Origin of the sequence: Thioclava dalianensis (genome assembly GCF_000715505.1) — a bacterium.
GTDB lineage: Bacteria > Pseudomonadota > Alphaproteobacteria > Rhodobacterales > Rhodobacteraceae > Thioclava > Thioclava dalianensis.
In genome coordinates this window covers 1-45,725 of record NZ_JHEH01000024.1, presented here as the reverse complement: position 1 = coordinate 45,725, position 45,725 = coordinate 1, and the positions used below count along the sequence as shown (strand labels likewise).

Sequence of the window (45,725 nt, the reverse complement as noted above, 5' to 3'; positions counted from 1 at the left end):
TGCGACCAGCATGTCATGCAACTCAGACAAAGGGAGAAGTGCGGGGGCCACGAAGGAAGGTGAGTGAACAGACGAGGGAGATGCCAGGGACCTTGGCACCCTTCTAAACTGATCGCTGATAAGACAAAACCCAGACGTCAAAGTCGCATCCACAGGATCACTACCGCGCCCATTGTCTTCGCGAAAGCGCCCACGATGCAGATGAGTACTCGAGGCGGTCAGAGCGTGGAACGAAAGGCCGGGTCGTCACGTGACACCGCAACCATCCAATCGCCCGAAATGAGAGCCCGGCTGGTCGGTTCGGTCAATACATACGACAGGACACTTGGCCATTGGTCGCCGCAACCAACTGAAAGGGCATACTGCCTGACTCGTGCAACCGTCGCTGACTTGCCCTTCCAGTGTGCATGCTATACGTCATTGACACATACGCCGCCGAAACCTATATGGAACTTAACATGACGCGATTGCAAACAGTGGTCGAACTGCCCGAATTCCAAAGGCGCGCCAAGGCAATCATGTCGGACCAGGAACGTGAGGCGGCGATCAACTTCATTGCCGCCAATCCGGAAGCGGGCATCTCTCTCGGCGGCGGGCTGCGCAAGGTCCGCATTCCGAGAGAGGGGAGCGGCAAGAGCGGCGGCTTCAGGACGGTGTATGTCTTTGGCGGGACCCATATGCCGATCTTTCTGATCACGGTCTTCGCCAAGAATGAGAAAGCCAACCTGTCAAAGACCGAACAGGCTGCTGCGGTAGAGATGAGCAAGGCGCTTGTCGCGAAATATGGAGACGCAACATGAGTGCATTTGAATCCGTATCCAAGGGCCTCGAAGAGGCTCTGGCCTTCGCGAATGGTGATTTGGCCGACGCCAAAGTGCATGAAGTGTCCGTGGCGGAGGTCGATGTCGCCGAAGTCCGGCAACGGACGGGCCTGTCCCAGGCCGAGTTTGCGAAGAGCATTGGCGTCGCGAAAGGTACGCTCCTGAACTGGGAACACGGGCGCCGGCACCCGACAGGCCCAGCACAGGTTCTGCTGGCATTGATCGCCAAGAAGCCTTCCGTCGTACAGGACCTCTTGCGCGGGGCGTGAACCGGGGCCTAAGCCCCGATCCTCTTGATGCGGATTCCGAGCTTGCGGGCCTTGTCGACGATGTTCTCGGTGATGCCCGAACCGGGCGTGGCAATCAGACCCTGCGGCATGGTCTCGAGCATCTTGTCGTTGCGCTTGAAGGGGGCGGCCTTGCCGTGGTTCTTCCAGTCGGGCTTGAAGACCACCTGGGTGACGCCACGGGTATCTGCCCAGCGGGCCGCGATCATCTCGGCGCCCTTGGGCGTGCCTCCGTGCAAGAGCACCATGTCGGGGTATTTCGCATGGGTGGCATCGAGGACGGACCAGATCAGATCGTAAGCCTGATAGTCCCCGCCCGAGAAAGCGATCCGCGTGCCTTCGGGGCAGTGTACCTCGGTCTCCTTGCGGCGCTTGGCCGAGAGATAGGCCCGGCTGTCCACCACGGCGGAGGTGAGACCGCGATGGGAGACCTTTGATCCGGTGCGGGGCAGCCAGGGTGAACCGGTGGCGGCCGAGAAGTGGTCCACGGCCAGATCGCGCATCTGTTCGAAGGCGTCACGATGGTCCCAGAGCTTGAGCCCGATCATCTGGAGGCGCTCGAGCTCGACCGAGGCGACCTCGGAGCCGTCCTGGATTGCCAGACTTTCCCGGACCTCGAATTCGTTGTCGTCGAGGAGCTTCTGGATATGGGTCAGCCGGCGATGGAAGATCGAGGTGAGGGACCAGAGCATCTCTTCGAGATTGTCTTCCAATTGGCTGCCGGTGAGGAGGCCGATGGTGGTGTCGAAGAGGGTCGCCATGGCGAGATCGACCTCATCAGGTTGGGGCAGGGGGCGGTGATCGGTCTCGCCGGGTCCCGGTGTTGCGCCGTGAAGTGCCAGGTGGTCGAGGATGGCGGAGGTGACGCCGGTTTCCTCTTGGATGTCTGTCTGATGGGGCATTGTCTGGTTCCTCTGTTTGATCTGACCCGATTTGGATGGGGCGATACCAGGACCGGCGGCGACCGGGCCGCATCCGTCAGGATCGGAGCGCAGCGGAGAATGCGCCGCGGGCCGGAAAATTGTTCCCGCGAGGAATGAGCCGAAGGCTCAGGGGAATTTTCTGGTTCGGGGCGCATTGCTGCCCGGGCGAGGGGCACTCAGCCCCGACCCGCCGGTCCATCGCTCCCCTTTTCCAAACGGGATCAGATCGAACCTGCGGACCCTTTGCCCAGTCGGACATCCCCGGGGAGGTTGGCGGTCAGCCGTCCTCGATCTCCAGACCTTGTGTTTTCATGGCCTCGAGCAGGGAGCGGCGCAGCGCATCCTTGCCAAAAGCCCGCAGATCGTCGTTGAAATCGCCCATGTTCGGCACGAGATCACCACAGGCAATTCCAATAGATTCCAATTGGTTACGAAATCTCGTTGATGCGTTACGTCCAGCTTCGTCATTGTCTCGCACGATCCAGATGCGCGTGATCCCCGGCGGCGGGATGAAGAGGCCGAGATGGGTGGCGGTGAGACAGGAGGCGAGGTCGAATTCTGGCAGGGCGGTTCCGACCGAGAGGGTGTTCTCGAGCCCTTCGCCGACGATGAGATCGCTGCGAGGTGAGCCGGACCAGAAGCGGATGGCATGGCCGTGCAGCTGCCCGAGGATCCGTTTCGGGCTCTCGATCTCGGCCAAACCGCCGGTGGACGGGTCGAGATAGACCCTTGCGCATCCGGTGATCTGACCCCGATTGTCGGTGATCTTTGCGAGTAGGGCAGGGGCCCGTTCCGGCGGATCGGCGCCGTCCTCGCCCTGCCTGAGGAAGACCCGTGGGTGATAGCGGATCGCGGGACCGAAGCGCGTGATGCCGCGCCCTTGCAGATAGGTGGCGGCGAGGGTTCCAAGGACCGGCTTGCCCGCGGCGAAAAGTTTGCGCGCCCGCGCGATGCGTTTGCTGGAGGCTGCATCCGGGCGCTCAGCCCTTTGGGTGTCTCGAGGTACGGCAGGGCAGGGAGCTTCGCCGAGAAAGGATCGGGCTGCTCTCAGCGTTTCCTTCAACGTGGTTGAACCGAGCCGCTCGTGCAGCAGGTCGATCAGGTCGCCATATTCACCCGTCGCGAAATCTTGCCAGGACCCGGCTTTACGACCACCCTGCGCCTGCAGACGGATGGCGAGGCTCTGGCCCTTTGCACCGGACGTGTCGCCGACCTGCCAATAATTACCCAGCTTGCGCCCCTCGGGGAAATACTGGCGGCAGAAACTCTCGGCATGGTCTGCCAGATCGGCCGAGAGGTCCGCGATACTGTGGCGCGCGCTCATGCGGCGGCCTCCGATGTGCCGGCGCCAACCGGATGCTCGGCAAGGATCCGTGTCAGCACCTCGATGCCGTCGACCGGAATGAACACCCGCGTCTTCCACTGGATCACTTCCGTGAAACAGCCCATTGCCTTCAGTCCGGGCAGGGCCGCGCCTGAAGCACCTATCAGCTCAAGCCTCGGCTGCCCCATGACCAGCGACCGGCGCAGCTGATAGCCGCCGAGGAGGTTCAGGGTCGTTCTGGCTTCCATCACCGCGGCGAAGACCTCCTGCGGTTTCATCTCGATCTGACAATCGAGGCCGAGCCGCGCGTAGACATTGAGAAGCTGCTCTTGGCTGACAAGACGGCCGATGGCGCGTTCCCCATCCTCGGTCTGCAGGCGGTAGATGCGCATGTTGTCAGCGGGAAGCCGATCCCAGATCGGCAGAAGGAGGCCGCAGATCAGCGTGATCTTCGAGGTGGTGAACTCCGGCACCGCGTCAACCTCGGCCTGCCAGAGCTGTTCGAACATGGCATCATCGATCTCTTCCCAGTGCGATTTCGAGAACTCGGTCAGCGCGAGGATCTCGGTGGCCATGGGCCGCAAGAGCTTCACCCGAAGGATTGGCACACCATCCTCGTCCATGAAGGCCGGCGCCTTCACCATCAGGGCCGCGCGTTTGGAGGAGGTGTTCCAGCAGAGCGTCGCACCTTTTGTATCGGAGCAGATGGCTTTGACCCGGGGCAGGGTCAGCGGATCATTGCGATCGGTGCGCTCGACGGTCAGCGCGGTCGCCGTTGCGCCCGTCGCCTCGTGCTCGAAGATCACCTTGCGATCGACGATCTCGAACTTCTCCGCGCGCAAGGTTTCGAGACCGATATCGAGCGTGCCTGCCTGGCGCGCGTCCTCGATGATTGCCGAAAGAAACCCGCCGAAGGCCTCAAAGATCGCGTCCTGCATGTCGATCCTCAGCGCAAGGCAGCGATTCAGGAACTGCTGGATCGGCGGCAGATTCTCTTTCATCGTGCCATCCACCTCATCGAGCGTCAGCCCGGTCATCTCCTGAAACTTCGCGTAGGAGCAGGCATCGATCTTGCCCGCCCGCAGCTTGTAGAAGAACTGGCGCAGCGCAGCGCGGGCGTAGGGGCTTTCGAGATTGTCCTCTGCGCGGAACATGTTCTGGCCGCCCGTCTCGCGTTGCCCCTTGGTGATCGCCCCCAGCGTGTCGAGGCGACGCGCGATGGTGGAAAGAAACCGCTTCTCCCCCTTCACATTGGTCGCAACGGGTCGAAAGAGCGGTGGTTGCGCCTGATTGGTGCGGTTGGTACGCCCCAGCCCCTGGATCGCATTGTCGGCCTTCCAGCCGGGTTCCAGGAGGTAATGCACCCGGAGGCGCTGGTTCTTTGCCCCAAGATCGGCGTGGTAGCTGCGCCCGGTGCCACCGGCATCGGAGAAGATCAGGATGCGCTTGGCTTCATCCATGAAGGCCTGCGTCTCGCCGAGGTTGGAGGAGGCGGGGCGGTTCTCGACCTTGAGCCGCCCCTCACGCGTTTTTACGATGCGCCGCTTGCGTCCGGTGACCTCGGCCACCGCCTCCCCGCCGAAATGCCAGAGGATCTGGTCGAGCGCGCCCTGCACCGGGGCGAGGGCACCCAGATGCTGGACAAGATCGTCCCGCCGCCGCTCCGCCTCGCGGCAGATGATCGGGTTGCCATCGCCATCGAGGGCAAGGCGCGAGCGCAGATCGCCGTTCTCGTCGGTGTAGGGCTCGAAGAGTTGCGTCGGGAAGGAGTGCATCAGGTAATCCATGATGTTCTCCCTGGGCGTAAAATCGACCTGCAGATCATCCCACTCCGAAGGCGGGATATCCTCGAGTCGCCGTTCCATCACCGCTTCGCTGGTCGAAACCACCTGGATCACTGCAGAATGCCCCGCCGCGAGGTCCGCCTCGATAGAGCGGATCAGCGAGGGGCATTTCATGGCGGTGATGAGATGATTGAAGAAACGCTGCTTGTTGCTCTCGAAGGCCGAGCGCGCAGCGGATTTCGCCTGAGGGTTCAGCGTACCGGTCTCGGAGGAAATACCCGAGGCCTGAAGGGCGGCCTCCAAGTTGGTGTGGATGATCTGGTAGGCGTCGGCATAGCTGTCATAGATCGCGATCTGTGCGGGCGTCAGCTCATGCACCAGCATTTCGTACTCGACCCCGGCATAGGAGAGCGAGCGTGCCAGATAAAGCCCGAGCGCCTTCAGGTCGCGCGAGATCATCTCCATGGCCGCAATTCCCCCGGCCTCCATCGCGGCGACAAACTCAGGCCTTGTCACGAAGGGAAAATCCCCGGTGCCCCAAAGGCCAAGGCGGGAAGCATAGGCGAGATTGCCGACGACCGTCGCGCCGGTGGCCGAGACGTAGAGCACCCGCGCATCCGGAACCGCGTTTTGCAACGCGAGGCCCGCAAGACCCTGCTGGGAGGCCTTTTTGTCGCCGCGGTCGGACTTTTCGCCGGCGGCATTCGCCATGGCGTGGCTTTCGTCGAAAGCGATGACCCCGTTGAACCCCTCGCCAAGCCAGGACGTCACCTGATCGAGGCGGGAGGCTTTCCCGTCGCGTTCAGCAGAACGCAGGGTGGCATAGGTGACGAAGAGGATGCCCTCTGGGAGACGGATATCGCTCCCCTGGCGGAATTTCGACAGTGGCACGATATCGATCTCGCGCCCCCCAAGCGCCATCCAGTCGCGCCGCGCATCCTCGATGAGCTTGTCGCTCTTCGAGACCCAGACCGCCCGTCGGCGTCCCTGCAGCCAGTTGTCGAGGATGATGCCCGCGACCTGCCGCCCCTTGCCGCAGCCGGTGCCGTCACCCAGGAACCAGCCCTTGCGCAGGCGAAACGCGCCTTCGTCGCCCTCGGCCGCCGCCATCAACTGGCCTTCGATCTCGCCGCGCTTGAACCAGCCCTTGAGATGCGTCTCATGCGCGTTGCCCGCATAGATGACACTTTCCAGCTGCGGCGCAGAAAGAAGGCCGTCCTGAACGAGGTTCTTCGGCAGGATGGGACGATAGGTCGGCACGGGCGGCGGCACCGAGGCCATAGCGGTGGATTGCACCAGCGCGGTCGGATGTTCCGCCGCGCCATCGATCCTGATCGCCTGAAGGTCATAGGCCTCGTAGACCGTGTCCTGCAGCGTGCCGTCGGGTTGGCTCCAAGCCTTCGGCAGGTAGTCGATCGGGGCCGTCGCGATATCGTCAAACGGGTGCCTTGCGCGTTCTTCGGCAAGGGCACGGGTTTCCTTGCGCGCGGCATTGCGCAGGGCCTGCAGGTTGGTGCGGGTCGAAGCGGTCGGAGCCGACAGGGCTGTGCTGGTTGGGCAGGGTGGAGGGCTGCGGCGCACCGGGCAATGGGTCAGAACTGACGCGAGAAGTTCACCCGTGGTCGCGCAGATCGGATGGTAGACGGCCTCGCTTTCGACCGATGCGATCTCATCAGCGCCAGTCGCACGCTTGTCGATCACCGTCAGCCGCGTGTCGATCGTGGTGCCATGCCGCGCAAAGACCTTGCCGTCGATAGCGGCGGAAAATACCACATCGGCGCTTTGTGCGATCCGCTGAAACGTCGACTGAAAGGATTTCGTCGAGTGGCGGAAGCTCTCGCCGGTGATGACGACAAGCCGCCCACCCGGCGCGAGGCGCGCCAAGGCGGAAAGCACATGTTGACTAGTCGCCTGTCGAAATCGGCCTTCGACATGGTTGGCGGCAGAGAAGGGCGGGTTCATCACAATGACCGAGGGCGTGATCGAGCGAATTAGCCGGTCATCGATCGAGGCAGCGTCGTGTTCCGTGACAACAGCCTCCGGAAACAGATGTCCCAGCAATGCGCGGCGGGTTTCCGCAAATTCGTTGAGCGCCAGCCGCGCGCCCGCAATCCGGGCGAAGATCGCCAGCATGCCGGTGCCGGCCGAAGGTTCGAGCACCAGATCGTCGACGCGAAACCCCGCAGCCTGGGCGACAATGGCCGCGAGGGGCATGGGGGTTGAGAATTGTTGCAAGCGTACGCTGTCTTCTGAACGCCGCGTGTGGGAGGGGGCCAGACCGGCGAGACGCTCGATCATGGTGAGGAAGGCGTGCGGCGAGGCGGCCTGACGTTGCATCAGCGCGCCATAGCGCGCGAGCATCAGGATCTGGGCGACCTCTGCGGCTTCGTAAGCATCCTTCCAGATCCAGGAGCCGCTGGTGTCGCTGGCACCGAAGGCTTGCTCCATCGCAGTGCGAAGGGCGGCGGCGTCGATGGACCTGCCCGCCTCGAACAGGGGGACGAGGGCTTTCGCAACCTGCATCAGGTGTTGGGCGAAGCCCGGAGCCTCTGGCAGGGCAGGGGCGTCGGGCTCGGTTGCAAGTTGGACGGAATGGGGGTGAGCGTTCATCGGCAATCTCCGGGGTTGAGGGTTGGCCCCAAGCCCCGCGCGCACTCTCTCACCCGGGAGGGGTCACCCCTCCCGCCCTGCCTCTTGCTCTTTCATGGCAATGCCCCGCTGCGTGTTTGACCGGTGTCAGAACGGCCGCAGATGCCGCGGCACATCCATGGACTGATGCAGGACCCGGATCACGAAGATCCTGTCCGGGTCCACCTCGTAGAACACGAGGTGCCGACCCGTGATCAGTTTGCGCGCACCCTGCAAGAGATCGGAACAGTCAGACCCAATTTGAGGATTGGCGATCAATCCCTGCAGGGCACGCTCGATGTCGTCGAGATAACGATCCGCCTGCGCCTCGCCCCACTGTCGGTCGGTCTCGACCCAGATGTCGAGGAGATCGGATTTTGCCGCCTGAGAGTGATGAATGTCACGCATCAGAAGCGCCAGAGCGGCTCCGCGCGTCGCGCTTGATCTCATCCATGTCAAGCGGACCGGCGTCACCGGATTGTTTGCCCTCCATCAGCGCAACGCGAAGCCGCGCCCGCTGACCTTCCTGCTCCTCCATCAGGCGCAGAGAGGCGCGGATCAACTCGCTGGTTGACCCGTAACGCCCCTCTTTAAGCATCAGGGCGATGAATTCGTCCCAATGGGGGCCAAGTGTGACGCTTGTGCTTGCCATGCTCACCTCCGTAATACGCATGAATAAGATATATGAGTATTGTGGGCGTTTCAACTCGGGGGTGGGCTTGCGCCCTGTTCCGCAGCGGCGGGTCTTTGTACCTCTCGCAAAATCAGAGGATCTACAACCGCCCGAGCCTCGGACAGGCAGTCCAGCTTATAGTGCTCGAAGAACCCCCAACAGGCGTCGATCTCTTCACCGTCACGCTCGACGACATAGCCATAAACCCGTCCGCCGAGGTAGGCATCGAAGGTGACGATCTCAGCGCGCAGAATGTCCTTGGCCTTTTCGCGCATCGCCTTGGTGACTCGCTTCGCGCCGAACTCCTTTCGAACCGTTTCGAGCGTTACGTATACGAAGCCAACTTGGCCGGAATCCCACGGACAATGGAACCCGATGGTGTTCATCGCGAGGCCGGAATGGTCGTAGAGATACACGGGCAAGATGATTGCCTTGCGCTCGGCGCGCTCGCGGAGGCGATCCAGTGAGAGATCGCTCTGATCCGAGACGCCCGCAAGATCTCGCAGGAACGCCTCGGGGCAGTCGAACCGGTGGCTGTCCCCCAGCCGGTATCGGTGGTGCCAACAGATCAGCGCTCCGAGGTTGGACCACTCCCTTGGGCTCTCAGAATCGGGGTCGTGATAGATCTTGATGACGTGGCCTTGGTAGGCCTCCTCGTAGACAGGGTCTTGCATGTCGATATCCTTTCTTGAAACGAAATCGACCCGCCAAGCCGATTGGGGCTCAGGCGGGTCGATCTGGATGGGATCAGATGGTTGGTGAATGTGCCGCCCAGTGGATCAGGCGGCGGCGCGGTTCTGGCGATGCTGGACGTGCTCGACCGAGACCTTGAGAAGCCAATCCTCAAACCCGAGAATGGTCTGGTGATAGGCCACCGCCTCGATCCAGACCGCGCGCGGATCGCTGCCGATCTGCGTCGGGTCGTTGTCGATCCGGCCATTGGCCATCCACGGCTCCGGCTGAATGCGCCCGAGCCAGTCTACCAGCGAAGGGATACGTCCCTGGCAATCTTCGCGCACATGCTGCTCGCCAATCCAGCGGATCGGGACGACCCGGCCCGCGCTGTTGGTCAGGCTGCGACCGAACACCCGCTCGGCATCATAGATCCCGACGGTATGGTGTTTTTGGGCTCTGTGAACGAAAAGGCCTAGGTGCTCTTTGGATGAGTCAAACCAGTCATGCACGAACTGATAGTCGTCTGGAACACCGCCGAATTTTCGGGCAGAGCTTTCGGCGTGGTGGAGGGGATGTGCCATGTCAGAGCCCTTCATGTTCGGTGGTATTGGTTTCGATATAGCGGTTCGAGTGGCTGACATCGATCTTGTCGGTCTCGAGCGCCCAGGTGAGTTCGCCATAGCCGCCCTCGTTGTTCTCAAACCCAGGGCTCAGCGCATAGGCAAAGTCCCAGCCGAAATCTTCGGCCCGGCGCCGCAGCTCTTCCGTCAGGGTGATCGTGTCAGGGGTCACAACGACATCCTCGACATTGCCGGAATCGCCGTAGCCTTCGTATTGCACCTCGATGTTCGTTACGCCGAGGGTGCGCAGTTCGGAAAGAAGCGCCGCGCGGGTTTCTACCCGCTGTTCGGCAGCACGCCTCTGGGATTCTAGTATCTGCGCGTAGAAATCAGTCTCTTGTGTCATGTCTTTGATCCTTTGGAATTGAGGAAAGGGGAGGGCGACCATTACGCGAGGTCGCCCAGGAAGTTTCCTGCGGGGCTTCAGGCTGCCGCCGCGCCGCGCTGCTCAGCCGTCCGGTCAACCAGGTTGAAATAGAGGTTGTCGGTCGCGCGCTTGAACCCCGGCGGTTTGCGCGGGGCGAGACAGCGCACCGAGGCGCTGCAGCTCTCGCCGTGCTCCATCGCGAACTGCGTCACCTGGTCGATCAGGTCGTCCATGCCCGCGGCTTGAATGCGCTTCTCGGGGTAGCTCGCCAGCATCTGGAACTGGGTAACAACGAAGGCGCCATCGCGATGTGCGGGATAGAGGGTGATCTGGTAGTCGAGTGTCTTGGCCATCTCTGGTCTCCTGCGGCGGGCGGGACGCGGGTATCGCGCCCCTTGGAACCCGCCAGCGCGAAAGGACCGCCCTTGGTGCAAGGACGGTCCGAGGAGATGTTGGTGAAGAGGGGCGTCAGTATTCCGACGGCAGAAGCAGGGTCAGGACCCGGCGCGTTTGTTCCGGGTCGGATGGCTCGGGCGAGCCGTACATGTAGTCGGTGTCGAACAGGTCGAGCTTGAACCAGACTGTCGTGCCATCGAGGTCGATGACCCCCATCTCGTGCCAGCCATGAGGATCGCTGTCAGCGTTGAACGCATCAAACGAAGCAACGCGGCGGGTGAGAACAAGCTGGGCTTCAGGCCCAAGTGCTGAAACGCCGCGCGTCATGACGAACTGGCCCTGCGGCGCATCGACGGAGGGGGTGGTCCCGAGGATGGAGCGGCGAAAGGCATCATTATGAGCGGCAATCAGTGCGGCTTCCTTGACGGGATCGAGATCGAGTGTGGTGGTCATGGGATATCTCCGGGACGGGCCAGCCGATCCGACACCGGCTGCGTGAAACCCGTCAGCGGGAAAGGGCCGCCCTCTGCGCGAGGGCGGCCCAAAGTTCATGTCGTGATCAGATCGGTCTTCGCCGCGTCAGGCCGCATCCTCGCTCAGGAAGGCGGGCAAGGACGACGGTTCATCGCTCTCGGCGTCGGTCAGAGAATCTTCGGCGGACAAATCCCCCTCCTCGGCCTCCGGCGCATCGTTGCCCAAGTCGGCACCGGCCTCCGTCGCACCGGCAAACAGCAGCCCGTCAGGCAGCCAGCGCGTCGTCCTGGCAACCGTTGCGGCGTCGAAGCCTTCCGTCTCGCCGGCCGTTTCCGCGAAAGCCCGTTCCATCGCGGCTGCGATATCGCCCTTGCGCTCGCGATTGCGATCCTCGGCGTAATCGTCACCAATCAGTTTGCGCGCCGTGGCCACGGCATGGCCCTTGTTGACCCGACCCCAGTAGTTCTGCGCGGTCGGGCGCCAGCATGCCGCCACATCGACGTCAAGCCGCCCGCCGATCTCCTCGATGATCGGGGAGGGGCGATTGTCGGAGGAAAGCTGCGGCTTGACTGCCAGACCCGTCGCCCAGGCGAAAAGCGCTTGCTTGTCGGCAAGAGGCAGCGCCGACATCGCCTGGAAGTCCTCTGGTTTCTCCAAGGTCATCCAGTCGGTGGCGAGGTCCTGTTCCAGCGCCTCGAGCATTTTCTGGGCGACGGTATCCGCATGCAGTACCTCGCGGTTTTGCGCCTGGAAGGGCCGGATCGAGATGTCGAGCGCCTCGTTGTTGTAGGACCGCCCCAATGCTTGTTCGCAGAGCGCGTAGAGCATCGCATCGAACGCCACCTCGAAATCCGCCGCCAGATGTGCCCGCAGAATGTGCTGGCGCGTGGCCCGGAGATCGTCGGCCAGGCTCGCCGAAATACCGTCCGCCTTGCGCAAAGTCGCGGCCGGATCGGAAGTCGGCACCGGTGTCGAGGAGGTCGGCGGCGTCACGTGCGGGCGGGCAGGGGATGGGGCATCACCCGCATCCGTGGTGACCTCTTCGGGCTCGGGTGCCGCAGGAATATCTTCGGGACGCACGAGGCCTTTCTCGACGCGCAGTGCCCCGCCATGACCGATGGTCAGAACCACACCGGCGATGGCGCGATCAGCGTCTGCAAAAGGCTGCCGCTCTCGCTGCAAGGCCTCAATCTCGCGCAGGCGCGGCTCGATCGCGTAGTATTCTTCCGTTTCAGCGTCGGTCCAATCCTCGCCGTCATTCTGCGCCGCCAGTTCTTCCTCGCGTGCGATAAGACTTTCCTCCTCGGCTAGCAGGTCCGGATCAGGGTCGATATCCTGCGGATAGACCCGCCCGAAACTGCGAAATGCGCCGTAGTCGACCGAGAGGTGAACCTCGACCCATTTCCACGTCCCTTCAAAAGTCTTGGCCGCAGCCTGCAGCTTCTCGATGGCGAGGCGCTCGAGGAGCTCGGGGTTTTCCATATGGGCGCTGGCCCGATCGTCAAAGAGATCGCGCAGCAGAACCCCGCCCGCCGCCTCATAGGCCTCGATGCCGACAAAGCGCCCCAGGGCGGAGTTCGCCGAATGCGCAGTCTCGGTCAGCTGACGTTTGATGCTCTGGGGATGGATGTGATAACCACCCTTCACCGCGTTCCAGACCGCCAGCTGGCGATCATGATCGTCTGTCAGCGTGAAGGCCATGACGCATTCGAGGGTAAGGCCACCCGCACGGAACTGTTCGATGATCTCGGGCGCGACACGGGCGAGTTTGAGGCGGCGGCGCACCAGGTCGACGGAGACACCGAATTTCAGCGCGATCTCGTCCTCGGTGCGACCCTCACCGATCAGCGCCTCAAAAGCCTCGAACTGGTCTGCTGGGTGCATCGCAGCGCGCTGGAGGTTCTCCGTGGCAGAGGTGAGGATGGCGTTGCGCTCGTCCTCGACGAGGCAAGGCACCGGGTGGTCTGAGGGGATCACGCCGTCTTCGGCAAGCTGCTTCAGCGCCTTGAGGCGACGGCCGCCGGCATCGACCGCAAATCGTGTCTCTGACAACACATGAACCACCAGGTTCTGCTTAATGCCTGTCTCGCGGATGCTGGCGAGCAGTTCAGCGTCGTCGCTGGCACTTGCCGCAACTTTTCGAACGTTGAGAGGGCTCGGTTCCAGTTGATCGAGCGGGATTAGACGGATGTCGGTAGCGCCGTCAGTCGCGGTCGATCCGGCGGCTCCGGTTTTCTTCGCGGTGGCGGGTTTCGGGCGGGTTGAGGTCTTGGCCATGGTCAGGGTCCTTGTCACGCCGGACCCGGATGAGACTCTCTCTATCCTTTCAAGCCCGGCACCCGGGCTTCCCTTTCTCTGGCTCTATTCCAATTGCGGATCACCTTGCCACCAGGACCACGGGCCGAACTGCGTGAAGGCGAGGTCCTCGACGATTGGCGGAAAGCAGAGGCGGGTCATGCCGCGCGTCTTGCCCGTGTGGCCGGTCGCGTCGGCGCGCTGGACGACCGCCTGAAGCGCAGCCCGGAAGGATGGCGGCACAGGCTTGCCCTGATCGAGGCTGCCGACCTCAGCTGGTTCGCGGGTGACCGCATTGGCCCGGATCGCATTGCTATTTGGATATCCATGCGCCTGTCAGGCGTTCAAGAGGACCCCGCAGCACTGGCGCGTGTCGGTTGGGCGGTACGTCGTCTGACAGGGGGACCAGGCCCAAAGGTGGACCTTTCTGCCTTCCTCGATCGTCGCGATCCCAAGAACATGGTCGATGACGCCGAGCCTTTCGCGGATCGCGCGGGCGGTTGGCTGAACCTGATGGCGCAAGCCGCCGAGCTGCACCCGATAACCCGTGCCTGCGCGGGTTATCACCTCTGGAGCCTTGCGGGCCTTGGGCAGCAGGGCGATCGAATGGAAGCGGCAGTCACAGCCGCGCGGATTGTGGCCAGCGAGGGCGGGGGCGCCGTCTTTGCACCTCTGGCTATGGGCGGGGCAGGGGGGCTGCGCGCCAGCGGCCCACCCGCTGACCGTCTGGCGCGCTGGCTTGACGGGATGGAGACCGCATGCCTGACCGCAATGCGGCACCTTGACGATATCGAGGCATGGTCAGCGCGGGCAGAAACCGAGATGACCGCGCTCTCGGGAAAGACTCCGCGCGCCTTGCGCGCTGTGCTTACCGAATGGCCCCTTGTCTCTGCCCCGATGGGCGAGGTCCTGACCAACGCTAGCCGTGCCGCCGTTCAACGCAATATTGCCTGGATGGAAGCGCGAGGCCTTATCCGCGAGGTGACCGGCCAGGGGCGATTCAAGATATGGGTAGCGGCACGATCTTGAATCTTCCAGTTCGATGCATGGGAGCTTCAAGAGTTCGGGAAGTTCGTGTCATAGTTTTCAGTTTCCAGAAATCGCGTCGAGCACCGGACAGTTGGGGACTTCGGCGCCAGAACACCTGGATGCCGTTGCAGCGAGGACGGATTCGATCCGCCGGAGATCCGAGATCTTCGCCCGCACGTCCGCAAGGTGACGTTCTGTCCGCTCCTTGACCTCGGCGCAGGTCGGCGCGGCACCATCGTTGAGCCCCATCAGCCCGCGAATGTCCTCCATCGAGAACCCGAGCTCGCGGGCGCGCAGGATGAAGCGAAGGCGCGTGGCGTGTGCGGCGGAATATATCCGGTAGCCTGCGGCGCTGCGCGGCGGGTCGGGCAGCAGGCCGGTTTTCTCGTAATAGCGGATCGTCTCGATGTTGCATCCGGTCGCCCGGGCCAGGTCGCCGCGTGTTAAGCTGCTCTCGCTTTCGTGATCGATCATGGGGGTTTTCCTCTTGAGCCTGTAGCTACTACAGACCCTACACCCATCGTCAACCACAGACGAAAGGTGCGCGACATGGCGCTGACAGACGACAGAACTGACACCTCAGCAGCGGATCGCCCCGCCCGAAAGGGCTAGCTTGCGGCGGGCGGGGTGATGGGCGCCTTTCTCGCCTCGGCCTGCTGTGTCGGACCATTGGTGCTGCTGACCCTCGGCATCTCGGGGGCCTGGATCGGCAACCTGACGGCGCTGGAGCCCTTCAAGCCGATCTTCGCCGTGATTGCGCTCGGCTTCATCGGGGCGGGATTCCGGCAGGTCTATTTCCGCAAACCGACCGTCTGCGAGCCCGGTTCCTACTGCGCGCGCCCATCCTCGGCGCGCATCACCAAGTCCGCTCTCTGGACCTCCCTGATCCTCGTCCTCGCTGCACTCACCATCGACTGGTGGGCTCCGCTTCTCTACTGATCTCGAAAGGACACCCTCATGAAGACGATCCTTGCCCTTGTTCTGTTCGGCCTGACCGCCACAGCACCCATCACGGCCATCCCTGCCGTCGCGCAAACCGTCGCCGCCGAGCAGACCCTCACCTTCGCGGTGGACAATATGACCTGTGCGCTGTGTCCGGTCACCGTGAAGCGCGCGATGGAGGGCGTCGAAGGCGTGCACGCGGTCGAGATCGACTTCGAGGCGCGCACCGCTACTGTCGTCTTCGACACCGCCGCGACCAGCGCCGAGGCGATCGCGACCGCGTCGGCCAATGCAGGCTACCCGGCGCGCGTCTCGGGTTGACGGGATGACCGAGCGGACAGACCGCAAGCTGATTGCAACAGGTGTCGTCGGCACCGTCATCGCAGCGCTCTGCTGCTTCACGCCGATCCTGGTCGTTCTTCTCGGCGCCGTGGGCCTGTCGGCCTGGCTGGGTTGGCTCGACTATGTGCTGCTGCCCGCGCTGGCGTTTTTTATCGGCCTGACCATCTAGGGGTCTGATGCCGGAGGGGGCAAAATAGTACGCTCTCATGAGCGTTTTTGATTTTCCCGGCATCAGACCCCCCGAAGCTGGACCTCGATGTCTACCCCTACGTGCCTCGGGCGAACGTCGAGACCACGTCCGCGGCCAGCTACATGTCCCTGCTGTCGGAGGATGCAGCATGACCGTGGCCCCGAAGATCCTGCTCGCGGATCATCTCAAGACGCTGAAGCTGCCCACCTTCCTTCGGGAATACGACAAGCTTGCCCGCCAATGCGCCGCCGAGGGTCGGGATCACGTCCAGTTCCTGGCGCGTCTCGTCGAGCTGGAACTGATCGACCGCGAGCGTAGGATGATCGAACGGCGGATCAAGGCTGCGAAGTTCCCAGCCACAAAGAGCCTCGACAGCTTCGACTTCAAGGCGATCCCGAAGCTCAACAAGATGCAGGTGCTGGAACTTGCCCGCTGCGAATGGATCGACCGACGCGAGAACGTCATCGCCTTGGGGCCCAGCGGCACAGGCAAGACCCATATTGCCCTCGGGCTGGGGCTGGCCGCCTGCCAGAAGGGGCTGCCGGTCAGCTTCATCACCGCCGCCGCGCTGGTCAACGAACTGATGGAGGCCCGCGACGAACGTCGCCTGCTCTGCCTGCAAAAGCAGCTGGCCGCCGTCAAGCTGCTCATCATCGACGAGTTGGGCTTCGTGCCGCTCTCCAAGACCGGTGCCGAGCTACTGTTCGAGGTGATCTCGCAGCGCTATGAGCGCGGGGCCACGCTGATCACCAGCAACCTGCCGTTCGACGAATGGACCGAGACCTTCGGCACCGAACGCTTGACTGGCGCACTGCTCGATCGACTGACGCATCACGTCAACATCCTCGAGATGAACGGCGACAGCTATCGGCTCGCCCAAAGCCGCGCCCGAAAGGCCGAAGCCCCAACCTGATCATCCGCCACAGGATTGGCCCTGCGGGCCAAGCGCCATGGCACGCGCCAGCTATGTGACAAGCGCGCGCGCCATGGCGCCTGGCGCCCGTCATTGGCCTGATTTTGCGCCGCCACGTGGCTGGTTTTTACTCCGCCGTTGACACGCGCTCCCCGAAAGGTTGCAACAACTGGCAGGAGATGGTGAAAGGGTCACCCTGATCGCTTCTTGAACCTGATGTGTGGACCGGCGCGGCGAAAGCCGATGCCTTGGAGCCAATGAGGAAGAAGCGCGCGGAAATCCATCGGGGCTCGCGGCGACGAAACATCGGGCCGCTCAAGGAAGCCGGATATACGTCTGCAATCGTGATCGCCGAACCAGACCAAGTTAGCCTGTTGCAATCAGGCGGGGTCCATATACGTCCACAAATGACAGTGCCAAGAGATCTCGTTTAGGATCCACCACGCCCAGTTGTTGTTTGCCTTTGATATCCTTTGGCATCAAGTTTCAGCGTGCGTGACAAGCCTGCCTTGACGCGTCTCAGTGGGATTGAGCTTTCAATAGATGCTACACCTGAAACTTTGGTGAAGGTGCTGGTTAGGAAGCGTTCAAAATCGGAAGGCCCGCGCGTTGCAATGCGCAGCAGATAGTCGCGGTTGCCGGTCATCAGCCAACAATCGACAACTTCAGGAAAGCTGCACACCGCGGCTTCGAAGCTGGCCAGTGCGTCGTCCACTTGACGGTCAAGTTTGACCGAGACAAACACGGAAAATTCATAACCCAAAGCAGTTTCGTCGATCAGCGCAGCATAGCCTGTGATCACGCCCGCATTCTCTAAAATGCGCAGCCTGCGGGCCACCGGGGATGGACTAAGTCCGACGGCTTCGGCCAGTTCGTTGATTGTGGCACGTCCGTTACGCTGCAGGACATGCAGAATACCCACATCGTAAGAATCAAGGTTGGTGCTAATCATCAAGTTTTTCCGAAATAGTGGCTACTGTCACCACATAACACATAAAATCTTCGTAAAATAGGCGAGAAGCGTCAGACTATTGTTGCTAGTCTCGCAACACTTCAAGCTTTGAATGCGAGGGCCGAAAATGACATCTGACACAGTCCATCTCAAAACGCTTCAGGACCGTTTGTTGTGGTTGTCGCATTGGATGATTCATCACGCCAACCACATCCGGCCAAAGGTAGACGGAATCAAGGTTGGTGGCCATCAAGCCAGCTCGGCCTCGATGGTGTCGATCATGACGGCGCTATACTTTTCCGCGCTGCGACCCGAAGATCGCGTAGCGGTAAAGCCGCACGCCTCGCCGATCTTTCATGCCATGCAATACCTGATGGGTCATCAAACGCTTGATAAGATGAAGAACTTTCGCGGGTTCGAGGGCGTGCAAAGCTATCCCAGCCGCACCAAGGATGTGGACGACGTGGATTATTCGACCGGCTCTGTAGGGTTGGGCGTGGCGATTACCGCTTTCGGGTCGATCGTACAGGATTACTTGATGGCCAAAGACTGGAGCAGCGACCTGGCTGCTGGCCGCCATGTGGCGCTGGTCGGCGATGCCGAACTGGACGAAGGTAATATCTATGAAGCGTTGCAAGAGGGCTGGAAGAACGATCTGCGCAACTGCTGGTGGATCATCGACTACAACCGCCAGTCATTAGACGGTGTGGTGCGCGAAGGCCTGTTTTCGCGAGTAGAAAAAATCTTCGAAGCTTTCAGCTGGAATGTCATTCGCGTGAAGTACGGCGCTCTGCAGCGCGCGGCCTTTGAAGAAGAGGGTGGCAACGCCCTGCGCGATTGGATCGACGCCTGCCCGAACCAGCAATATTCCGCCCTGACCTATCAGGGCGGCGCGGTCTGGCGCAAACGGTTGATGGATGATCTTGGTGATCAGGGGCCGGTGACGGCGCTGATCGGCAAGCGCAATGATACGGAACTCGCGGCGCTGATGGAGAATCTTGGCGGCAACTGTGTCGAGACCATGGCCGAGGTGTTTGCCAATGTCACCGACGACCGTCCCACATGTTTTCTTGCTTATACGATCAAGGGCTGGGGCACACCCATTGCGGGCCACAAGGACAACCACGGTGGCTTAATGACCAAGAACCAGATGGCCGACTGGCAACAACATATGGGCGTGCCGGCGGGGCAGGAGTGGGACAAGTTCGCCACCGTGCCAGACGCCGCCGCGCTGCAAAAGTTCCTCGACAAGGTGCCCTTTTTTGCCAAAGGTCGTCGCCGCTTCACCGACGCGGTATTGCCGGTTCCCGAGATTGCCCTGTCATCTGACCGCGAGATATCGACACAGATGGCATTCGGCAAGATCCTTGATGATTTGTCCAAAGGCGACAGCCTTATGGCGGAGCGCATCGTGACGATGTCGCCCGACGTGACCGGCACCACCAATCTCGGCCCCTGGGTGAACCGGCGCAAGCTGTTTGCCCGCACTGAGCAGGCCGATGCCTTTATCGAGCATCGCATCCCCTCAACCGCGAAATGGGAATTCACGCCGAAAGGTCAACACATCGAACTTGGCATCGCCGAGATGAACCTGTTTCTGTTGCTGGCGGCGGCGGGGCTGTCGCATTCACTGTTCGGCAAGCGGCTGATCCCGATCGGGACACTCTACGATCCTTTCGTGGCGCGCGGGCTCGATGCTTTGAACTACGCTTGCTATCAGGACGCGCGGTTCATGGTGGTAGGTACGCCCTCGGGCGTTACGCTGGCACCCGAAGGCGGTGCGCATCAATCTATCGGCACACCCTTGATCGGGATGAGCCAAGACGGACTGGCCGCCTTTGAGCCCGCCTTTGCCGATGAATTGGCAGTTATCATGGAGTGGGCCTTAGGCTATCTCCAGCGGGACGGTTCAGGCAATCCTGACGAGCGCACCTGGCTGCGCGATGAAGCCGGCGGCTCCGTCTATCTGCGGCTCTCGACGAACCCGGTGGAACAGCCCGGCAAGCGCCCGAATGGGGATTGGCAGCAAGGAACTATAGACGGCGCTTATTGGTTGCGTCGGCCCGGACCCAACTGCGAGGTGGTGATCGCTTATCAAGGTGTCATTGCGCCCGAAGCGATCCGCGCCGCAGGCGCGATGGCCGATGCGAGGCGTGACATCGGCGTGCTGGCCGTTACCTCGGCGGATCGGCTGAGCGCGGGCTGGACGGCGGCACAGCGCGCTCGGGCACGTGGCCAGCAGGGCGCGACTAGTCATGTTGAACGCCTCTTGCAAGATTTGCCGCCGCATTGCCGCCTTCTCACGGTAATTGACGGACACCCCGCGACATTGTCATGGCTCGGTGCGGTTCAGGGCCACCAGACGATTCCGTTGGGTGTGGAACGCTTTGGGCAGACTGGGACTATTGGCGAGCTGTACCAATACTACAAAATTGATGCGCAAAGTATGATAGAGAAGATCAATGGCTTGACAACAGGGCGCAAGATTGCCGTTGTTTAAGGAACGTCTGAAAAACCCACCACTTTTGGCGTGATCTGGTAGACTTGGGTGTCCCTGCAAGGAGTCCTTGCGATGCCGAAACAGCCCGCTCTTCCCGGCCTGCGCGACGCCATGAAGAAGAAACGGACGCGGCGGGAGTTGTTCTTGGCGGAGATGGATGCGGTGGTGCCGTGGGTTCGGCTGCTTGCGCTGATCGTGCCGCACTATCCCAAGGCCGGGCCAAAGGGCGGTCGGCCACCGATGGCTCTGGAGGTGATGCTGCGGGTCTATTTCCTTCGGAACTGGTATGCTCTGAGCGACCCGATGGCCGAGGAGACCCTCTACGACAGCCAGGCGATGCGCCGCTTTGCCGGGATCGAACTGGGCGATGACCGCATTCCGGATGAGACCCACCAGCTTTTGCCCACTCCAGCCGACAGATTCTGACCGGGCGGATGCGAATAGGATCATCACCATCACCGATGGCAATCATTTTCCCAACCTCATCCGCCCGGTTTCTGGCCTGCCTTACAGGGGATACTGTTGGGACGGCTGTTCGATCGTAATCCACTTCAGCTCGGTGAATTCATCAATCACCGCAGTGCTGTCGAACTGGCCCCAACCGCTGGCCTTCGTGCCGCCATAAGGCGCTTGGGCTTCATTCGAGACGGTGGAGCCGTTGATGTGCACTGAACCCGTCTGAAGGCGCATTGCGACATCAAGTGCGTGGACCATGTCTGTCCCGAAGACAGCAGCAGACAGGCCGTATTCAGTGTCATTGGCCACCCGAACAGCTTCGTCCGCGCCGTTGACACGGATCACCTGCAAGATCGGACCAAAGGCTTCCTCGGAGTAGATGCGCATCTTGGATGTGACACCATCGAGCACAGTCGGCGACATCAGGGTGCTGTCTGCAAGCCCGCCAGTCCGTATCTTCGCACCTTTTTCGGTCGCGTCGGCAAGCAAACCGTTCAGGTGATTAACTGCGCCCTGGCTGATGATCGGACCAAGCGCGCAAGCCGCCTGAGTGCGTGGATCGCCCGCCTCCAGCTGTGCTGCCCGCGCGGCGAGTTTCTCGACGAACGCATCGGCGACAGACTCATCGACGATGGCACGCTCTGTCGTCATGCAGATCTGGCCCTGATAGAGGAAGGCACCGAAGATGGTCGCATTCACTGCGCCGTCGATATCCGCATCCGCGAGGACCACCATGGGGGACTTGTCGCCGAGTTCCATCAGGCTACGCTTGAGATGGCGGCCACAAGCCGCAGCAATGATCCGGCCAACATGCGTCGAACCGGTGAAGTTGACACGCCGCACGGCTGGATGCGCGATCATTGCCTCTACGACTTCGGGTGCGTCCTTTGGGTCGTTGATCACGAAGTTGAGCGTTCCTGCGGGAAAACCGGCCGCATGGACGGCCTCAGCAACCAGCACATGGGTCTTGGGAGAGGTTTCCGAGGCGCGGAAAACAACGGTGTTGCCGCACATCAGCGGATAGGCAATGGCCCGCGCTGCCAGCACAATCGGCCCGTTCCAAGGCACGATCGACAGGATCACACCTACCGGCTGTCTCACGGTCATCGACAACGTGCCCGGCTTGTCAGACGGGATAGTGCTGCCCTGAATCTGCGTGGTCATCGCTGCGGCTTCGCGGAAAACATTCGCCGCGAGCATGACATTGAAGCGTGCCCAGAGTTCGCCTGCCCCGACTTCGGCTTTCATGGCGACAACGAAATCTTCCGTGCGCTTTTCGATCTCTTCCGCGGCCTTCATGAGCAGGGCGCGGCGATGGCCCGGACCAGTCTGCGACCAGGACGCAAAGGCGCGTTCGGCAGATTCGATCGCGGCCACGGCATCCCCTGGCGTGGCAGCTGCGCCACGCGTCACGACTTCGCCACTTACAGGTGAGCGGCGTTCAAATGTGGCGTTGCCTGTGGCATTCTGCGCCTCATTGTCGATATAGAGCTGAATAGTCATTCCATGTCCTCTTAAGTTTACTTCTCTGTTCTTGAAACCTGCGTCAGCCAAAAGCCTCGCGAGGATTCGTCCAGAGAACGACCCAGTTTCAACTGTGCGCACGGCCTATCCGTGCGCACGGCTATGGTTAAATTGCGCCGAACTTTGCAACGAGCTCTGCGCCCATATTCGGAGACCCAAAGCCCCGCATGCCGATACCGCCGTCGAAATTCAGTACGGCACCAGTGCCCGGCGTATTGTCGCGACGATTGGCGAAGAAGGCGTAGGCGCCAGCATATTCCCGCGCATTGAATGCACGTTCAAGCGGCAGCATTTGCTTCATCAGGTCGTCGAGCGGAATATCGGAAAACTTGATTCCCTCTTGCGAAAGGGCACTGGTTCCGGCGAGGTTGCTGCCACCGATACCACCTGGCGCGACGCCATTGACCCGTACGTGCGGTGCAAATTCATGCGCCATCTGCTTGATCATGCCGACCACCGCATGCTTCGTTGCCGTGTAAAGAACACCGCCACCGCCTGGATAAAAGGCAGCGTTCGACGCGGTAAAGATCATGTGGCCCTTGGTCTTGTAAAGCTCTGGCAATGCCGCCTTGGCTCCAAGGACATAGCCCTTGACGTTGATGGCGAACATCTCGTCGAAAGCAGATGACAGTTCGTCATCTTCTGTCGAGACCATGGTTTTCGAGTAGTCCCAGATGCCCGCATTTCCGACGAACGTGTCGAGCTTGCCGAAGGCGCTGACGCACTCGGCCACCGCCCGATTGTTGTCGTCCACTTTGCGAACGTCGCCCGCGATGCCGACGACCTTGTCGCCAAACGCTTTCACCGCGTCGTCGATGCGCTCTTGCGAGCGGTCAAAGATTGCAACACGTGCGCCTTCCTCGACGAAGCGTTCCACGATGGCGAGTCCAAGACCGGACCCTCCGCCCGTCACGAGCGCGACTTGATCCTTGAGTTGCATTGTAATTCCTCCCTGTTTTTGACGCTGTTTTTCAGCAGTCGATGTATATGAAGTCGCCGTCAACCTTTGCGGGGAACACCTTGAGTGCCTCACAAGCAGGCAGGGCCTTCACCTTGCCGGTTCTGACGCAAAATTTCGCGAAGTGCAGACTGCACTCGACAACTCCGTCCTCGATAAAACCGTCCGCGAGTGACCACGTGTCATGCGTACAGGTGTCCTGGACGGCGTGTATTTCGCCGTCCACCCGGCACACCATTATCGGCTCAGGTCCACCTTCGAATACTTTCATATCCCCCTCCGGCACATCTGCCGAAGGGAGCGCCTTGATCCATGCCATATTTGTTCCCTTAGAAGAAAAAGCTGAGATTGTTCGACAGGATTGTGCTCTGGTCAATCAGGATCGTGCGGCGCACAATCTCGAAGCCCGCTTCGGTTTCAACCCGACGCAGAACATCCCGGCGCTCGCAGGCGAAAACGTCAAGTTGGCGTTCTTGCCGCGTCCTGTACACCATCGACGCCGAAACGACATTGATCGTATTCTCGTTTTCCGGAACGACCATGACGTTCCCGATCAGATAACGCACGCGAGAGGCCGGGTTTTCGGACCAGCCCACATCGGACATGATCTTGCGAATCCGGCCTTTCATCGTGTACCAGTTGTCGTCGAAATGGGCAAAGCCTTGCTCATCGGTATATTCCTGAGCGACTTCGCGCATGATCTTCGTCGAGCGGATCGGCATCCAATAGTGAAGGTCCTCAGCCAGCAAGCCGAACCACTCTTTGTACCGGCGATCCGTCAGAAGCTTGGATTCCCAATACAGGAACTGTTCGACTTCATGCTGAAGCTCCAGAGAAACGGCCTTGGGCTTGCTTTCGAAGGCAGCCTTGAAAGTATCATCGAGCATCTTATTCCTCCCTCATCGTAAAGTGTCTGCCGAGGCGTATCGGCAGACGTTTGATACATAAGCGGACATTTGCCGCCGATTGAACGTTACTCTGCCGCGAGCGGCCGTTGATCGATCCGGCGGATTGCATCCCAATCCGGTGCGGTCATGATCTGCGTCCAATAACGGTACAGGCCTCGCGCCGACTCCTCACTATAGGTGTATGCGAAGCTCAGCCCGGGGAAGCCCTCGGGATTATCGGCCGTCACTGTATGCGAGCCCATTTCGATGTTGAACTTCTGGTTTTGTGCAACATGACCCTGCAGCACTTGCTGGATGTCGCACCAGTTTTCGCCATCATCCTGCTCGAACACGCCGCCCGCCGAGAATGTGCGCGATGTGTGGCGACGCCATTCGTCCTTGATCTCCTGCGGGGCAGTTTTGTCAACGAGAGTGAAGGTCCAGACCTCGATCTCGTTCGGGCCGCGAGGCTGCCACATCCGGACCGTGTTGATCCCTGCCAGGAACGACAGGTTCGGGAAGACGTTGGTATGGCAAAGGTTCACGTCCGCTCGTCCCTGACCCAAACGCCGCACTGCCTCCTCGTATGCTGGCCCGGTCGTCAGGTATTCCGTCACCTTCGGCCCAACAATAGTCATGTAGAACATCGGGTTGCGCAAGAAGAGGCCGCAACCATGGCCGTTCTCCATGTGGACATTCAAACCATCCGTCGGAGGGGCAACCTGGGTAATATCCACATCTTCCGGCACACCGGCCATGATGCCGGACAAGTGCGAGGTGGTGCCCGCATGATAAGCGTCCGAAGCAAACTGCTCGGCCGCGAACTTCCAGTTGCAGGGAATGACCCATTTCTGGATCCCGGGTATCGCCTCGGTTCCGGCCTCACAGCGGTCGAGCATGATGTCCATGTAGAATTTGACATCACCCAGATATTCGTCGAGTCCCGGCGCGTCGGCATCCCAGTTCGCAAAAATGAGACCCTTGTAGGTTTCGACGCGCGCCTGCTTCGGCCCCCACTCTGCCTTGTTCAGGCAACCACCGAAGGCTTCCTTCTCCATCGGGGCGCTGACCAGATCACCGCCCTGATTGTATGCCCAACCATGGTAGGTGCAAGTAAATGCCTTGGCGTTGCCCGAATCGGCGCGGCAGATGCGCATTCCGCGGTGCTGGCACTGATTCAGGAACACGCGGATGCTGGCGTCTTTCTGGCGCACAACGACCACAGGATCCTCGCCGATATAGGCGGTCGTGAAGTCGCCCGAATTCGGGATATGCGACTCGTGACCCATGCAAACCCAGGTGCGCGCAAAAATGCGCTCAAGCTCAAGGCGATAAAGCGACTCGTCAACATAGATCTTAGGGTCGAACTTGCCGTTCTTCTCGTCAATCATTGCAAGAATTTCGGCATCAGAATAAGCGCCCGTCGCGCCAACATTTGCCTTTACGTTCATCGTAGGCTCCTCCCTCTGGAATCAATTTCCGCCGCACCAGCTCCTCGCAGACGCGTGGGAAGGAGTGTTACCGCTTTGCGGGGCCGCTGGCAATATGGAAAGCATGCTTTCCAAGCAAGGCCGTAACTGGTAAGAAGAAGCGCTTGCGGAGGAGCGAGTTCAGCATAGGGGGCGAGAAGATGAGGATGTTTTTGACGCGCGTTTTTGGCGCGATGGTATTTGCAGTGACGGCGGCTGGCGGTGCCTCCGCACAGGTTACATCGATCACGACACCTCCTGCGGGTTCGGTGTGGAATACGATGGCTTCGGTCATTGCGGCCGAGGCCCAGAAAAGCGGCGGCGGGCGGCTGGTTGTTCAGGCATATAGCGGCAACGCGCAGATGCTTCAGGCCGTCGACAGCAAAGACGCCGAATTCACGATGACCGACATCAATGACATGATCGTAGCGGTCGCCGGGGAGGGTGACTACTCGGCGGCTCTGCCGAATCTGCGTGTTGTGGCCAAGATCAATCCCTTTGCGGTAGGGCTGTTCGTCCGGGCAGATTCCGGCATGACGCGGGTCTCCGATCTTGCCGGAAAGCGTGTGCCCTCGGGCTGGGAGGCTTTCCCGCTGAACCGTCCGCTGGTGAGTGCGCTTCTCGAGGCGGACGGGATCAGCTATGGTGAAGTGGTTGAAGTGCCGATCCCCGATATCATTCGCAATGTCGATGCTCTGGCCTCGGGTCTGACGGATGCGGCCTTCTTCGCTGTCGGCGGGCCGAAGGTCGCTGAGGTCGGCGCAATGGTGGGCGGGGTCCGCTATCTTCAGGTCGCCTCGGATGAGCAGGCGCTCGAAACGATTCGCAAGTTTCGCCCGGCCTATTACTTCTCAGAGGTGACGCCCTCGCCGGTGCGGGTGGGTGTCGATGCGCCGATGATGATGCTGACATGGGACAACGTCCTTGTTGCTGGTGAGCATGTGTCCGACGAACAGGTCAAGGCGCTGCTGGCCTCGATTTTCGACAATGTGGGTGCGATCGGCGATGCCTATCCTCCGCTTCGCGTGATGAACATTGAAACCGCCTATGTCGATTATCCGGGTGTGGAATATCACCCTGGTGCAGCGGCCTTCTTCGCCGAGCGGGGCGTCGCCATTCGCGCTGTTGACTGACACGGTTATGACGGAGGGCTGGGCCGGGAGATTTCCCGGCGCAGTCCTTTTTGCATTCGCTCATTGTGGAGGAAACAGGCTTTGACTCAGACAACTGGCAGTCGGCTGCCAACATTTCGTCGGATTGCCGTCCAAACCCAGGCGGTGGCACTTTCGCTGCTGGCCGTCGCTGTGGGGTTCGACGCGCCGAGCCGCCTCGGGCTGAGCGTCTATGTCGAGCAGATATTGGCCGTCGCCCTGGGGCTTGGGCTGGGCCTGGTGTTCCTGATCGACAGAAGCAGCGTCGGCGAGAAGGATCCACGCGGCAGCGACGAGAATGTTCCGGCGGACGGTGGTAGAACCATCGACTGGATTCTTGCCGTCCTGGGGCTTGGTCTTTCGCTATATGTTGCCATAAACTATGCCGATATCGTCTCGCGGGTGATGTCCGCCCCGGTCGATATCGTGATCATGTCCGGGATGCTTGTCCTGCTGGTGCTTGAGGGGCTGCGGCGGGTGGTGGGCTGGGCGCTCGTCGTGGTGGTGCTTTTCATCGGGGGCTACGGGATGATCGGCCACATGATTCAGGGTGCGATGCAAACGCGGCAGGTCTCACCGGATCGTCTGCTTTCCTATATCGGGTTCGATGCCAATGGCATGCTCGGCCTTACCATGAACGTGTCGGTAACGGTCGTCGCCGCGTTCGTGCTGTTCGGGCAGATCCTCGTGCGGGCGGGGGGGGGCGAGTTCTTCAACGACATCGCGCTTGCCGCGCTGGGGCGCCGCCGCGGCGGAGCGGCCAAGATCTCGATCCTGGCCTCGACGCTTTTCGGCACGATCTCCGGGGTTGTGGTGTCCAACATCGTCGCGACCGGCGTCGTCACCATCCGGCTGATGATCCGCTCGGGATATCGGCCCCGGATGGCTGCCGCAGTCGAGGCCGTCGCCTCGACCGGAGGGCAGATCGCCCCCCCGGTCATGGGCGCAGTCGCTTTCCTTATGGCCGATTTCCTGGGCGTTTCCTATGCGCAGGTCGCGATTGCAGCGATCATCCCGGCCGCGCTCTATTACTTTGCGGTGTACTGTCAGGTTGATCTTGAGGCCGCCAAGGCCAACATCGCCCCCCTGCGTGAGGATGAAATTCCTTCTGCGCTCGACACTCTGCGTCGCGGGGGTATCTTCATCCTGCCGTTTGCAGTGATCGTGGTCGGCATGTTCTGGCTGGGCCAGCGACCGGAAACGGCGGCCCTCTGGGCGGCCGGCGTTGCCCTGATCTGCGGCGTCGCATACGGCTATGGTGGCCGGCGCATCACTCTGCGCATGATCTGGCAATCGCTCGCCGAAGCCGGCATCTCCATGACCGAGATCCTGATGATCGCCGCTGCCGCCGGCTTCATCATCGGTGTTCTCAACATCACCGGGTTGGGCTTTGCCGGCACGTTCGCGCTGGCCGAGATCGGTCGGGGCAGCCTTCCGCTGCTCTTGCTCCTCACGGCCATTGCCAGTGTTGTTCTTGGCATGGGGATGCCGACGGTTGCCGTCTATCTTTTGCTGGCGGTCCTTCTTACCCCGCCTCTGGTAGAGGCCGGGATCACACCGATGGCCGCCCATTTCTTCATCTTCTACCTCGGCATGATGTCAATGGTGACCCCGCCTGTCGGCATCGGCGCCTTCTTTGCCGCCGCGCTGGCCGGGGCCCCGCCGATGCAGACAGCATTCGTTGCGATGCGGCTAGGCTGGACAGCCTACATCATTCCCTTCATCTTCGTGGTCTCGCCCGCCCTGCTGATGCAGGGAACCCCGGTTGAAATCTTTCTGGCCACGTCTGCTGCGGCAATTGGGGTTTATGCCATATCCGCCGCCATGGTTGGCTGGTTCGGGGGCATGTTGTCAGGCTACGAACGCGCAGCTCTGGGCTTTGGCGGAGTGCTGCTTCTTATGCCGGAAGCATTGGGTGGCGGATACACCCTCATGCTCCATGGCCTGGGTGTCGCAATCATGGTGGCACTTCGGTTTCTGCGCAGGGCGATAGTGCCGACATGACTGCATCCTACGATGCCACATTACTGAATTACGACCACGAGGAAAGGACAATAACCTCCATGAATTACAGTTTCCCGCTGCCGCCTGCCGTCAGCCTGCCTATCGCCGGTCGGGACGAGCGTTTCCCTGTGCGTCGGATCTTCTGCGTCGGACGCAACTATGCCGAGCATGCACGAGAGATGGGCAAGGACCCGGATCGCGATCCGCCGTTTTTCTTCACCAAACCCGCCGATGCCGTTGTCGAAGATGGGCAGGTCGTCGCCTATCCGCCCGAAACGCAGAACTTCCACTATGAAGCCGAACTGGTGATCGCCATCGGCAAGGCTGGCACGGATATTCCCGAGGAACAGGCGCGCGACCACATCTTCGGCTACGCCATCGGCAACGACCTGACGCGACGGGACTTGCAGCTTGCTGCCCGTGCGGCAGGACGGCCCTGGGACTGGGGCAAGGCGTTTGATCGCTCGGCGGTGATCGGTCCGATCCACACTGGCGCGCCGGTCGGCAAGCCCGAGCAGGGCCGGATCCAGTTGACGCTAAATGGTGCCGTCAAGCAAAGCGCCGATCTGCAAGACCTGATCTGGTCGGTGCCAGAGATCATCTCGATCCTGTCGCAGTCAATGGAGATCCGGCCCGGCGATCTGGTGATGACAGGCACGCCTGCGGGCGTCGGCGCGATGCAGGTGGGCGATGTATGCGTCGTCTCAATCAGTGGGCTTGGAGAGATTACCACGACCATCGGGCCGCGCGCGAAGGGACACGTCGAATGACCTTCCGCCTTCATAATTTCTTCCGCTCATCGACCTCGACGCGGCTGCGCGCTGCCCTCAACCTCAAGGGCATCGCCTATGAATATGTGCCCTATGCCCTGCGCAAAGGTGAAACCCGTACGCCCGAATTCCTGGCGCTGAACCCCGCCGGACTTGTGCCGGTTCTGGAAAGCGACGATGGCCAGGTTCTTGTGCAGTCGCTTGCCATCATCGAATGGCTCGACGAAACCCAACCCGGACCGCGGCTCTTGCCTGAGGGGGCAGACGGGCGGGCACGTGTGCGCGCGCTTTCATACATGATCGCCTGCGAGATCCACCCCCTGAACAACCTGCGCGTCCTGACTCGCCTGACCGAGCAATTCGGTGCCGACGAGGCTGCTCAGAAAGCCTGGTTCACGGAATGGGTCGAAACCACCTTTGATCCGCTTGAAATCATGCTGGCGCAGGACAGTCGCACCGGGCGTTTCTGTCATGGTGATACGCCGGGGCTCGCGGATTGCTGCCTCTATGCCCAGGTCTGGAACAACCGACGTTTCGACATTGATACAAGCCGTTGGCCCACCATCGCGCGGATATTCGATGCAGCCGATGCGCTGCCCGCTTTCCGTGAGGCCGCGCCAGCACACCAACCAGATGCGGTATGACGCAACACCAACAGAAGCCGGACTCTCCTGAAGCGAGCGAGACGCCGGATATCTCGACGAGGACACATGAACACCAGACCAGAAGCCCCGCCACCCCTTAGCGGCCTCCGCATTGTCGAAATCGGCCACTTCATCGCCGCTCCGTTCGCCACTCGCATTCTCGGCGATCTTGGCGCCGAGATCATCAAGATCGAACCGCCCGATGGGGATCCTGTGCGGGGCTGGGGCGCGCAATCCAACGGCGCGTCACTGTGGTGGAGCGTTCATGGCCGCAACAAGCGTTCGGTCGCGGTTGATCTCAAAAGCCCCGAAGGAGTCGAGGCCGTGGGACGGATCATCGCGCGCTCTGATGCGCTGATCGAGAATCAGCGCCCCGGGGGCCTGGCGCGTCTCGGCTTCGATCGTAAAAGGCTGCAGGAACTGCGACCAGGTCTCGTAGTGGCCCATGTCTCGGGTTACGGACAGACTGGCCCATTGCGTGACCGCGCCGCTTTTGGCGTCATTGGCGAGGCGATCGGCGGATTGCGTCACCTGACCGACCATGCTCCCGGCACCACCAATCTGCCGCCGCCACGCGTCGGCATCAGCATCGGCGATTCCGTTGCCGGACTTTACGCCGCGATCGGCGTTCTCGCCGGTCTTTTGCGCCGAGACGGCCGGACGGGCAGCGGCGGAGCCGAGGATGGGGACATCAACACCGTCGATGTAGCGCTTACAGAAGCCGTGCTGTCGCTCACGGAAGGGATCGTCACGGAGTACGGTGCGCTCGGCCTTGTGCGCCAACCCGTCGGCGCGCGCATCGCGTCGGCGGCTCCCACCAGCGCCTATCCCTCGGCAGACGGCCGTTGGGTCATTGTCGCTGCGAATTCAGATCTTCTGTTTCAGCGGCTGACAGCGTTGATCGGGCGCGAGGATCTGGCGGTACGACCGGAGTTGCAGACCAATGCGGGCCGCCTCAAGCACGTCGACGAACTCGACGAGGCCATTTCCGCCTGGTCCCGGCGGTTCGATGCCGGACGACTGACAGAGCTTCTGGCCAAGGCAGACATCCCTTCGACGCTGATCTACACTGCCGCAGAAATTGCCGATGATCCGCAGTTCCGCGCGCGTGGCATGGTGCGCGAAGTCAGCGACCCGCTACATGGCGACCTGCTTCATCCCGGCATTGTGCCGCATTTCCCCGATTCCCCCGGCACGATCCGCTGCACCGGCCCGGAGGTCGGACAAGATACCGCAGCCGTTCTGGCAGAGATCGCGGGCTACTCGCAGGATGAAATCAAGTTGCTCTACCAGAAGGGAGTAATAGCATGACTGCCGTCCAGATCGTCGAAGTCGGCCCGCGCGACGGGTTCCAGAACATCGGCCCCTTCATCCCGACCGAGACCAAGATCGCCGTGATCCGCGACCTTGCCGCTGCAGGATTGAAACGGATGGAGATCACCTCCTTCGTCAGTCCGCGCGCCATTCCTCAACTCACCGACGCCGGCGAGGTTCTGGCCGATGTTCTGGCCCAGGGTCATGTCGTGCCGCAGGTCCTGGTTCCCAATGCCCGCTATGGCCTGAAGGCAATCACGGCGGGAGCGGAGTTTCTGTCCTATGTCATCTCGGTCTCGGAAAGCCACAGCCGTTCGAACGTGCGCGCCACGCCGGATGAGGCCCTCGCCGATTACGCCCGGCTTGTCGCCGAGGCGCCCGATGGGCTGCGGCTGCGGTTCAACCTCGCCACCGCATTCCATTGCCCGTTCGAGGGGGTGACACCTGCCAACGCCGTGCTCGATCTTCTGGAACGCGCGCTGGAAATCTGCCCCGATGCCGAGATCTGCCTATGCGACACGACTGGCCGCGGCGAACCGGCGCAGGTCGCGGAATTGTTCAGGGCGGCGATGGCGCGCTTTCCCTCCGTTTCCGCTTGGGCGATGCATGCGCATGATACCTACGGCCATGGCACGGCGAATGTGCGCGCGGCTTATGATCAGGGTGTACGCGTCTTCGATTCCGCGATTGGTGGGCTTGGCGGCTGCCCTTATGCTCCCGGTGCCAGCGGCAACGTCGCCACCGAGGATGTCGTGAGCCTGTTCCGGGATTGCGGCGTTGAAACCGGCGTGGACCTTGCAGCCCTTGCCCCGATCGCCGCATTCGTCCAGGCCCTTCCGGGCGCGACTTGCGGCTAAAGGCAGATCGCCGCAGAGGAGCGTGCCGCGCACGTGGGGATAGCGCGAAAGGCTGAAGCTTCATCTTCGGACATGGACAAAAGCAAGGGCGAGTCCAAGTTGAAAATTGACAGCATGCTTACGAATGCCTATGTTACAAGCTGTTCATTGATGTGGAATACAGGGGGGAAAAATGACCGGAACCGCGAGAATTGATCAAACAGACTCTGAGAAAGCGCAAGCTTTCAATCTATTGGCTCCGCCGGATGACTATTTCGACGATCCGAGCAAGTATTTTCGCCTGTTGCGCGATGGTGATCCTGTTCACCGGCAAGCAGATGGCACAGTTCTTCTGACGCGCTATGACGATGTGCGTCAGGTTTGGCGCGACCTGTCAGGTCTCGTTTACAAGGGCGAGTACTTTGAGAAGAAATTTGGCAAGGGCCCCCTGCTGGAGCATCACACATCGACGATGCTCTTCCGTGACAACCCCGATCACGACCGGTTGCGCGATATCGTCAACCCCTTTTTCTCTCAGACATCCATCAAGTCTCTGACGGACTTTACCCAAGACGTGATTGACCGTGAGATCAAGAAGGTCAAGCAAATGGGCGAGTTCGACTTCGTGCGCGATTTCGCTTTCCGCATCCCGGTTGCACTCATTTGCAGGGTCATCGGCATTCCGGTTGAAGATGCTGACTATATCCAGGGCGTGGGGCGCAAGGTGCTTTTCCCGCTCAACCCGCAGGTGTCGGTCGAAGCGATCAAGCAGGGCCATGAAGCAGTAACGGAATTCATGGGCTATCTCCTGCCATTTCTCGACGAGATCAAGGCGCGCCGCACGATCGACCCGAGCGAGAGCATCCTCTGCGCAATGGCTGCGGCGCAGCGAAATGGCGTTGAGGTCAGTGACGCCGAAATTCTTCACATGTGCATCGTGACGCTCAATGGCGGCCATGAGACCACGACAAACCTCATCTCTCAGTCGATGCATTTCCTGATGGATGACCCCGAGAGCAAGCGTCAGCTGGTCGAGGGTGAGGTTGCTCTGCCCACGGCACTCGAAGAGTTGATCCGCTTCATCACGCCGCTCCAGCTTCAGGGGCGGCGAACGACGAACGATGTGGAACTTGCCAGTGGTAATGGCACGATCCCGGCGGGCACCGAGGTGGTTCTTGCCCAGGCTTCGGCGAACAGGGACGAGCGTGTGTTCGAAGACCCCGACAGGCTGAATTTTGCGCGCCGCCCGAACAATCATGTCGCGTTCGGTGCGGGGATCCATGTCTGCCTCGGTCGGCCGCTTGCCAGGATGGAGGCCCCGATCGCCCTTGCGTCCGTGCTGAAGGAACTGCCGACCTTGGTGCGCAACGGCGAAGCTCGCTTTCAGCACAACACACGGTTCAGAGGTCTGGAAGAACTCCCCGTGCGTTTGGCTTGATCCGCGACGACCGCTGAGAACTAGTCACCCCGGCCCGGCGACCCGACCCCAGGATCGCCGGGCCGGGTGTCCGTTGATAAGGAGAAGAAATGAAGATTTGTCGCTTCCACAAGGACCGTATCGGTCTTGTTCAGGACGATGAGGTTGTCGATGTCACCTCGGCCCTCGACCTTTTGCCGCAACTGCGCTACCCGTTGCCGCGGCATGACCCGTTGATCGCACATCTCGATCAGCTCAAGGAGGCATTCCTTGTGGCTGCCAGGACCGGAGAGCGCAGACCAGTCCGTGAACTGGCCTTCGATTCACCGGTTGCAAACCCCGGCAAGCTTGTCGCGGCGCCTGTGAACTACGTCAAGCACCTGGAAGAGGCGCGCGCGCAGAAGGATCTGCACCAGGGCAATGCAGCCCAAGTGCGGGTGATCCACGAGACCGGCCTGTTTCTGAAGGCTACCAGCAGTCTTATCGGCCCCTCCGAGCCGGTGACACTGCGCTTCCCTGATCGGCGCAGCGATCACGAAATCGAACTTGCGGTCATCATCGGCAAACGCGCCGACAGGGTGTCAGCGGAGCGCGCGCTGGAGTACGTCGCAGGATATGCGATCGGGCTTGACATGACGGTGCGCGGCGCCGAGGAACGCAGCATGCGCAAGTCCATAGACAGCTATTCGGTGCTGGGACCGTGGCTTGTAACAGCCGATGAAATCACCGATCCGTCCCAGCTCGACTTCGAACTGAAGGTGGACGGCGTCACCAGGCAGAAGGCCAATACGCGTGATCTTGTGCTGAGCGTGCCGGAACTGATCGAGATGGCCAGCCGATTCTATACACTGGAAGTGGGCGACGTCATCTTCACCGGGACTCCCGAGGGCGTCGGGCAGATTGAGCCGGGCAACAAGATCCATGCCTGGATCGACCGGATCGGCTCGATGGAAATCGACGTCACCTGACGCCAAGAAAAGCTGGCCATCTGCTTGTGGGTGGCCAGCTGCAATCGCTATGACTGTCTCAATCCATGTCGGCGTCACGTGCGGTCGGAATTGACGGTCGTGTGTTCTTGCGTGTTGCATAAACAAACGCTGCCATGGAAGTCAGGAACTGACGCTGCACCTCTGGATCAATTTCATCCAGGAGCAGCGACTTCAGCTTCATGACCTGAATAAACGCCTTGCCGTACAATTCCTCGCCAGCAGGGGTGATGTCGAGCAGTTTCTCTCTGCCATCCGTATCACTCTTCTTGATCGAAAGCAGCCCGCGCTTCTCAAGCGCGCTTGCAGTTCGTCCACAGCTCGCCTTGTCTATTGCGGCGCGCCGGGCAACTTCAGTCACGGACAGGCTCGGGAAATTTCGCACTGTTGCGATAATGATCCAGCTCACAGGCGACAACGGCAGGCCAGCCATAGCCTCGTCGAAGGCACACAAGAAGATTTGGTAGCTACGCCGAATCAGATGCGCGGGATGGTCCATAATGACCCGAAAATCGGCGTCGCCACCCAAGGTTTCGGGCGGTCTCCGCTCAGTATCATCTTTCATGCGCCGACCATCTTCTTTTTCGTTGTTGCCCGCTTATAGCATAACACCCTTCGATACCACTGACAATCTCGGGCAGCAGATGGACGTCTTTACCCTTGGAGCGCGTTACCGGAAAACCCGGGCTCGGGTTTGGTCATGTCTGAGTCGGGGCCTTGGCCATCAATCGCTTGACTAGGAGCAGCAAGATATGCGAACAATGTAGTATGCATGCTTAGTTTAAGCCATTGATCCGCCTGAATGACCATGGTCAGGCGGGATTGGGCACGAAAAAGGCAGCCAAACGGAGGAGTAAGTTCGTCGTTATTGTTCCCAAATGGGTGGGCAAGCCTGCCTTGAGTGGAGCAGTTTCGATTCGAACGACGTGCTGGGAGGAAGAATATCTATGTCGATCCAAGTGGTGTTCATTGATTCGATGGGAGAGCGACGTGAGGTATCGTCGCGCGAGGGGCAGTCTCTGATGGAGGCTGCGACGATGGCTGGCGTGCCGGGAATTGATGCGGATTGTGGCGGCGCTTGCGCATGCGCGACCTGTCAGGTCTATGTTGACCCCAAGTGGCTTTCTCTGCTTCCGCCGACCAGCGAAGGTGAAGCCAGTATGTTGGAGTTTGCGGCCAACAGGCAGGACAGCAGCCGGCTTGCTTGCCAGATTCGCCTGACAGCAGATCTCGATGGTCTCACCGTCACCACCCCAGAGTTCCAGTTCTGATATATGTAACGCTTTCTATCTGATCGCGCCAAACGGAGGATAAATATGTCGCTGACCGAAAAGCCTGTGGAAACAGCAGAACGAAAGATGTTCTATGACAAGATCGATAGCGGGTCCTATACCCCACTTTGGACTGTTTTGTCGAACATCATCACTCCTGAGCCCAAAAGCGGTTGCTTGCCGCACCTTTGGCATTTCGACGAAGCGAAGGCCTACCTGCTGGAAGCGGGCAGTCTGATCACGGCGAAGGAAGCCGAGCGGCGCGTCCTTGTGCTTGAAAATCCAGGCCTGCGCGGTCAGTCCCGGATTACGACGTCGCTTTACGCTGGCCTTCAGATCGTCCTGCCGGGCGAAGTTGCCCCCGCGCACCGCCACAGCCAGTCAGCTTTGCGCTTCGTGATGGAGGGCAACGGCGCGCATACGTCAGTCGATGGCGAGCGCACAGTGATGAACTTTGGCGATTTCGTAATCACTCCGCCGGGAGCCTGGCACGACCACGGCAATGACAGCGACGCGCCGATGATCTGGCTCGACGGTCTGGATATTCCAATCGTGTCGGTGTTCGACGCCTCTTTCGCAGAAGAGCATCACGCGGATCAGCAGCCAATTACCCGCCAGCCCGAAGACAGCAGCTGGCGCTACGGTGCCAACATGCTTCCGGTCGACTACGAGGCGACCAGAATAGCGTCGCCGATCTTCAATTACCCTTACGAACGCTCGCGCGAAGGCCTCGAGCATCTTTTGAAGCAGGGTGAGGTCGACCCCTTCCACGGTATCAAGATGCGCTATGTCAACCCGGTCGACGGCGGCTGGGCGATGCCGACGATTTCGCCCTGCCTTCAACTGCTTCCGAAAGGCTTCAAGTCGCGGCCGTATCGGTCGACAGACGCAACGGTCTTTGTCGTCACTGAAGGCACCGGTCGCAGTGTGATCAATGGAAAGACTTACGAATGGGGTCCGAAGGATCTGTTCGTCGTTCCGAGCTGGCATACCGTCACGCATGAGGCGGACGGCGATGCAGTGCTGTTCTCTTACTCCGATCGCGTCTGCCAGGAGAAACTCGGGCTTTGGCGGGAAGACCGTGGAAACGCGGTTCCGCTCGGCGCATAGTGACACTGTCCGGCATGGTGCGCCCTAGCTGCGCACCATGCCAATCCACGCAAAAAAAACTCACATAAATCGGGACTTCAAGCCATGAAACATGAACTGCTCACGGTCGATGACGTGACAGGTTGCTGGGCGATCATGCCCACGCCGTCCAAGCCCAACGCGTCGGATCCGCGCGCTGAAGACACGGTCGATCTGGACGAAACGGCCCGTGTCGTCGAGGCTCTGATCGCCTCTGGTGTGAACGGGATTCTTTCTCTCGGCACCCTGGGAGAGGGAGCCACGACAACATGGCAAGAGAAGCAAGCCTTCATGCGCACGCTGGTCGAAGCCGGTCGCGGTCGCATTCCCATCTTCGGCGGGGCGACCGCCCTTAACACCCGCGACTCCATCAGCATGACCCGTGCCGCGCGCGAGATCGGGCTTAACGGGGTGATGATGGGGCCGCCGATGTGGGTTCAGCCTGATGTGCCGACAGCAGTTCAGTTCTTTCGTGATGTGGCCGAGGCGTGCCCGGACATGGCTATCTGTGCATATGCCAACCCCGAGGCATTCAAGTTCGAGTTCCCGCGTGCTTTCTGGGCGCAGATCTCCGAAATTCCGCAGATCGTATCTGCCAAGTACATAAACACGGCAGCGCTCTATACGGACCTGAACCTGACCAAGCGCCGCATTCGACTGATGCCGCTTGATGTGGACTATTACGCCGCCGCCCGGCTCGACCCCGAACACTGCACGGCGTTCTGGACCAGTGGCGCGGTTTGCGGGCCAGCACCTGTGATCCAGCTTCGCGACCTTGTGGCCAAGGCGGTAGAGACTGGCGATTGGACCCAAGCCAAAAAACTGACCGACAGGATTGGTTTGACCTATCGGACCCTCTTCCCCAACGGCTCGTTCAAGGAATTCTCGGTCTATAACATCGGCATCGAGAAGGCCCGTATGGATGCGGCAGGTTGGATGGTCGCTGGACCTTGCCGTCCGCCCTACCACCTGGTTCCCGCAACGGCTCTGGAAGGCGCGCGCGAGTCCGGGCGTCAATGGGCAAAACTCGCTGCGGAGCTTGAGGCGGAGAGCGGCAAGTGACCGGTCGGCATCTTGACTTCTACTTCGATTTCATGAGCCCCTTCGCTTATCTGGCCTTTCACAAGGTGCCGGGGATCTGCAAGCAATACGGTCTGGAGTTTCGGCCCCATGTCGTGAACCTGCCGCAACTCAAACTCATGGCGGGGAATACCGCACCACCAAATGTCAGCCTGCCGTTGAAGATTCGCTATTTGAGCAAGGATCTCAACCGTTGGGCTGAGGAATATGGTTTGCCTTTGACCTTTCCGAAGTCACTCGCGTCCGAGAAGCTCAACAAGGCTTTTCTTTATGCAATGGCGAAAGGCGAGGGAGAAGCCTTCATCCGGACTGCGTGGGACCGGGTCTGGGGAGAGGGTGCAGACTTGGCTGACCCGGCGTTGCTGGATGAATTGGCGAAGCAGTTCGGCTGGAATCCCGATGCTCTGTCGGCTTGGGTTTCATCGAAGGATGCTACAGACCAATACGAGGCGAGCACGCAGGCCGCGCATGAGGCAGGTGTGTTTGGTACGCCCACGATGATAGTGGGTGATCAGATGTGGTGGGGGAATGACCGCATCACATTTATGGAAAGAACGCTCCAGCAGGAGCTTTGACATCAACGCCATCCATCCATAGGGAGGAATAGTATGGCTCTTCAAAAACTTTCGCACGCGCACTTGCGGGTTAAGAACCTCGAGGAATCGGTGCGGTTTCACACAACTGTACTGGGGCTTGAGGAAATTGCCCGGCAAGACGGTACTGTTTACCTGACCTGTGGGACCGACGGAACTTTCGATGTGGCCGTGACCGAGGGTGGTACCGGCGTCATCAGCTTTGCGATCGCTGCGGATGATGAGGAAGACCTCAAGCGCTACACCAAGCGGGTTTCCGATGCCGGCGTCCAGGTCCGGGAGATGACGGACTGCGATCCGGGTGTCGAGAAGATCATCGAATTCGACCTGCCGCCCCAAAACCAGAAGATGCAGATTGCATTGCTGCGGTCTGAGGCGCGCAAGCACTACTATAACCCGGCTGCTCGCAAGGCCAACCACCTGAGCGGTCTGGCGCCGCTTGACCTCGACCATATCACGCTGCGCGTCGGTCCGGATGCGACCCAGACGATCGAATTCCTGCGCAAGCATGTCGATTTCTATGCCTCTGACATTGTCGAGTTCCCCGGAGGCGCAGGGCGTCTTGCGGCCTGGATGCATGTCGGCGACTATCACCATGACGTCGCAATGTTTGCGGGCGCGCCGCATGAGACGCTCGACCATCTCGCATGGACGATCCCGAACATGGAATACATGAAGCTCATGCTCGATCAGGTCGCACGCGGTGGGGTCATGACGGAAGCAGGCCCGGGTCGGCACGGTGTAGGCTCGAATCTCTACTCCTATTTCTTCACGCCGGATGGCAACAGGTATGAGCTTTCGGGGGAAATGCCGCGTTGTGTGGACCACAAGGCAGGCCCGTTCATCTGGAGCGCGGACAAGCCGGGCATCTTCAGCTCGTGGGGGGCTCCGTTCCCCGAGAGCTTCAAGGTGGGTTCCTAACTCAGGACAGTGCCGCGCTGCGGCGCTGACAAGTAATCAACAGATGACGCGCGGCACAGGTCTGCGCGTCATCTGTATCATGGTCTGAGGAAAACTCCGATGGAACGTATCATCATCATAGGCGGTGGTTTGGCTGCGGTCTCCGCGGCGAAAACGCTGCGAACAGAAGGCTTTGAGGGCACTGTCACGGTCCTCTCCGAAGAAGGGCAGTTCCCTTATGACCGCCCGCCGCTGTCGAAGGCGGTTCTTCAGGGTACGGCAGATGCACAGAGCACTTGCTTGCTGAACGCCGAGGCCGCGCAAAATCTTGGCATCGACCTTCAGCTCAACCAACGCGTCGAAGCAATCGACCGCGACGCGCATGTGGTACGGCTCTCTTCGGGAGCAAGCCTGCCCTATGACCGCCTGCTGATCGCGACCGGAAGTCGCGCCCGCATGCTTGATGGCCCCTTCGCGGGAAAAGCCAATGTTTTCTATCTGCGTACGATTGCTGATGCCGAGCGTTTGCGCGCGCAAATGGTGCCTGGAAAGCGGCTTTTGTCGATTGGCGCGGGTTGGATCGGTCTTGAAGTCGCAGCAACAGCCCGAAAAAGCGGGATGGAAGCGGTGGTCGTCGAACTGGCCGACCGGCTTTGCGCCCGCAGTCTGCCAAAGGATGTCGGTGTCGCTTTGGCTGATGTGCACCGTGGCAATGGCACCGTGATCCATCTGAATACCTCAATCGTGACGGTAGGCGGAGATGACCGGGTTGAAAGCGTGACTCTGTCAAACGGGGAAACGCTGCTGGTTGACATGGTCGTCGTCGGGATCGGCGCGATTGCGAATGATGCGATCGCGCGGGAGGCTGGCCTGGAGACGGGCAATGGCATCATCGTAGATGAATTTCTGCGCACGTCCGACCCGCTGATTTTTGCGGCCGGGGATGTGGCGGCCATGCGGGGTGGCGGTGGCCAGCCGACACGGATGGAATCCTGGGCCAATGCGCAGGACCAGGCCGCTGCGGCCGCAAGAAACATGCTGGGGAAGAGCGAGCCCTATGCCGTCAACACCTGGTTCTGGTCTGATCAGTACGACCTCAACATTCAGATGATCGGCGATAACCAGCCCGCTGGGGGAACTTTGCTCGTGCGGAAGGGCGAAGGAAAGTCGTTCACCCGTTTCTCGGCCATCGGTGATCGGCTGGTCGGTGCCATCTGTTTCGGTGCGCCCCGCGACATGGCGATCGTTCGCCGCCTCATGTCGAAAGGCTACGCAGTGACTGACGACTCGCTGATCACAGCACCAGACCTTCGTAAGCTACTGTAAGCACAAAGAATACCCAACCAGGCGAAGACCTGGGCAACGCCATCAACAAGAAGTCCAACACATAGGGAGGAAACACATGTTTAAAACTTACTATACGGCAACACTCAGCGCTTGTCTGGCTCTAGCCCAAACTTGCGCTGCCCAAGCACAGGATGCAGACCAAAACGGCTGGTATCTCCGGGGCGGACCCGTGGGGATATTCTTCAGCCCCGGAGCCGATCTGTCCGTCGGAGGTGCACCATTTCCGGGCGCCGATGTTTCGGTCGACGACAACTACTCGTTGAGCTTCGATGTCGGCTATCGCGTCAACGAGCAGATTTCCGCCACCTTCACATTCGGAATCCCACCTACCGCAGAGATTCGCGGCGACGGATCCCTTGCTGGAGCATATCTCGGGGACGTGACTTACGCCCCTGCGATTCTTGCGCTCCAGTATCGGTTTCCCACCGGGAATCCGATGTTCGAGCCCTATGTTGGCGCGGGTATCAATTACACTATGATACTGGACTCGAAAGCGCGCGATGTTGCCGGATTCGATGTGGAAAACGCTTGGGGCGCCGTCCTCCAGGTCGGTTTCGAAAGCATGATCAATGAGCGGATGGGTATCTACTTCGACGTCAAGAAAATCTGGCTCGATGCCGACGTCAAGGGCACATTGGGCGTCGGCGGGCCGTCAGCGACAGGTAGTGCGACGCTCGATCCTCTGCTTGTCGGGACCGGTCTGGTCTGGCGCTTCTGAGACACTTACTCCGGCAGCAGTTTCAGAGTATCTGTGCCGCAACTCCAAGGATGGGAAACACTGTGAAAATGGAACTCTACTACATACCTGCGGCCTGTTCGCTGGCTGCTCACATCAGTTGTCTGGAGGCGGAGATACCCACAACTTGCCGAATGGTCGTGATGGACCCGGCGGGAAACAAGGTCGATGGTGAGGACTATAGCAAGATCAACCCACTGGGTCTGGTCCCCACCATCGTCGATGGCGAGACCAAGATCTCTGAGGCTGCCATAGTGCTGCAATACATTGCGGACAAGGCAGACGGAAAACTCGGCAAGGTGACGGGAGATGAGCGTTGGAAGCTTCTTGAAACCCTGAACTTCATCTCTACAGAGCTTCACAAGACAATGGCGCCGTTGTTCCGTCCTGATCTGCCGGTCGAAGCCCGTCCTTTCTTCGAAAAAATGGCTGCCAACCGTCTGACCGAAGCAGAGAAGCGCATTGGAAGTGCCGGCTATCTTGTCGGCGACAGCTTCACCGTTGCCGACGCCTATCTCTTCACGGTGCTCGGTTGGTGCAACTTCCTCAAGATGGACATGTCTCCTTGGCCGAAGCTCGTCGAATACGCGCAGCGGATCGGTGGACGACCGGCTGTCCTGCAAGCTCTGAAAGAGGAAGGGCTCTTGTCCCCCGCCTGACGTAGGCTTGGGGTCAGGGTCTATTGATTTCGCCCGTGCAGCGTGATTCAGCCTCCGCAAGGAGGCTGAATTATGACCAACATATTCTGACTGACGGACGCGCAAATTGTCGATGACCACCCGGTCTGGCACGCCGTTGGTGGCAATCGCACGATGCAAGAACCGGCGCGCTGCCGCTAAGTCCCGATGCTCTGACAGTAAGAAATCAAGGGTTTTTCCGTTGCGATCCACGGCCCGGTAAAGGTAACTCCACCGGCCTTTCACCTTGATGTAGGTCTCGTCCACTCGCCAGGACTTAGCGGTCTGCCGCTTGCGGGCTTGCGCCTGCGCCGCGATCAGCGGTGAGAACTTTACTAGGTATTGTCACGTTAACGGGCTTGAGGTTGCGGGTTCATGGATCTGTGCGTAAGCGGTGTCGATGCAGACATTGAAAATCAGCTACAAGCGCCCCGTCTTGGTCTGACGACTGCCGATTTGGACGTTATCGAACTAAACGAAGCCTTCGCCGCGCAAGGCATCGCCGGTCCCGCCATCGTCGCAAACCTGCGCTCGTCCTTTAGCTGAAGCAGGGCAGGAACCATGGAGAAAAGCGCGGTCATCCTCGGGCTCTCGCGGCAAGCCAAGTTTCTTGGCCTGCCGATGCCCTATGCCATGGCAGTGGGAGCGATGACCGTGCTGCCCTTCATTCTGTTCAAGCCAGTCTGGTGGTTCCTGACCGCCCCGATCTGGTACGGGCTTGCGCGCGTAGCCACCAAGCTGAACCCGAATGGGCATCATGTCTTCGCGGTCATGATGCAGGTGACGCCGATGGCCATCCTGCGGAAAGGTCGGCGTCATGTTTCTTGAACGGGAGGGTCTGCGGGGCAGGGCGCGGGCATTGATCCCGGTGGACCCGAAGATCTATGCGCACCTGCCCTATGTCATCGAGCTTGATGACGAGGTGGTGCGTACGCGAGACAACGGGCTGATGATCTCGCTGGAGGTGACCGGCATCGACGGGATCACATCCGGGTCTTCGGCCATCACCGCCCTGCGGGCCGGATTCGCCCACTTTCTCGACACGCTGGATGAGCGTTTCAGCTTCTATTTGCACCGGATGATGCGTTCGGCCAACGCCCAGCTGAAACCCATCCACGGCCAAAGCTTTGCCGCCGACATCGACCGAGCATGGGGCGCCGAGCTGCAGCGCCGCAATCTGCAGGAATCGGTGCTCATCCTGACAGTGGTCCGGCGCCAAGTTACGCCGCTGGTCGTGCCGTTCTTCGGCAAGGCGGCAGCAAAGGTCTGGGGCGAGGATACCGACCGCAGGTTGGAAGAGTTGCGCGAAGTGGTTTCGATCCTCGAGACCGGTCTTGGTGTGAAATCCCACCGCCTCAAGATCAGCGATGGCAGCCTGATTGGTTTTTGTGCCTCTCTTCTGACGGGCGAGTTGCGCGGCAAATCCCGCAGCCCCTTTGGGATCATCGCTGAAGATGCCAGCGATGCCGCCATCCATTTCGGCAAAGGCCAGTTCACGGTGGAGGAGGGGGCAGACACGCCGCGCGTCGGCGCCGTCCTCTATGTCAAATCCTACGCCACCTCGACTTGGCCCGGCATGCTTGATGCACTTGGGGCCAGCCGCGACACCATCATCACGCACAGCTACACGCCGATTGAGCGCGGCAGTATCACCGAGCGCGTGAAACGCCGCATGGCCCAAATGCGGGCCTCCGAAGACATTGCCGCGACGATTGAGGCGCAACTCTTCGAGGCTGCCGACAAGTCGGAAAACGGCGAGCTCGGGTTTGGCATCCACCAGATGACGATCACGGTCTTTGCTGGCGATCAGGCAGCACTCGATACCGAGGTCGCCCGCATCCGCGGCATCGCCCATCAGAACGGCATGCGCTTGGTCCGCGAGGTCACGGCACTCGAAGCTGCGTTCTTCGCCATGCACCCCGGCAATATGGATTACCGGGCACGGGACATGACGGTCTCGTCCTTGAACTTTGCCGACATGGCGGCACTGCATGCGGCTGATACCGGGACGGAAGCCGCACGCTTGCCGTGGCAAACGCCGCTGACGCTGTTCCAGACGCTGCAAGGCTCGCTGCACCGGTTCAGCTTCCATGAACCCGGCGATCCGATGGCGGAGCCGACAAACGGCCACACACTCGTCCTGGGCAAGTCCGGCGGCGGCAAGACCACGACTGTCGCCTTCCTCGCAGCCCAGGCCCAACGAGCAGGGGGCCGAACGATCATCTTTGACAAGGAAGCCGGCCTCAAAATGGCTGTGCGCGCCCTTGGCGGTCGCTATGCCGAAATCCGTGCCGGACGTCCGACCGGGCTGAACCCGCTCGCCACGGAGTCTGGAGAGCGAGGCGAAGCATGGTTTCTGGATTGGCTGGTCGCACTTCTCGAACAGCGCAGCGGGCCGATGACACCCTTGCAATCCGAAGCCCTCAAGTCAGCGATTTCCCAGAACGGCAAAGCCCGGCAAGGGTTGCGGAATTTCCGCGCGTTTCAGGAACTCTTCGGCGATGTCGGCGACGGCCTCGATCTGGCGCAGAGGATCAGCGAATGGGAACCCGAAGGGCGGTATGGCTGGGTCTTTGGCGAGGCAGACGAGCCGGTGGTGGATTTCACCAGCCACGATGTGACGGCCGTCGATCTCACAGAAATCCTCGATCTCGGCACCGAGCGCACCGCGATCCTCGGCTATCTCTTCCGCCGCACCGAGATGCTGATCGAAGAAAAGCGCCCGACGCTAATCCTGATCGACGAGACCTGGAAGGTTCTCGACGACGAATACTTCGCCAAGAAACTCGCGGAATGGTTGGTGACCGCGCGAAAGAAGAACGTCGTCGTGGTGATGATGACCCAGTTTCTAAGCCAGATCCGGGGCTCGAAAGCCCGATCGATTCTAGACGCGCTACCGAACCAGCTTCTGTTCCCGAACGGCGAAGCGGCCAGTGCCGATTACGACGGCTTCCGGCTGACCGACGGCGAGTTGGATTTTGTCCTCAGCCCAATCCCGGGCCAGCGCATGGTGCTGTCGCGCACACCGCGCAGTTCGACCGTACTGAATGTCGATCTCAAAGCTCTGGGGCCACTTTTGACAGCACTTGGCGGTGGTCAAGCCGGACTGAATGCCTTTGGTGCCGACTACGCCGCGCGGCCAAAATTCTGGAAGGAATGATTGTCCAATGAAATCACTATATTACATAACCTTGATTATGCGTGACTTACGCTGTTTCGTGTCATGGTGTATTGACGGTCATCGCTACTCGCCCTAGTAGCATTTGCCACACCAAGTACCCGGAACTGCATGCAAATTGGTCCTCTGTCTCTAAGCACCGATTTTCGATTTTTCTGCTCCCTCACCTTCGAATGTAACATATATCGCGTGGCGATATTTCGTGTACCGTGTCCGTTTCGCGGGCATGAACTTGGGGTCTGATGCCGGAGGGGGCAGAATAGT

General features: G+C 60.5%; 46 protein-coding genes and 2 pseudogenes. 28 read left to right on the top strand and 20 right to left on the bottom strand.

All coding sequences use genetic code 11. From position 1 onward, the window contains the following. The first annotated feature begins 458 nt into the window (after positions 1–458). Together DL1_RS15615 and DL1_RS15610 are read left to right on the top strand one after the other, a co-directional pair. Complete coding sequence (locus tag DL1_RS15615) at positions 459–800, top strand: type II toxin-antitoxin system RelE/ParE family toxin (RefSeq protein WP_038068091.1); 342 nt, start codon at positions 459–461, stop codon at positions 798–800. Continuing rightward, a complete protein-coding gene (locus DL1_RS15610; protein ID WP_038068090.1) occupies positions 797–1,090 on the top strand; it encodes a helix-turn-helix domain-containing protein in 294 nt (97 codons plus the stop codon). The genes DL1_RS15615 and DL1_RS15610 overlap by 4 nt, the downstream gene beginning before the upstream one ends. Positions 1,091–1,098: 8 nt before the next feature. On the opposite strand, the gene DL1_RS15605 is transcribed toward DL1_RS15610, so the two are convergent. From DL1_RS15605 to DL1_RS15555, 11 genes are all read right to left on the bottom strand, one after another. Further along, on the bottom strand, positions 1,099–2,010 hold the full coding sequence (locus tag DL1_RS15605) for a DUF2493 domain-containing protein (protein ID WP_038068089.1): 912 nt from the start codon (positions 2,008–2,010) through the stop codon (positions 1,099–1,101). Positions 2,011–2,308: 298 nt separating this feature from the next. Next, positions 2,309–3,355: a DUF7146 domain-containing protein gene (locus tag DL1_RS15600; RefSeq protein ID WP_038068088.1), complete on the bottom strand. Its 1,047-nt coding sequence runs from the start codon at positions 3,353–3,355 to the stop codon at positions 2,309–2,311. After that, complete coding sequence (locus tag DL1_RS15595) at positions 3,352–7,749, bottom strand: strawberry notch-like NTP hydrolase domain-containing protein (protein ID WP_038068087.1); 4,398 nt, start codon at positions 7,747–7,749, stop codon at positions 3,352–3,354. The genes DL1_RS15600 and DL1_RS15595 overlap by 4 nt, the downstream gene beginning before the upstream one ends. Positions 7,750–7,875: 126 nt before the next feature. Continuing rightward, complete coding sequence (locus DL1_RS15590; RefSeq protein ID WP_038068086.1) at positions 7,876–8,175, bottom strand: type II toxin-antitoxin system RelE/ParE family toxin; 300 nt, start codon at positions 8,173–8,175, stop codon at positions 7,876–7,878. Then, on the bottom strand, positions 8,168–8,419 hold the full coding sequence (locus tag DL1_RS15585; protein ID WP_009827037.1) for a type II toxin-antitoxin system ParD family antitoxin: 252 nt from the start codon (positions 8,417–8,419) through the stop codon (positions 8,168–8,170). Before DL1_RS15585 ends, DL1_RS15590 begins: the two co-directional genes overlap by 8 nt. A 50-nt stretch (positions 8,420–8,469) precedes the next feature. After that, entirely contained in the window at positions 8,470–9,114 is a 645-nt protein-coding gene (locus tag DL1_RS15580; protein ID WP_038068083.1) for a hypothetical protein, read from the bottom strand. 105 nt (positions 9,115–9,219) lie between these two features. Next, on the bottom strand, positions 9,220–9,696 hold the full coding sequence (locus DL1_RS15575) for a DUF6915 family protein (RefSeq protein ID WP_038068081.1): 477 nt from the start codon (positions 9,694–9,696) through the stop codon (positions 9,220–9,222). 1 nt (position 9,697) lies between these two features. Further along, positions 9,698–10,081, bottom strand: coding sequence for a DUF6878 family protein (locus tag DL1_RS15570; protein ID WP_038068105.1), 384 nt, complete (start codon positions 10,079–10,081; stop codon positions 9,698–9,700). Between the two features lie 77 nt (positions 10,082–10,158). Then, positions 10,159–10,455: a hypothetical protein gene (locus DL1_RS15565; RefSeq protein WP_038068079.1), complete on the bottom strand. Its 297-nt coding sequence runs from the start codon at positions 10,453–10,455 to the stop codon at positions 10,159–10,161. A 115-nt stretch (positions 10,456–10,570) separates the two neighbouring features. Next, positions 10,571–10,951, bottom strand: a complete 381-nt coding sequence (locus DL1_RS15560) for a DUF3768 domain-containing protein (RefSeq protein ID WP_038068078.1) — start codon at positions 10,949–10,951, stop codon at positions 10,571–10,573. A 126-nt stretch (positions 10,952–11,077) separates the two neighbouring features. Then, complete coding sequence (locus DL1_RS15555; protein ID WP_038068076.1) at positions 11,078–13,249, bottom strand: ParB/RepB/Spo0J family partition protein; 2,172 nt, start codon at positions 13,247–13,249, stop codon at positions 11,078–11,080. A 105-nt stretch (positions 13,250–13,354) separates the two neighbouring features. On the opposite strand from DL1_RS15555, the gene DL1_RS15550 reads away from it, so the two are divergent. Next, the gene (locus DL1_RS15550) at positions 13,355–14,296 is read left to right on the top strand and encodes a hypothetical protein (RefSeq protein ID WP_245739654.1); all 942 of its coding nucleotides are present in this window, start codon (positions 13,355–13,357) and stop codon (positions 14,294–14,296) included. A gap of 57 nt (positions 14,297–14,353) precedes the next feature. Here the strand turns inward: DL1_RS15550 and DL1_RS15545 are convergent, their stop codons facing one another. Then, positions 14,354–14,770, bottom strand: a complete 417-nt coding sequence (locus DL1_RS15545) for a MerR family transcriptional regulator (RefSeq protein ID WP_038068073.1) — start codon at positions 14,768–14,770, stop codon at positions 14,354–14,356. A 156-nt stretch (positions 14,771–14,926) separates the two neighbouring features. On the opposite strand from DL1_RS15545, the gene DL1_RS15540 reads away from it, so the two are divergent. From DL1_RS15540 to istB, 4 genes are all read left to right on the top strand, one after another. Then, positions 14,927–15,235, top strand: a complete 309-nt coding sequence (locus DL1_RS15540) for a mercuric transporter MerT family protein (protein WP_236016736.1) — start codon at positions 14,927–14,929, stop codon at positions 15,233–15,235. Between the two features lie 18 nt (positions 15,236–15,253). Beyond that, positions 15,254–15,559: a heavy-metal-associated domain-containing protein gene (locus DL1_RS15535; protein ID WP_038068071.1), complete on the top strand. Its 306-nt coding sequence runs from the start codon at positions 15,254–15,256 to the stop codon at positions 15,557–15,559. Between the two features lie 4 nt (positions 15,560–15,563). Continuing rightward, positions 15,564–15,749, top strand: a complete 186-nt coding sequence (gene merF / locus DL1_RS15530) for a mercury resistance system transport protein MerF (protein ID WP_107817721.1) — start codon at positions 15,564–15,566, stop codon at positions 15,747–15,749. 169 nt (positions 15,750–15,918) lie between these two features. Then, positions 15,919–16,683: an IS21-like element helper ATPase IstB gene (gene istB / locus DL1_RS15525; RefSeq protein WP_038068069.1), complete on the top strand. Its 765-nt coding sequence runs from the start codon at positions 15,919–15,921 to the stop codon at positions 16,681–16,683. Between the two features lie 430 nt (positions 16,684–17,113). Here istB and DL1_RS15520 read toward each other — a convergent pair whose 3' ends face one another. After that, complete coding sequence (locus tag DL1_RS15520) at positions 17,114–17,632, bottom strand: Lrp/AsnC family transcriptional regulator (RefSeq protein ID WP_419247628.1); 519 nt, start codon at positions 17,630–17,632, stop codon at positions 17,114–17,116. 130 nt (positions 17,633–17,762) lie between these two features. Between DL1_RS15520 and DL1_RS15515 the strand changes: the two genes are divergently transcribed. Both DL1_RS15515 and DL1_RS15510 read left to right on the top strand, forming a co-directional pair. Next, entirely contained in the window at positions 17,763–20,135 is a 2,373-nt protein-coding gene (locus tag DL1_RS15515; RefSeq protein WP_038068067.1) for a 1-deoxy-D-xylulose-5-phosphate synthase N-terminal domain-containing protein, read from the top strand. Positions 20,136–20,207: 72 nt separating this feature from the next. Continuing rightward, positions 20,208–20,525 (top strand): annotated as a pseudogene (locus DL1_RS15510) (transposase); the annotation flags it as partial. Positions 20,526–20,642: 117 nt separating this feature from the next. Here the strand turns inward: DL1_RS15510 and DL1_RS15505 are convergent. The 5 genes from DL1_RS15505 to DL1_RS15485 form a co-directional block, all read right to left on the bottom strand. Continuing rightward, positions 20,643–22,094: an aldehyde dehydrogenase gene (locus tag DL1_RS15505; protein ID WP_038068065.1), complete on the bottom strand. Its 1,452-nt coding sequence runs from the start codon at positions 22,092–22,094 to the stop codon at positions 20,643–20,645. A gap of 127 nt (positions 22,095–22,221) precedes the next feature. Continuing rightward, positions 22,222–23,055, bottom strand: a complete 834-nt coding sequence (hcaB, locus tag DL1_RS15500) for a 3-(cis-5,6-dihydroxycyclohexa-1,3-dien-1-yl)propanoate dehydrogenase (protein ID WP_038068063.1) — start codon at positions 23,053–23,055, stop codon at positions 22,222–22,224. 31 nt (positions 23,056–23,086) lie between these two features. Beyond that, entirely contained in the window at positions 23,087–23,392 is a 306-nt protein-coding gene (locus tag DL1_RS15495) for a non-heme iron oxygenase ferredoxin subunit (protein WP_074855000.1), read from the bottom strand. A 10-nt stretch (positions 23,393–23,402) separates the two neighbouring features. Further along, entirely contained in the window at positions 23,403–23,960 is a 558-nt protein-coding gene (locus DL1_RS15490) for an aromatic-ring-hydroxylating dioxygenase subunit beta (protein WP_038068060.1), read from the bottom strand. 86 nt (positions 23,961–24,046) lie between these two features. Then, entirely contained in the window at positions 24,047–25,411 is a 1,365-nt protein-coding gene (locus DL1_RS15485) for an aromatic ring-hydroxylating dioxygenase subunit alpha (RefSeq protein ID WP_038068059.1), read from the bottom strand. A gap of 185 nt (positions 25,412–25,596) precedes the next feature. Between DL1_RS15485 and DL1_RS15480 the strand changes: the two genes are divergently transcribed. The 8 genes from DL1_RS15480 (at position 25,597) to DL1_RS15445 (ending at position 34,533) form a co-directional block, all read left to right on the top strand. Next, positions 25,597–26,562 carry a TAXI family TRAP transporter solute-binding subunit gene (locus DL1_RS15480; protein WP_236016737.1) on the top strand — a complete coding sequence of 322 codons (966 nt, stop codon included), beginning with the start codon at positions 25,597–25,599 and terminating at the stop codon, positions 26,560–26,562. An 81-nt stretch (positions 26,563–26,643) separates the two neighbouring features. Further along, positions 26,644–28,584: a TRAP transporter permease gene (locus tag DL1_RS15475; RefSeq protein ID WP_038068056.1), complete on the top strand. Its 1,941-nt coding sequence runs from the start codon at positions 26,644–26,646 to the stop codon at positions 28,582–28,584. A 59-nt stretch (positions 28,585–28,643) separates the two neighbouring features. Further along, positions 28,644–29,354, top strand: a complete 711-nt coding sequence (locus DL1_RS15470; RefSeq protein WP_038068055.1) for a fumarylacetoacetate hydrolase family protein — start codon at positions 28,644–28,646, stop codon at positions 29,352–29,354. Next, positions 29,351–29,998, top strand: coding sequence for a maleylacetoacetate isomerase (maiA, locus tag DL1_RS15465; protein WP_038068054.1), 648 nt, complete (start codon positions 29,351–29,353; stop codon positions 29,996–29,998). The genes DL1_RS15470 and maiA overlap by 4 nt, the downstream gene beginning before the upstream one ends. 66 nt (positions 29,999–30,064) lie before the next feature. Beyond that, entirely contained in the window at positions 30,065–31,309 is a 1,245-nt protein-coding gene (locus DL1_RS15460; RefSeq protein WP_038068053.1) for a CaiB/BaiF CoA transferase family protein, read from the top strand. Further along, positions 31,306–32,169, top strand: a complete 864-nt coding sequence (locus DL1_RS15455; RefSeq protein WP_038068051.1) for a hydroxymethylglutaryl-CoA lyase — start codon at positions 31,306–31,308, stop codon at positions 32,167–32,169. Before DL1_RS15460 ends, DL1_RS15455 begins: the two co-directional genes overlap by 4 nt. A 172-nt stretch (positions 32,170–32,341) precedes the next feature. Continuing rightward, a complete protein-coding gene (locus tag DL1_RS15450) occupies positions 32,342–33,586 on the top strand; it encodes a cytochrome P450 (RefSeq protein ID WP_038068049.1) in 1,245 nt (414 codons plus the stop codon). Between the two features lie 89 nt (positions 33,587–33,675). Beyond that, on the top strand, positions 33,676–34,533 hold the full coding sequence (locus DL1_RS15445) for a fumarylacetoacetate hydrolase family protein (protein WP_038068048.1): 858 nt from the start codon (positions 33,676–33,678) through the stop codon (positions 34,531–34,533). Between the two features lie 58 nt (positions 34,534–34,591). Here DL1_RS15445 and DL1_RS15440 read toward each other — a convergent pair whose 3' ends face one another. After that, positions 34,592–35,116: a MarR family winged helix-turn-helix transcriptional regulator gene (locus tag DL1_RS15440; protein ID WP_038068046.1), complete on the bottom strand. Its 525-nt coding sequence runs from the start codon at positions 35,114–35,116 to the stop codon at positions 34,592–34,594. A gap of 382 nt (positions 35,117–35,498) precedes the next feature. Between DL1_RS15440 and DL1_RS15435 the strand changes: the two genes are divergently transcribed. From DL1_RS15435 to DL1_RS15400, 8 genes are all read left to right on the top strand, one after another. Then, on the top strand, positions 35,499–35,822 hold the full coding sequence (locus tag DL1_RS15435; protein ID WP_037209930.1) for a 2Fe-2S iron-sulfur cluster-binding protein: 324 nt from the start codon (positions 35,499–35,501) through the stop codon (positions 35,820–35,822). A 45-nt stretch (positions 35,823–35,867) separates the two neighbouring features. After that, the gene (gene gtdA / locus DL1_RS15430; RefSeq protein WP_038068044.1) at positions 35,868–36,932 is read left to right on the top strand and encodes a gentisate 1,2-dioxygenase; all 1,065 of its coding nucleotides are present in this window, start codon (positions 35,868–35,870) and stop codon (positions 36,930–36,932) included. Positions 36,933–37,016: 84 nt separating this feature from the next. Continuing rightward, complete coding sequence (locus tag DL1_RS15425; protein WP_038068042.1) at positions 37,017–38,012, top strand: dihydrodipicolinate synthase family protein; 996 nt, start codon at positions 37,017–37,019, stop codon at positions 38,010–38,012. Then, positions 38,009–38,605: a 2-hydroxychromene-2-carboxylate isomerase gene (locus tag DL1_RS15420; RefSeq protein WP_051693611.1), complete on the top strand. Its 597-nt coding sequence runs from the start codon at positions 38,009–38,011 to the stop codon at positions 38,603–38,605. Before DL1_RS15425 ends, DL1_RS15420 begins: the two co-directional genes overlap by 4 nt. Before the next feature lie 33 nt (positions 38,606–38,638). Beyond that, positions 38,639–39,544 (top strand): VOC family protein, encoded by a 906-nt coding sequence (locus DL1_RS15415; RefSeq protein WP_038068040.1) that lies wholly within the window; start codon positions 38,639–38,641, stop codon positions 39,542–39,544. A gap of 99 nt (positions 39,545–39,643) precedes the next feature. After that, entirely contained in the window at positions 39,644–40,849 is a 1,206-nt protein-coding gene (locus tag DL1_RS15410) for an NAD(P)/FAD-dependent oxidoreductase (protein WP_038068038.1), read from the top strand. A gap of 76 nt (positions 40,850–40,925) precedes the next feature. After that, on the top strand, positions 40,926–41,588 hold the full coding sequence (locus tag DL1_RS15405; RefSeq protein WP_074855002.1) for an OmpW/AlkL family protein: 663 nt from the start codon (positions 40,926–40,928) through the stop codon (positions 41,586–41,588). A gap of 68 nt (positions 41,589–41,656) precedes the next feature. Then, entirely contained in the window at positions 41,657–42,265 is a 609-nt protein-coding gene (locus tag DL1_RS15400) for a glutathione S-transferase C-terminal domain-containing protein (protein ID WP_038068037.1), read from the top strand. A 45-nt stretch (positions 42,266–42,310) separates the two neighbouring features. On the opposite strand, the pseudogene DL1_RS21285 reads toward DL1_RS15400, so the two are convergent. After that, positions 42,311–42,628: pseudogene (locus tag DL1_RS21285) on the bottom strand (DDE-type integrase/transposase/recombinase); the annotation flags it as partial. A gap of 30 nt (positions 42,629–42,658) precedes the next feature. Between DL1_RS21285 and DL1_RS22095 the strand changes: the two are divergent. From DL1_RS22095 to DL1_RS15390, 3 genes are read left to right on the top strand one after another with little or no spacing between them, the layout of a single operon-like run. Then, positions 42,659–42,829 (top strand): hypothetical protein, encoded by a 171-nt coding sequence (locus tag DL1_RS22095; RefSeq protein WP_081856365.1) that lies wholly within the window; start codon positions 42,659–42,661, stop codon positions 42,827–42,829. A gap of 15 nt (positions 42,830–42,844) precedes the next feature. Next, positions 42,845–43,111, top strand: a complete 267-nt coding sequence (locus tag DL1_RS15395; protein WP_038068035.1) for a VirB3 family type IV secretion system protein — start codon at positions 42,845–42,847, stop codon at positions 43,109–43,111. Beyond that, positions 43,101–45,443 (top strand): VirB4 family type IV secretion/conjugal transfer ATPase, encoded by a 2,343-nt coding sequence (locus tag DL1_RS15390; protein ID WP_038068034.1) that lies wholly within the window; start codon positions 43,101–43,103, stop codon positions 45,441–45,443. Before DL1_RS15395 ends, DL1_RS15390 begins: the two co-directional genes overlap by 11 nt. Positions 45,444–45,725 lie beyond the last annotated feature (282 nt).

Bases quoted from the DNA above. Each gene is read 5' to 3' on its own strand.
- DL1_RS15615 (WP_038068091.1), top strand. From the start codon at position 459: ATGACGCGATTGCAAACAGTGGTCGAACTGCCCGAATTCCAAAGGCGC.
- DL1_RS15610 (WP_038068090.1), top strand. From the start codon at position 797: ATGAGTGCATTTGAATCCGTATCCAAGGGCCTCGAAGAGGCTCTGGCC.
- DL1_RS15605 (WP_038068089.1), bottom strand. From the start codon at position 2,010: ATGCCCCATCAGACAGACATCCAAGAGGAAACCGGCGTCACCTCCGCC.
- DL1_RS15600 (WP_038068088.1), bottom strand. From the start codon at position 3,355: ATGAGCGCGCGCCACAGTATCGCGGACCTCTCGGCCGATCTGGCAGAC.
- DL1_RS15595 (WP_038068087.1), bottom strand. From the start codon at position 7,749: ATGAACGCTCACCCCCATTCCGTCCAACTTGCAACCGAGCCCGACGCC.
- DL1_RS15590 (WP_038068086.1), bottom strand. From the start codon at position 8,175: ATGCGTGACATTCATCACTCTCAGGCGGCAAAATCCGATCTCCTCGAC.
- DL1_RS15585 (WP_009827037.1), bottom strand. From the start codon at position 8,419: ATGGCAAGCACAAGCGTCACACTTGGCCCCCATTGGGACGAATTCATC.
- DL1_RS15580 (WP_038068083.1), bottom strand. From the start codon at position 9,114: ATGCAAGACCCTGTCTACGAGGAGGCCTACCAAGGCCACGTCATCAAG.
- DL1_RS15575 (WP_038068081.1), bottom strand. From the start codon at position 9,696: ATGGCACATCCCCTCCACCACGCCGAAAGCTCTGCCCGAAAATTCGGC.
- DL1_RS15570 (WP_038068105.1), bottom strand. From the start codon at position 10,081: ATGACACAAGAGACTGATTTCTACGCGCAGATACTAGAATCCCAGAGG.
- DL1_RS15565 (WP_038068079.1), bottom strand. From the start codon at position 10,455: ATGGCCAAGACACTCGACTACCAGATCACCCTCTATCCCGCACATCGC.
- DL1_RS15560 (WP_038068078.1), bottom strand. From the start codon at position 10,951: ATGACCACCACACTCGATCTCGATCCCGTCAAGGAAGCCGCACTGATT.
- DL1_RS15555 (WP_038068076.1), bottom strand. From the start codon at position 13,249: ATGGCCAAGACCTCAACCCGCCCGAAACCCGCCACCGCGAAGAAAACC.
- DL1_RS15545 (WP_038068073.1), bottom strand. From the start codon at position 14,770: ATGATCGATCACGAAAGCGAGAGCAGCTTAACACGCGGCGACCTGGCC.
- DL1_RS15540 (WP_236016736.1), top strand. From the start codon at position 14,927: ATGGGCGCCTTTCTCGCCTCGGCCTGCTGTGTCGGACCATTGGTGCTG.
- DL1_RS15535 (WP_038068071.1), top strand. From the start codon at position 15,254: ATGAAGACGATCCTTGCCCTTGTTCTGTTCGGCCTGACCGCCACAGCA.
- merF (WP_107817721.1), top strand. From the start codon at position 15,564: ATGACCGAGCGGACAGACCGCAAGCTGATTGCAACAGGTGTCGTCGGC.
- istB (WP_038068069.1), top strand. From the start codon at position 15,919: ATGACCGTGGCCCCGAAGATCCTGCTCGCGGATCATCTCAAGACGCTG.
- DL1_RS15515 (WP_038068067.1), top strand. From the start codon at position 17,763: ATGACATCTGACACAGTCCATCTCAAAACGCTTCAGGACCGTTTGTTG.
- DL1_RS15505 (WP_038068065.1), bottom strand. From the start codon at position 22,094: ATGACTATTCAGCTCTATATCGACAATGAGGCGCAGAATGCCACAGGC.
- hcaB (WP_038068063.1), bottom strand. From the start codon at position 23,055: ATGCAACTCAAGGATCAAGTCGCGCTCGTGACGGGCGGAGGGTCCGGT.
- DL1_RS15495 (WP_074855000.1), bottom strand. From the start codon at position 23,392: ATGGCATGGATCAAGGCGCTCCCTTCGGCAGATGTGCCGGAGGGGGAT.
- DL1_RS15490 (WP_038068060.1), bottom strand. From the start codon at position 23,960: ATGCTCGATGATACTTTCAAGGCTGCCTTCGAAAGCAAGCCCAAGGCC.
- DL1_RS15485 (WP_038068059.1), bottom strand. From the start codon at position 25,411: ATGAACGTAAAGGCAAATGTTGGCGCGACGGGCGCTTATTCTGATGCC.
- DL1_RS15480 (WP_236016737.1), top strand. From the start codon at position 25,597: ATGTTTTTGACGCGCGTTTTTGGCGCGATGGTATTTGCAGTGACGGCG.
- DL1_RS15470 (WP_038068055.1), top strand. From the start codon at position 28,644: ATGAATTACAGTTTCCCGCTGCCGCCTGCCGTCAGCCTGCCTATCGCC.
- maiA (WP_038068054.1), top strand. From the start codon at position 29,351: ATGACCTTCCGCCTTCATAATTTCTTCCGCTCATCGACCTCGACGCGG.
- DL1_RS15460 (WP_038068053.1), top strand. From the start codon at position 30,065: ATGAACACCAGACCAGAAGCCCCGCCACCCCTTAGCGGCCTCCGCATT.
- DL1_RS15455 (WP_038068051.1), top strand. From the start codon at position 31,306: ATGACTGCCGTCCAGATCGTCGAAGTCGGCCCGCGCGACGGGTTCCAG.
- DL1_RS15450 (WP_038068049.1), top strand. From the start codon at position 32,342: ATGACCGGAACCGCGAGAATTGATCAAACAGACTCTGAGAAAGCGCAA.
- DL1_RS15445 (WP_038068048.1), top strand. From the start codon at position 33,676: ATGAAGATTTGTCGCTTCCACAAGGACCGTATCGGTCTTGTTCAGGAC.
- DL1_RS15440 (WP_038068046.1), bottom strand. From the start codon at position 35,116: ATGAAAGATGATACTGAGCGGAGACCGCCCGAAACCTTGGGTGGCGAC.
- DL1_RS15435 (WP_037209930.1), top strand. From the start codon at position 35,499: ATGTCGATCCAAGTGGTGTTCATTGATTCGATGGGAGAGCGACGTGAG.
- gtdA (WP_038068044.1), top strand. From the start codon at position 35,868: ATGTCGCTGACCGAAAAGCCTGTGGAAACAGCAGAACGAAAGATGTTC.
- DL1_RS15425 (WP_038068042.1), top strand. From the start codon at position 37,017: ATGAAACATGAACTGCTCACGGTCGATGACGTGACAGGTTGCTGGGCG.
- DL1_RS15415 (WP_038068040.1), top strand. From the start codon at position 38,639: ATGGCTCTTCAAAAACTTTCGCACGCGCACTTGCGGGTTAAGAACCTC.
- DL1_RS15410 (WP_038068038.1), top strand. From the start codon at position 39,644: ATGGAACGTATCATCATCATAGGCGGTGGTTTGGCTGCGGTCTCCGCG.
- DL1_RS15405 (WP_074855002.1), top strand. From the start codon at position 40,926: ATGTTTAAAACTTACTATACGGCAACACTCAGCGCTTGTCTGGCTCTA.
- DL1_RS15400 (WP_038068037.1), top strand. From the start codon at position 41,657: ATGGAACTCTACTACATACCTGCGGCCTGTTCGCTGGCTGCTCACATC.
- DL1_RS22095 (WP_081856365.1), top strand. From the start codon at position 42,659: ATGGATCTGTGCGTAAGCGGTGTCGATGCAGACATTGAAAATCAGCTA.
- DL1_RS15395 (WP_038068035.1), top strand. From the start codon at position 42,845: ATGGAGAAAAGCGCGGTCATCCTCGGGCTCTCGCGGCAAGCCAAGTTT.
- DL1_RS15390 (WP_038068034.1), top strand. From the start codon at position 43,101: ATGTTTCTTGAACGGGAGGGTCTGCGGGGCAGGGCGCGGGCATTGATC.